This window comes from Citrobacter sp. TBCP-5362 (assembly GCF_005406305.1).
GTDB classification, from domain to species: Bacteria; Pseudomonadota; Gammaproteobacteria; order Enterobacterales; family Enterobacteriaceae; genus Citrobacter_B; species Citrobacter_B koseri.
In genome coordinates this window covers 4,265,427-4,323,097 of record NZ_CP040234.1, presented here as the reverse complement: position 1 = coordinate 4,323,097, position 57,671 = coordinate 4,265,427, and the positions used below count along the sequence as shown (strand labels likewise).

The 57,671-nt window shown below is 53.5% G+C and carries 47 protein-coding genes, 6 tRNA genes, 3 rRNA genes and 2 riboswitches (2 of these 58 cut by a window edge); of the genes, 37 read left to right on the top strand and 19 right to left on the bottom strand.

The genetic code is table 11. The features are described 5' to 3' along the window. The 3 genes in view from FD428_RS20530 to FD428_RS20520 are tightly spaced (at most 1 nt apart) and all read left to right on the top strand, a layout consistent with a single transcriptional unit that may run on beyond the window. On the top strand, nt 1–544 hold the 3' end of the coding sequence (locus FD428_RS20530; RefSeq protein WP_114848740.1) for a formate C-acetyltransferase. 1,754 nt of this gene lie to the left of the window's left edge; only the last 544 of its 2,298 coding nucleotides appear in the window; its start codon lies beyond the left edge, outside the window; the stop codon is at nt 542–544. Further along, complete coding sequence (locus FD428_RS20525; RefSeq protein WP_114848741.1) at nt 510–1,388, top strand: [formate-C-acetyltransferase]-activating enzyme; 879 nt, start codon at nt 510–512, stop codon at nt 1,386–1,388. Before FD428_RS20530 ends, FD428_RS20525 begins: the two co-directional genes overlap by 35 nt. Nucleotide 1,389: 1 nt before the next feature. Beyond that, nucleotides 1,390–1,746, top strand: a complete 357-nt coding sequence (locus tag FD428_RS20520) for a PTS fructose-like transporter subunit IIB (protein WP_112001499.1) — start codon at nt 1,390–1,392, stop codon at nt 1,744–1,746. Here FD428_RS20520 and FD428_RS20515 read toward each other — a convergent pair. From FD428_RS20515 to argE, 4 genes are all read right to left on the bottom strand, one after another. Continuing rightward, complete coding sequence (locus FD428_RS20515) at nt 1,733–2,593, bottom strand: AraC family transcriptional regulator (RefSeq protein ID WP_058668390.1); 861 nt, start codon at nt 2,591–2,593, stop codon at nt 1,733–1,735. The genes FD428_RS20520 and FD428_RS20515 overlap by 14 nt on opposite strands. Nucleotides 2,594–2,731: 138 nt before the next feature. After that, nucleotides 2,732–4,465: a phosphoethanolamine transferase CptA gene (locus tag FD428_RS20510; protein WP_114848742.1), complete on the bottom strand. Its 1,734-nt coding sequence runs from the start codon at nt 4,463–4,465 to the stop codon at nt 2,732–2,734. A gap of 218 nt (nt 4,466–4,683) precedes the next feature. Continuing rightward, nucleotides 4,684–7,335 (bottom strand): phosphoenolpyruvate carboxylase, encoded by a 2,652-nt coding sequence (ppc, locus tag FD428_RS20505; RefSeq protein WP_114848743.1) that lies wholly within the window; start codon nt 7,333–7,335, stop codon nt 4,684–4,686. A 287-nt stretch (nt 7,336–7,622) separates the two neighbouring features. Then, nucleotides 7,623–8,774 (bottom strand): acetylornithine deacetylase, encoded by a 1,152-nt coding sequence (argE, locus tag FD428_RS20500; RefSeq protein ID WP_024130656.1) that lies wholly within the window; start codon nt 8,772–8,774, stop codon nt 7,623–7,625. 154 nt (nt 8,775–8,928) lie between these two features. Between argE and argC the strand changes: the two genes are divergently transcribed. The 4 genes from argC (at nt 8,929) to oxyR (ending at nt 13,457) form a co-directional block, all read left to right on the top strand. Next, the gene (gene argC / locus FD428_RS20495; RefSeq protein ID WP_114848744.1) at nt 8,929–9,933 is read left to right on the top strand and encodes an N-acetyl-gamma-glutamyl-phosphate reductase; all 1,005 of its coding nucleotides are present in this window, start codon (nt 8,929–8,931) and stop codon (nt 9,931–9,933) included. Nucleotides 9,934–9,940: 7 nt separating this feature from the next. Next, nucleotides 9,941–10,717 carry an acetylglutamate kinase gene (gene argB, locus FD428_RS20490; protein WP_114848745.1) on the top strand — a complete coding sequence of 259 codons (777 nt, stop codon included), beginning with the start codon at nt 9,941–9,943 and terminating at the stop codon, nt 10,715–10,717. Nucleotides 10,718–10,833: 116 nt separating this feature from the next. Then, nucleotides 10,834–12,207 carry an argininosuccinate lyase gene (gene argH / locus FD428_RS20485; RefSeq protein ID WP_012133832.1) on the top strand — a complete coding sequence of 458 codons (1,374 nt, stop codon included), beginning with the start codon at nt 10,834–10,836 and terminating at the stop codon, nt 12,205–12,207. A 332-nt stretch (nt 12,208–12,539) separates the two neighbouring features. Next, nucleotides 12,540–13,457, top strand: coding sequence for a DNA-binding transcriptional regulator OxyR (gene oxyR, locus FD428_RS20480; RefSeq protein WP_012133831.1), 918 nt, complete (start codon nt 12,540–12,542; stop codon nt 13,455–13,457). Here oxyR and sthA read toward each other — a convergent pair. Next, nucleotides 13,440–14,840, bottom strand: coding sequence for a Si-specific NAD(P)(+) transhydrogenase (gene sthA / locus FD428_RS20475; protein WP_012133830.1), 1,401 nt, complete (start codon nt 14,838–14,840; stop codon nt 13,440–13,442). The two genes, oxyR and sthA, sit on opposite strands and share 18 nt — an antisense overlap. A gap of 198 nt (nt 14,841–15,038) precedes the next feature. Between sthA and fabR the strand changes: the two genes are divergently transcribed. Both fabR and FD428_RS20465 read left to right on the top strand, forming a co-directional pair. Next, on the top strand, nt 15,039–15,674 hold the full coding sequence (fabR, locus tag FD428_RS20470) for an HTH-type transcriptional repressor FabR (RefSeq protein WP_047459767.1): 636 nt from the start codon (nt 15,039–15,041) through the stop codon (nt 15,672–15,674). A 15-nt stretch (nt 15,675–15,689) separates the two neighbouring features. Continuing rightward, on the top strand, nt 15,690–16,049 hold the full coding sequence (locus FD428_RS20465; RefSeq protein WP_012133827.1) for a YijD family membrane protein: 360 nt from the start codon (nt 15,690–15,692) through the stop codon (nt 16,047–16,049). Nucleotides 16,050–16,166: 117 nt separating this feature from the next. On the opposite strand, the gene trmA is transcribed toward FD428_RS20465, so the two are convergent. Then, nucleotides 16,167–17,267, bottom strand: coding sequence for a tRNA (uridine(54)-C5)-methyltransferase TrmA (trmA, locus tag FD428_RS20460; RefSeq protein ID WP_114848747.1), 1,101 nt, complete (start codon nt 17,265–17,267; stop codon nt 16,167–16,169). 114 nt (nt 17,268–17,381) lie between these two features. Further along, nucleotides 17,382–17,572, top strand: a riboswitch (cobalamin riboswitch). Nucleotides 17,573–17,636: 64 nt separating this feature from the next. Here trmA and btuB point away from each other — a divergent pair. The 9 genes from btuB to birA all read left to right on the top strand — a co-directional run bounded on the left by btuB (nt 17,637) and on the right by birA (nt 27,998). Further along, nucleotides 17,637–19,505: a TonB-dependent vitamin B12 receptor BtuB gene (gene btuB, locus FD428_RS20455; protein WP_114848748.1), complete on the top strand. Its 1,869-nt coding sequence runs from the start codon at nt 17,637–17,639 to the stop codon at nt 19,503–19,505. Continuing rightward, nucleotides 19,450–20,301, top strand: a complete 852-nt coding sequence (murI, locus tag FD428_RS20450; protein WP_114848749.1) for a glutamate racemase — start codon at nt 19,450–19,452, stop codon at nt 20,299–20,301. Before btuB ends, murI begins: the two co-directional genes overlap by 56 nt. A 381-nt stretch (nt 20,302–20,682) precedes the next feature. Then, nucleotides 20,683–22,224: ribosomal RNA gene (locus FD428_RS20445) — 16S ribosomal RNA — on the top strand. A 70-nt stretch (nt 22,225–22,294) separates the two neighbouring features. Continuing rightward, nucleotides 22,295–22,371, top strand: a tRNA-Ile gene (locus FD428_RS20440). 113 nt (nt 22,372–22,484) lie between these two features. Continuing rightward, nucleotides 22,485–22,560: transfer RNA gene (locus FD428_RS20435), tRNA-Ala, on the top strand. A gap of 174 nt (nt 22,561–22,734) precedes the next feature. Further along, nucleotides 22,735–25,639: ribosomal RNA gene (locus tag FD428_RS20430) — 23S ribosomal RNA — on the top strand. A 95-nt stretch (nt 25,640–25,734) separates the two neighbouring features. Next, a 5S ribosomal RNA gene (gene rrf, locus FD428_RS20425) occupies nt 25,735–25,850 on the top strand. Together the 16S, 23S and 5S rRNA genes with 2 tRNA genes alongside form the textbook arrangement of a ribosomal RNA operon. A gap of 160 nt (nt 25,851–26,010) precedes the next feature. Next, the gene (gene murB / locus FD428_RS20420) at nt 26,011–27,039 is read left to right on the top strand and encodes a UDP-N-acetylmuramate dehydrogenase (protein ID WP_114848823.1); all 1,029 of its coding nucleotides are present in this window, start codon (nt 26,011–26,013) and stop codon (nt 27,037–27,039) included. Continuing rightward, a complete protein-coding gene (birA, locus tag FD428_RS20415; protein ID WP_012133821.1) occupies nt 27,036–27,998 on the top strand; it encodes a bifunctional biotin--[acetyl-CoA-carboxylase] ligase/biotin operon repressor BirA in 963 nt (320 codons plus the stop codon). Before murB ends, birA begins: the two co-directional genes overlap by 4 nt. A 30-nt stretch (nt 27,999–28,028) precedes the next feature. Here birA and coaA read toward each other — a convergent pair whose 3' ends face one another. After that, complete coding sequence (gene coaA / locus FD428_RS20410; RefSeq protein ID WP_024130653.1) at nt 28,029–28,982, bottom strand: type I pantothenate kinase; 954 nt, start codon at nt 28,980–28,982, stop codon at nt 28,029–28,031. Nucleotides 28,983–29,379: 397 nt separating this feature from the next. Between coaA and FD428_RS20400 the strand changes: the two genes are divergently transcribed. From FD428_RS20400 to rpoC, 13 genes are all read left to right on the top strand, one after another. Further along, nucleotides 29,380–29,455 (top strand) — tRNA-Thr (locus tag FD428_RS20400). Between the two features lie 8 nt (nt 29,456–29,463). Next, nucleotides 29,464–29,548: transfer RNA gene (locus FD428_RS20395), tRNA-Tyr, on the top strand. Nucleotides 29,549–29,665: 117 nt separating this feature from the next. Further along, nucleotides 29,666–29,740, top strand: a tRNA-Gly gene (locus FD428_RS20390). A 5-nt stretch (nt 29,741–29,745) separates the two neighbouring features. Further along, nucleotides 29,746–29,821, top strand: a tRNA-Thr gene (locus tag FD428_RS20385). A gap of 116 nt (nt 29,822–29,937) precedes the next feature. Next, complete coding sequence (gene tuf, locus FD428_RS20380) at nt 29,938–31,122, top strand: elongation factor Tu (protein WP_012133818.1); 1,185 nt, start codon at nt 29,938–29,940, stop codon at nt 31,120–31,122. A 231-nt stretch (nt 31,123–31,353) separates the two neighbouring features. Next, a complete protein-coding gene (secE, locus tag FD428_RS20375) occupies nt 31,354–31,737 on the top strand; it encodes a preprotein translocase subunit SecE (protein WP_012133816.1) in 384 nt (127 codons plus the stop codon). Nucleotide 31,738: 1 nt separating this feature from the next. Continuing rightward, complete coding sequence (gene nusG, locus FD428_RS20370; RefSeq protein WP_003862341.1) at nt 31,739–32,284, top strand: transcription termination/antitermination protein NusG; 546 nt, start codon at nt 31,739–31,741, stop codon at nt 32,282–32,284. Between the two features lie 156 nt (nt 32,285–32,440). Continuing rightward, nucleotides 32,441–32,869, top strand: coding sequence for a 50S ribosomal protein L11 (gene rplK, locus FD428_RS20365; RefSeq protein WP_012133815.1), 429 nt, complete (start codon nt 32,441–32,443; stop codon nt 32,867–32,869). A gap of 3 nt (nt 32,870–32,872) precedes the next feature. After that, nucleotides 32,873–33,580 carry a 50S ribosomal protein L1 gene (gene rplA / locus FD428_RS20360; RefSeq protein WP_012133813.1) on the top strand — a complete coding sequence of 236 codons (708 nt, stop codon included), beginning with the start codon at nt 32,873–32,875 and terminating at the stop codon, nt 33,578–33,580. A gap of 355 nt (nt 33,581–33,935) precedes the next feature. Then, the gene (gene rplJ, locus FD428_RS20355) at nt 33,936–34,433 is read left to right on the top strand and encodes a 50S ribosomal protein L10 (protein ID WP_004097644.1); all 498 of its coding nucleotides are present in this window, start codon (nt 33,936–33,938) and stop codon (nt 34,431–34,433) included. A gap of 66 nt (nt 34,434–34,499) precedes the next feature. Beyond that, entirely contained in the window at nt 34,500–34,865 is a 366-nt protein-coding gene (rplL, locus tag FD428_RS20350; protein WP_012133812.1) for a 50S ribosomal protein L7/L12, read from the top strand. Between the two features lie 319 nt (nt 34,866–35,184). After that, nucleotides 35,185–39,213, top strand: a complete 4,029-nt coding sequence (rpoB, locus tag FD428_RS20345) for a DNA-directed RNA polymerase subunit beta (RefSeq protein WP_024130652.1) — start codon at nt 35,185–35,187, stop codon at nt 39,211–39,213. A gap of 76 nt (nt 39,214–39,289) precedes the next feature. Continuing rightward, nucleotides 39,290–43,513: a DNA-directed RNA polymerase subunit beta' gene (rpoC, locus tag FD428_RS20340; protein ID WP_071258107.1), complete on the top strand. Its 4,224-nt coding sequence runs from the start codon at nt 39,290–39,292 to the stop codon at nt 43,511–43,513. A gap of 379 nt (nt 43,514–43,892) precedes the next feature. Here the strand turns inward: rpoC and FD428_RS21880 are convergent, their stop codons facing one another. From FD428_RS21880 to FD428_RS20280, 10 genes are all read right to left on the bottom strand, one after another. Then, on the bottom strand, nt 43,893–44,459 hold the full coding sequence (locus FD428_RS21880; RefSeq protein ID WP_223849115.1) for a hypothetical protein: 567 nt from the start codon (nt 44,457–44,459) through the stop codon (nt 43,893–43,895). Nucleotides 44,460–44,678: 219 nt separating this feature from the next. Further along, nucleotides 44,679–44,996 (bottom strand): PTS lactose/cellobiose transporter subunit IIA, encoded by a 318-nt coding sequence (locus FD428_RS20325; RefSeq protein WP_110494818.1) that lies wholly within the window; start codon nt 44,994–44,996, stop codon nt 44,679–44,681. 4 nt (nt 44,997–45,000) lie between these two features. Further along, a complete protein-coding gene (locus FD428_RS20320) occupies nt 45,001–45,306 on the bottom strand; it encodes a PTS sugar transporter subunit IIB (RefSeq protein ID WP_012133808.1) in 306 nt (101 codons plus the stop codon). A 308-nt stretch (nt 45,307–45,614) separates the two neighbouring features. Further along, nucleotides 45,615–46,745: a 2-iminoacetate synthase ThiH gene (thiH, locus tag FD428_RS20310; RefSeq protein ID WP_114848817.1), complete on the bottom strand. Its 1,131-nt coding sequence runs from the start codon at nt 46,743–46,745 to the stop codon at nt 45,615–45,617. Further along, complete coding sequence (thiG, locus tag FD428_RS20305; protein WP_012133805.1) at nt 46,742–47,512, bottom strand: thiazole synthase; 771 nt, start codon at nt 47,510–47,512, stop codon at nt 46,742–46,744. The genes thiH and thiG overlap by 4 nt, the downstream gene beginning before the upstream one ends. Nucleotide 47,513: 1 nt before the next feature. Then, nucleotides 47,514–47,714, bottom strand: a complete 201-nt coding sequence (gene thiS, locus FD428_RS20300) for a sulfur carrier protein ThiS (protein ID WP_012133804.1) — start codon at nt 47,712–47,714, stop codon at nt 47,514–47,516. Then, nucleotides 47,695–48,453, bottom strand: coding sequence for a HesA/MoeB/ThiF family protein (locus FD428_RS20295; protein WP_058668397.1), 759 nt, complete (start codon nt 48,451–48,453; stop codon nt 47,695–47,697). Before FD428_RS20295 ends, thiS begins: the two co-directional genes overlap by 20 nt. Next, nucleotides 48,446–49,081, bottom strand: coding sequence for a thiamine phosphate synthase (thiE, locus tag FD428_RS20290; protein WP_114848816.1), 636 nt, complete (start codon nt 49,079–49,081; stop codon nt 48,446–48,448). The genes FD428_RS20295 and thiE overlap by 8 nt, the downstream gene beginning before the upstream one ends. Beyond that, nucleotides 49,081–50,976 carry a phosphomethylpyrimidine synthase ThiC gene (gene thiC / locus FD428_RS20285; RefSeq protein WP_049008958.1) on the bottom strand — a complete coding sequence of 632 codons (1,896 nt, stop codon included), beginning with the start codon at nt 50,974–50,976 and terminating at the stop codon, nt 49,081–49,083. The genes thiE and thiC overlap by 1 nt, the downstream gene beginning before the upstream one ends. Nucleotides 50,977–51,061: 85 nt before the next feature. Beyond that, nucleotides 51,062–51,171: riboswitch (TPP riboswitch) on the bottom strand. Between the two features lie 50 nt (nt 51,172–51,221). After that, nucleotides 51,222–51,725, bottom strand: coding sequence for an Rsd/AlgQ family anti-sigma factor (locus FD428_RS20280; RefSeq protein ID WP_012133800.1), 504 nt, complete (start codon nt 51,723–51,725; stop codon nt 51,222–51,224). A 96-nt stretch (nt 51,726–51,821) separates the two neighbouring features. Here FD428_RS20280 and nudC point away from each other — a divergent pair, with 96 nt between their 5' ends. From nudC to FD428_RS20250, 6 genes are all read left to right on the top strand, one after another. Beyond that, on the top strand, nt 51,822–52,595 hold the full coding sequence (gene nudC, locus FD428_RS20275; protein ID WP_047459742.1) for an NAD(+) diphosphatase: 774 nt from the start codon (nt 51,822–51,824) through the stop codon (nt 52,593–52,595). A 39-nt stretch (nt 52,596–52,634) separates the two neighbouring features. Next, the gene (hemE, locus tag FD428_RS20270; RefSeq protein ID WP_114848815.1) at nt 52,635–53,699 is read left to right on the top strand and encodes a uroporphyrinogen decarboxylase; all 1,065 of its coding nucleotides are present in this window, start codon (nt 52,635–52,637) and stop codon (nt 53,697–53,699) included. Between the two features lie 9 nt (nt 53,700–53,708). Then, the gene (nfi, locus tag FD428_RS20265) at nt 53,709–54,380 is read left to right on the top strand and encodes a deoxyribonuclease V (protein WP_114848814.1); all 672 of its coding nucleotides are present in this window, start codon (nt 53,709–53,711) and stop codon (nt 54,378–54,380) included. 42 nt (nt 54,381–54,422) lie between these two features. Further along, a complete protein-coding gene (locus FD428_RS20260; protein ID WP_012133796.1) occupies nt 54,423–55,013 on the top strand; it encodes a YjaG family protein in 591 nt (196 codons plus the stop codon). Nucleotides 55,014–55,199: 186 nt separating this feature from the next. Further along, nucleotides 55,200–55,472, top strand: a complete 273-nt coding sequence (gene hupA / locus FD428_RS20255) for a nucleoid-associated protein HU-alpha (RefSeq protein WP_001044509.1) — start codon at nt 55,200–55,202, stop codon at nt 55,470–55,472. Nucleotides 55,473–55,483: 11 nt separating this feature from the next. Beyond that, a complete protein-coding gene (locus FD428_RS20250; protein ID WP_114848813.1) occupies nt 55,484–56,176 on the top strand; it encodes a DUF1481 domain-containing protein in 693 nt (230 codons plus the stop codon). A 74-nt stretch (nt 56,177–56,250) separates the two neighbouring features. On the opposite strand, the gene purD is transcribed toward FD428_RS20250, so the two are convergent. Beyond that, nucleotides 56,251–57,540, bottom strand: a complete 1,290-nt coding sequence (gene purD, locus FD428_RS20245; protein WP_114848812.1) for a phosphoribosylamine--glycine ligase — start codon at nt 57,538–57,540, stop codon at nt 56,251–56,253. 15 nt (nt 57,541–57,555) lie between these two features. Further along, nucleotides 57,556–57,671: the 3' end of a bifunctional phosphoribosylaminoimidazolecarboxamide formyltransferase/IMP cyclohydrolase gene (gene purH, locus FD428_RS20240; RefSeq protein WP_114848811.1), read on the bottom strand. It continues 1,474 nt past the right edge of the window; only the last 116 of its 1,590 coding nucleotides appear in the window; its start codon lies beyond the right edge, outside the window — the gene reads right to left on this strand; the stop codon is at nt 57,556–57,558.

The following is a 57,671-nucleotide window of genomic DNA, read 5'->3' as shown; positions in this document are numbered from 1 at the left end:
TGTGGATAACATCAGCGCTGAACTGCTGCGCCATTACTGTAAAGAGGTGGAGAAATACCAGAACCCGCGCGGTGGGCAATTTACACCGGGTTCATACACCGTCTCCGCGCATGTGCCGCTGGGTTCGGTGGTGGGGGCGACGCCGGATGGCCGTTTTGCCGGGGAACAGCTGGCAGACGGCGGGTTGTCGCCAATGCTCGGCCAGGATACGCAGGGGCCGACGGCGGTGCTGAAATCAGTAAGTAAACTGGATAACACGCTGCTTTCTAACGGTACGCTGCTCAACGTGAAGTTTACGCCCGCGACGCTGGAAGGTGAGGCCGGCTTGCGCAAACTGGCGGATTTTCTGCGCGCCTTTACCCAGCTTAAGCTACAGCATATTCAGTTTAACGTGTTGAATGCGGATACGTTGCGTGAAGCGCAATTGCGCCCGCAGGATTTCGCCGGGCTGGTGGTGCGCGTGGCGGGTTACAGTGCCTTCTTTGTCGAGCTGTCGAAGGAGATCCAGGATGACATCATTCGCCGCACCGCGCATCAGCTGTAAGAATCTGGAAACGAGCGCTGATGATGTTGCACGTATTTTCAACATTCAGCGTTATTCGTTGAATGACGGGCAGGGAATCCGTACGGTGGTCTTTTTTAAAGGCTGCCCGCATACCTGTCCGTGGTGCGCCAATCCAGAATCTATTTCGCCACGCATCGAAACGGTGCGGCGGGAGAGTAAATGTCTGCATTGCTCGCCCTGCTTGCGTGATGCGGATGAATGCCCTTCCGGGGCGTTTGAACGTATCGGGCGCGATATTACGCTGGATGAACTGGAACGCGAGGTGATGAAAGACGAACTCTTTTTTCGCACCTCCGGCGGTGGCGTCACGCTTTCTGGCGGTGAAGTATTAATGCAGGCGGCGTTTGCCACGCGGTTTCTGCAACGTCTGCGACGTTTCGGCATTTCCTGCGCGATTGAAACCGCAGGCGATGCGCCTGCCAGCCGGTTGCTACCGCTGGCTAAAGCGTGTGATGAAGTGCTGTTTGATTTAAAGATTATGGAGCCGCGCCAGGCGCATGAGGTGGTCAAAATGAATTTACCACGCGTGCTGGATAACCTGCGTTTACTGGTAAACGAGGGGATTACGGTCATCCCCCGTTTGCCGTTGATTCCGGGCTACACGCTCAACGTTGAGAATATGCAGCGAGCGTTAGCAGTGTTGCTATCGTCAGGGATTAATCAGGTGCACCTGCTACCGTTTCATCAGTATGGTGAAGCGAAATACCGTCTGCTTGGGCAGCCGTGGGCAATGAAAGATGTGCCTGTACCCTCGCCGCAAGATGTGGCGGAAATGCAGGCGTTGGCAGAGCGAGCCGGGTTTCTGGTTACTGTGGGAGGTTAATATGACAGTATCAACTGTACGTTATCTGGTTGCCGTTACCGCCTGCGTCAGCGGCGTGGCGCATACCTATATGGCCGCCGAACGCCTGGAGAAGCTCTGCCAGCAGGAAAAATGGAACATTAAAATTGAAACCCAGGGGGCGCTGGGCACGGAAAACCGCTTAACGGAGGAGGATATCAACCGGGCGGATGTTGTGTTGCTGATTACAGATATTGAACTGGCGGGCGCGGAGCGTTTTGTTCAGAGTCGGTATGTTCAGTCAGGAATTAACGCCTTTCTTCGCGAACCTCAGCGGGTGATGAGCGCCGTGCGTAAACTGCTCACCGCGCCGCAGCATACGCATCTTATTCTGGAGTAGCCTTCTTTTCCGTCAACTGGCTGTGGTACTGCCGACGATATTCTGACGGCGAACGCTCCGTATTTTTACGAAACAGGCGGCAGAAATAGTTGCTGTCGACAAATCCACAGGTGTGAGCCACTTCTTTGACTTTCAGATCGTAACCCTTCAGCAGCGTTTTCGCGTGTTCCAGCCGAGTGTGATTCAGATATTCGTTAAAGCCGATAGCGCCTGTTTTTTGAAACAGATGAGAAAGGTAGTTTGGCGAAATATAAAACGCCTGCGCCACCGATTCGCGGGTGAGCGGGGAAGCGTAACGCTCATCGATATAGCTGCGAATCGCTTCAAAAAGCGCCTGACTCCGTGACGCCGTCTGGATTTGGCTACCCAGCAGGTCGCGGCAGTGGCTCAACAGGCTGGCGACAATTAATCGGGCCGTCTGCTGTTCCTGCGGCTGCATCTGCATTTCATTGAGCGTTTGCAGCAGGAAGGAGCCAATACGTGGGCCTCGACGTGCGACATGCTGCTTCGCAAGATTCTGATATTGTTTGCCGTCCCAGTGAACAACGCTGAAACCTAATTGCTGCTTGCCAAACAGGATGCTGAGCGTGGTGACGGGCGTTTGCCACTGCGGGAAGTTCCAGCTGCCTGCCGGAACATACAGAACGTCGCCAGCGATGAGCGTCACGGGCGCGGCCGGGATGCCTGTATCGGTGAACTCCCCCTCCAGCACAATCTCCAGGCGTGGAAAATCAACCTGATACGCCAGTTCGGGCGCCGTACCGCTGGTATTGGCGAAAAAAACCTGCCGTAGCGCCATAGGGCCGTTAATCAGACGGGAGAGAAGGTGGCTGACGTCGTGATACATGTTGATACCTTGCAGAGCGCAGACAGAGGAAACAGTAACGTTGAACGTAAACCGCCTCAAGCGATAATTGCCGGATGGCGGTACGCGGGTTATGCATTTTGCAGGCCGGATAAGCGTCAGCGCCATCCGGCGATGCCGTTACTGATTCCCGACATGATCCCCGTAAGGCAGGGTATCGTAATCAATCAACGCGTTTTTCTTATACGGGTTGCCAATCCAGCGCGTGATCGCCTTGAACTGCGGGCTGGTGATGGAGCGCGTCGGGTCGAACCCGTCGTAGGTCAGCCCCGCTAAGTCGGACCAGGTATGGATAAGTTCAGAGCTGCTGTACTTGCGGTCAACATACGTAGAGAGATCGCGCGGGTGTGCGGCCTGCCACTTTTCTGACGTCCATAACAGGAACGGCACCGTATACATATGACGCGTAGGGTTGTCTTCGTTACGCCCCTGCGTTTTGTGCGGCGGCGTGTCATACACTTCTTCACCGTGATCGGAGAAGTAGAGCAGAAAACCGTTCGGGTCAGTCGCTTTATAGTCCTTAATCAGGCTGGCGACGACATGGTCGTTATACAGATTCGCGTTATCGTAATCGTTATAAATATCCTGTTCGTCTTCGCTCACGCCCGCAGGGATATGATCGGTTTGACCGTCAAATTTTCCCTGATTCTCCGGGTAGCGGAATTTGTATTTGATATGTGTTCCCAACAGGTGAACGATAATAAATTTCTTCGGCGCCGGGTCGGCCATTACGTCTTTAAAGGGCGCCAGAACGTTGGTGTCATATTCCCGCGCGCTTTGAGTACGCTGCTGATTCATATAAAACTGCTTGTCGGTCTGTTTCGAGAATACGGTCAGCATCGTATTACGCGCGGTCATCGTCTGCTGATTGGTGATCCAGAACGTCTTATAACCTGCCTGTTTCATCATGTTCATCAGCGACGGTTTCGTCAGATACAGATCCGGGTTCTTTTCATTGGCGAAGGTCAGCGCCTGTTGCAGAATTTCAATCGTGTATGGCCGGGAGGTGACGACGTTATTGAATACGGTCAGACCCGGATCGCTTTTATGCAACGCGTCCAGCTCTGGCGTGGTTTCACGCGGATAACCGTACAGACTCATGCGACCACGCTGGGTTGACTCGCCGATAACCAGCACTAACGTACGCGGCGCATCACCGGAGTTATCTTTAAAATTCGTTAACGGAGGCAGCGCGTTGTTCTCGTTAAGCAGGCTATTCAGCGACGTGAGTTGCTGATTATATTGATAATAGCCATTGATAAACTGCCACGGCGCAGCGGGTTCCATACGCGAGGCGAGGCCGCCTAATGTCTGCTCAAACGGCTTATGTTTGATAAACGTCCCGACGGCGATCGGATGCAGAATAAGGCCGTATAACAATGCAAAGGAGACTAACCAGCGCCACGGCGCGGGAATATATATGGGCTTTAAACGCGTCCACAGCAGGATTGCCACGGCGGTATAGGCCAGGGCGATAAGGATAATCTTCAGACTGAAATACTGGCTCAAGTACTCGCTGGCTTCGTTCGCGTTTGTTTCAAACATGACATACAGAACGCTTTGCGAGAATTCCTGCCCGTAAATGACATAATAACTGAGCGCCGCCAGCGAAGAGGCCCAGAGTACAACGCCAATAACGGCGGCAATCGCGCGGGTATGACGGGGAAATAAAAATACCGGGATCAGCCAGAGCGAACTGAAAAGCAGTGAATCACGCAGCCCGTTGGTGCCGCTATAGCCGCTGATGCAAATAACGGCCTGAAGTAATGTAGAGAAGAACCAAAAATAGAGTAGCGCCCAGCCAAGGGCTTTCCAGCTAAACGAAGGTTTAGCAGATGTGTGTGTGAAGAACATATATGAAGCCTGTTTTTATTCGAGTCGCCAACGTAGCGACAAATCATTAAGAGAACCTTAAGTATGGCGATGCCAGTGACCTATTCTTGTTGATGGCGTATTCAGCAGAGTGAACAAAACGCAGGCAGGAATATATTGAAAAACAGGCGATTATTACAGAAATATTTCAAAGCCCTCTCGCCCGGGCGGGCGAGAGGGGATATGACGATGCGTGTGGGTTAGCCGGTATTACGCATCCCCGCAGCCACGCCCGCAATCGTGACCATCAGCGCCTGTTCGACGCGCGGGTCTGGATCTTTACCTTGCTCTTCTGCAAGACGGGAACGGTGTAAAAGCTCCGCCTGCAATACGTTCAGCGGGTCGGTATACACATTCCTTAACTGGATAGACTCGGCAATCCACGGCAGGTCGGCCATCAGATGGGAATCGTTGGCAATCGCCAGCACCACTTTGATGTCCTCTGCCAGCAGGTTGCGTAACTCTTCACCCAGTGGCCACAGCGCTTTTTTGACCAGGCGTTGATCGTAGTATTCCGCCAGCCACAGGTCGGCTTTAGAGAACACCATCTCCAGCATGCCGAGGCGCGTGGAGAAGAACGGCCAGTCGCGGCACATGGCTTCCAGTTCGCTTTGCTTGCCATCTTCAACAACTTTTTGCAGCGCGGTGCCCGCACCCAGCCAGGCCGGGAGCATCAGGCGGTTTTGCGTCCAGGCGAAGATCCAGGGAATGGCGCGCAGGGATTCAACCCCGCCTGTCGGGCGACGTTTTGCCGGGCGCGAACCGAGCGGCAATTTGCCCAGTTCCTGTTCTGGCGTTGCGGAACGGAAGTACGGGACGAAGTCTTTATTCTCACGGACATAGCCGCGATACAGGTCGCAGGAGATCACGGACAGCTCGTCCATGATATGACGCCACGAATTTTTCGGCTCCGGCGGCGGCAGCAGGTTGGCTTCCAGAATCGCGCCGGTGTACAGAGACAGGCTGCTGATGGTGACTTCAGGCAGGCCGTACTTAAAGCGGATCATCTCACCCTGTTCGGTCACGCGCAGACCGCCTTTCAGGCTGCCCGGCGGTTGGGAAAGCAGCGCCGCATGAGCAGGCGCGCCGCCACGGCCAATGGAACCGCCGCGACCGTGGAACAGCGTCAGCTCAATTCCGGCTTTTTCACAGGTTTTGATCAGCGCGTCCTGAGCCTGATACTGCGCCCAGGAGGCGGCCATTACGCCTGCGTCTTTCGCTGAGTCAGAGTAGCCAATCATGACCATCTGTTTGCCCTGAATAAAGCCGCGATACCAGTCGATATTCAGCAACTGAGTCATTACCGCGTCGGCGTTGTTCAGGTCGTCCAGCGTTTCGAACAGCGGCGCAACAGGCATGGCAAAGCTAATTCCGGCTTCTTTCAACAACAGATGCACGGCCAGCACGTCGGACGGCGTTTTCGCCATAGAGATAACGTAAGCGGCGATGGAACCCAGCGGCGCTTCGGCAATCACTTTACAGGTCTCAAGCACTTCGCGGGTGTTGTCGCTCGGTTCCCACTGACGAGGCAGCAGCGGACGCTTGGAGTTGAGTTCGCGGATCAGGAAAGCCTGTTTATCGGCTTCGGACCAGCTTTCATAATCGCCGATGCCCAGATAACGCGTCAGCTCGCCCAGCGCTTCGGTATGGCGGGTGCTCTCCTGGCGAATATCAATGCGCACCAGCGGCACGCCAAAGCATTTCACCCGGCGCAGGGTATCAAGCAGTTCGCCATTGGCGATGATGCCCATGCCGCACGCTTGCAGAGACTGATAACAGGCGTACAGCGGCTCCCACAGCTGCTCGTTTTGCGTCAGCAGGCCAGCGGGTTTCGGCAGTTTCTCGCCTTTCAGACGCGCTTCCAGCCAGGCTTGCGTCGCCATCAGGCGGGAACGCAGGCTTTTCATCAGGTAGCGGTAAGGTTCTGATGCGCCTTCTTCGCCGACCAGCGCCAGTAGTTCCGGCGTGGCGTCGACCATCGACAGCTCAGAAATCAGAACCTGAATATCTTTCAGGAACAGATCGGTGGCTTTCCAGCGGCTCAACAGGAGAACGTGGCGGGTGACATCAGCCGTTACGTTCGGGTTGCCGTCACGGTCGCCGCCCATCCAGGAGGTGAAACGCACCGGAACAAAATCCACCGGCAGTTTGTAGCCCAGATGTTCTTCCAGTTGTTCGTTCAACTCACGTAGATAATTTGGCACCCCTTCCCACAGGCTGTTTTCAACCACCGCAAAGCCCCATTTGGCTTCATCAACCGGACTTGGGCGGTTTTTACGGATTTCATCCGTATGCCAGGACTGGGCGATCAGCTGGCGCAGACGGCGCATGAGCTGATTACGTTCGTAATCCGCGATCTCTTTGTTATCAAGCTGCTTCAGACAGGCGTTGACTTCGCCCATTTTGTGAATCAGCGTGCGGCGAGTGATCTCGGTAGGGTGTGCGGTCAGTACCAGTTCCAGAGATAACGACTCCACCGCGTTTTTGATGGTGGCTTCGTCGAGATTGGGTTGATCTTTCAGTTTACGCAGGGTGCGGGCAATCACTTCCGGGTTGCTGGCAGCTTCGCCCTGCGGCGAAATGCTGTGGTACTGCTCGGCGGTATTGGCCAGGTTCAGGAACTGACTAAACGCGCGGGCAACAGGCAGCAGCTCGTCGTTGGACAGATTCTGTAGCGTGGTGAGCAACTCCTGGCGATTCGCTTCATTGCCAGCGCGAGATGATTTAGACAGCTTACGGATTGTTTCTACGCGATCAAGAATGTTCTCTCCCAGCGCATCCTTGATGGTTTCTCCCAGCACTTTGCCGAGCATACTGACATTACTACGCAACGCGGAATATTGTTCGTTCATATGATCCCAGACACCCCATCTGTTTTGAATATGTCCTGTATCTTTCGCGTCACAGCGGCGTTGGCTGCAACGTGAAATCTTTCGGACTTTAATTTTTTACATCACTTCTTATCTTTATAAAGCCACGTAAAACACCTGACGTCAATTGCTGCGAAATCGGTTCAGCAAACGAATAAATGACGGGAATTTACGTAATTTAATTCACATCGAATCAAATAAGCGTTGCTTATGGAAATGTTAATAAATCACCTCGCTTACCACTAAAGGGTTAGCGAGGTGATAAGCAGTTAATGCCAGCAGAAATGATGGACAACCTGCGTAATCAGCTCGCGGGTTGGCTTGATAAAACGCGTTTCCAGATATTCATCCGGCTGGTGCGCCTGATTAATCGAACCCGGGCCAAGCACCAGCGTTGGGCACAAGGTCTGGATAAACGGCGCTTCGGTGCAGTAGTTCACCACTTCGGTTTGCGCGCCCAGCAGTTTCTCGACCACTTCCACCAGTTGATGGTCAGGCGGGCATTCGTAGCCGGGAATCGGCGGATGCAGTTCGGACACCGTCAGACGGCCCGGCCAGCGCTCGCTCACGGGCGCCAGCGCATCGTTGAGCAATCCGTTGAGATCGTTCAGCGTCATGCCCGGCAGCGGGCGAATATCCATATGCAACTCGCAACAGGCGCAGATACGGTTCGCGGCGTCGCCACCGTGAATGTGGCCCAGGTTTAATGTCGGATAAGGAACGGTAAACGCCGCGTAGTGATAACGTTCTTTCAGGTCATCGCGCAGCTGCATGATGCGGCCAATGGCGTCGTGCATCAGCTCAATGGCGTTAACCCCGCGCGCCGGATCGCTGGAGTGGCCCGATTGCCCCAGAATGCGGATGGCGTTTGAAATGTGGCCTTTGTGTGCGCGCACCGGTTGCAGGGACGTTGGTTCACCGATGATCGCGCAGTCCGGGCGCAGGGCGGTGGTTTCAGCAAAATAGCGCGCGCCCGCCATGCTGGTCTCTTCATCGGCGGTAGCCAGAATATACAGCGGTTTTTTCAGCGTCGTCACATCCACGTCACGCAGGGCATCGAGGATAAAAGCAAAGAAGCCTTTCATGTCCGCCGTACCCAGCCCGTAGAGCTTGTTATCGTGCTCGGTCAGCGTGAACGGATCGCGCGTCCAGCGTCCGTCGTCAAAGGGAACGGTATCGGTATGGCCCGCCAGCAACAAACCGCCAGCACCCTGTCCGGTGCTTGCCAGCATATTGAATTTATTGCGCGTACCGGGGACTGCCTGAACCTCAACCTTGAAGCCCAGATCTTTAAACCAGTCTGCCAGCAGAGTGATTAAAGACGCATTACTTTGATCGAGCGCTTCTTCGGTAGCGCTAATCGACGGTGTGGCAATCAGAGCGCGGTAAATCTCGATAAATGGCGGTAAAGTGTTTTTCATTGTTGACACACCTCGGGTCATGATAGTATCAATATTCATGCATTATTTGTGAATAAAAATACATTAACGTTGAGCGTAAGAAAACCCACCAACTGTAAGGTGAAGTTGTTACGGCTTAACCAGGCAACCAGACATAAGAAGGTGAACAGCCCCGATGTTGAATACGCTGATTGTGGGTGCCAGCGGTTACGCTGGCGCAGAGCTTGTGACCTATGTAAATCGTCATCCTGATATGACCATAACCGCTTTAACCGTCTCAGCGCAAAGCAATGATGCAGGAAAGCTAATCTCTGATTTACATCCGCAGTTAAAAGGCATTGTCGATCTGCCATTGCAGCCAATGTCTGATATTAGCGAGTTCAGCGGCGGGGTGGATGTGGTGTTTCTCGCCACCGCGCATGAAGTGAGCCACGACCTGGCCCCGCAGTTCCTGAATGCGGGCTGCGTTGTGTTTGATCTCTCCGGTGCGTTCCGGGTTAATGATAGCGCCTTCTACGAAAAATATTATGGCTTTACCCATCAGCACCCTGAGTTGCTGGAACAGGCGGTGTATGGCCTGGCGGAGTGGAGCGCGGACAAGCTAAAAGAAGCGAATCTGATTGCGGTGCCGGGATGCTATCCGACGGCGGCGCAATTGTCGTTAAAACCGCTGATTGACGCAGGCCTGCTGGATCTCAACCAGTGGCCGGTCATTAACGCAACCAGCGGCGTGAGCGGCGCCGGGCGTAAGGCGGCGCTTTCGAACAGTTTCTGTGAAGTCAGCCTGCAACCGTATGGCGTCTTTACCCATCGTCATCAGCCGGAAATCGCCACCCATCTGGGGGCAGAGGTTATTTTCACGCCGCATCTGGGGAACTTCCCGCGCGGGATTCTGGAAACGATCACCTGCCGCCTGAACGCTGGCGTTACCCATACTCAGGTGGCGCAAGCGTTGCAGCAGGCGTATGGCGACAAGCCGCTGGTGCGGCTATATGACAAGGGCGTTCCGGCGCTGAAGAATGTGGTCGGGCTGCCGTTCTGCGATATTGGCTTTGCCGTTCAGGGCGAGCACCTGATCGTGGTGGCGACCGAAGATAACCTGTTGAAAGGCGCAGCGGCGCAGGCTGTGCAGTGCGCAAATATCCGTTTCGGCTTTGCTGAAACGCAGTCTCTTATTTAAGGGTGCAATGATGAATCCATTAATTATCAAGCTGGGCGGCGTATTACTGGATAGCGAAGAGGCGCTGGAGCGTCTGTTTACCGCGCTGGTCAATTACCGCGAGTCGCATCAGCGTCCGCTGATTATCGTGCACGGCGGCGGCTGCGTTGTGGATGAGCTGATGAAACAGTTAAATTTGCCGGTGAAAAAGAAAAATGGCCTGCGCGTGACGCCCGCCGATCAGATTGACATCATCACCGGCGCGCTGGCGGGAACCGCCAATAAAACCTTGCTGGCGTGGGCGAAAAAACACCATATCGCGTCCGTTGGCCTGTATCTCGGCGACGGCGATAGCGTAAAAGTGACCCAACTCGATGAAGAGCTGGGCCACGTTGGACTGGCGCAGCCTGGTTCGCCTAAGCTGATTAACATGCTGCTGGAAGGCGGCTTCTTGCCGGTGGTCAGTTCCATTGGCGTGACCGAAGAAGGGCAACTGATGAACGTCAATGCCGATCAGGCGGCGACGGCGCTGGCGGCAACGCTGGGGGCGGATCTGATCCTGCTTTCTGATGTAAGCGGTATTCTGGATGGCAAAGGTCAGCGTATTGCCGAGATGACGGCGGCCAAAGCGGAACAGCTGATCGATCAGGGCATCATTACCGACGGCATGATTGTGAAGGTGAACGCGGCGCTGGACGCCGCCCGCACGCTGGGGCGCCCGGTGGATATCGCCTCCTGGCGTCATGCCGAGCAGCTTCCGGCGTTGTTTAACGGTACGCCGATCGGTACGCGTATTCTGGCTTAAACTATTTTGTGCCCGATGGCGGCCACGCCTTATCGGGTCTGGGTGAACCGAACCTGTAGGCCGGATAAGCTAAGCGCTATCCGGCGTTGAAATTCAAGATATTAAGGAAGCATGTTATGGCACTTTGGGGTGGGCGTTTTACACAGGCAGCGGATCAACGGTTCAAACAGTTTAATGACTCATTGCGCTTTGATTACCGCCTGGCCGAGCAGGATATCGTCGGCTCTGTGGCCTGGTCCAAAGCTCTGGTCACGGTTGGGGTGTTGACTGCGGATGAGCAACTGCAACTGGAAGAGGCGCTGAGCGCGCTGCTGGAAGAGGTTCGGGTGAATCCGCAGCAGATTCTGGAAAGCGACGCGGAAGATATTCACAGCTGGGTGGAAGGCAAACTGATCGATAAAGTCGGCCAGTTGGGTAAAAAGCTGCACACCGGGCGCAGTCGTAACGACCAGGTTGCGACCGACCTGAAGCTATGGTGCAAAGATACGGTCACCGAGTTGCTGTCTGCTAACCGTCAGTTACAAAGCGCGCTGGTAGAGACGGCGCAGAATAATCAGGATGCCGTCATGCCGGGGTACACCCATCTGCAACGCGCGCAGCCGGTGACGTTTGCCCACTGGTGCCTGGCGTATGTGGAAATGCTGGCGCGTGATGAGAGCCGCTTGCAGGATGCGCTCAAGCGTCTGGACGTCAGCCCGTTAGGCTGCGGCGCGCTGGCGGGCACGGCGTATGAAATCGACCGTGAACAGCTGGCCGGCTGGCTGGGCTTTGCCTCGGCGACGCGTAACAGTCTGGACAGCGTGTCCGATCGCGACCATGTGCTGGAACTGCTGTCCGACGCGTCTATCGGCATGGTTCACCTGTCGCGCTTTGCGGAAGACCTGATTTTCTTTAATACCGGTGAAGCGGGCTTTGTGGAACTCTCCGATCGCGTGACGTCGGGTTCATCGCTGATGCCGCAGAAGAAAAACCCGGATGCGCTGGAACTGATCCGTGGCAAGTGCGGCCGTGTGCAGGGGGCGTTAACGGCGATGATGATGACGCTGAAAGGCCTGCCGCTGGCGTACAACAAAGACATGCAGGAAGACAAAGAAGGGCTGTTTGATGCGCTCGATACCTGGCTGGACTGCCTGCACATGGCGGCGCTGGTGCTGGACGGCATTCAGGTAAAACGTCCGCGCTGCCAGGAAGCGGCGCAGCAGGGCTATGCGAATGCGACTGAGCTGGCGGATTATCTGGTTGCCAAAGGCGTGCCGTTCCGTGAAGCGCACCATATTGTGGGTGAAACGGTGGTGGAAGCGATTCGACAGGGAAAACCGCTGGAAGATCTGTCGCTGGCTGACCTGCAAAAATTTAGCGCTGTGATTGGCGATGATGTGTATCCGATTCTGTCGCTGCAATCATGCCTGGATAAACGTGCGGCGAAAGGCGGTGTTTCACCGCAGCAGGTTGCGCAGGCGATCGACTACGCGAAGGCGCGTCTGGCGTAACTGGCGTTGTGCCGGATGGCGGCTGATGCCTTATCCGGCCTACAAAAAATTGTGAACCGTCGCCATCCGGCAACAGTCATCAGAGCCTGGCATCACGTCGGGCTTATTTTATTTATGCAAAAAAAAAGCGGACCATAGGGTCCGCAAAAGTTCACGTTGGCTTTAGTTATTTCGAGTTGAGAAAAACTCTTTGAACGGGCGGTGACTTCAAGGGTTAAAGAGGTACCGCTCCGTTTCTGTGATGTATTATTAGACAGAAAGCTTGATAGGGATAATCGTTCGTTGCTATGCTACCTATCGCCATGAACTATCGTGGCGACGGAGGATGAATAATGAATATTCGTGATCTTGAATACCTGGTGGCATTAGCCGAACACCGCCATTTCCGGCGTGCGGCGGACTCCTGTCACGTCAGCCAGCCGACGCTCAGCGGGCAAATCCGTAAGCTGGAAGATGAACTGGGCGTAATGCTGCTGGAGCGTACGAGTCGTAAAGTTCTGTTCACCCAGGCGGGTTTACTGCTGGTGGATCAGGCGCGCACCGTGCTGCGTGAGGTCAAAGTGCTCAAGGAGATGGCAAGCCAGCAAGGTGAGACGATGTCTGGCCCATTGCATATCGGCCTGATCCCAACGGTTGGCCCTTACCTGCTGCCGCATATTATTCCGATGCTGCATCAGACCTTCCCGAAGCTGGAAATGTATCTGCATGAAGCGCAGACGCACCAGCTGCTGGCGCAACTGGACAGCGGCAAGCTTGACTGCGTGATCCTGGCGCTGGTGAAAGAGAGCGAGGCGTTTATCGAAGTGCCGCTGTTTGATGAACCCATGATGCTGGCGATCTATGAGGATCACCCGTGGGCGAATCGCGATCGTGTGCCGATGTCCGATCTGGCGGGTGAAAAACTGCTGATGCTGGAAGACGGGCACTGCCTGCGCGATCAGGCGATGGGCTTCTGCTTCGAGGCGGGCGCGGATGAAGACACCCATTTCCGGGCGACCAGTCTGGAAACGCTGCGCAACATGGTTGCGGCGGGGAGCGGTATTACCTTACTGCCTGCGCTGGCGGTTCCGCAGGAGCGTAAGCGTGATGGCGTAGTCTACCTGCCGTGCATTAAGCCGGAGCCTAAGCGTACGGTTGGGTTGGTTTATCGTCCGGGATCGCCGCTGCGCAGTCGCTATGAGCAACTGGCGGAGGCCATCCGTGCGGAGATGGATGGCCATTTCGACAAAGCGTTAAAACAGGCGGTTTAAGCCGTTTAGCGCCGCTACCCGATAGGCTTCCGCCATTGTCGGGTAGTTAAAGGTGGTGTTAACGAAGTACTCAATGGTGTTACCGCCGCCTTTCTGTTCCATAATCGCCTGGCCGATGTGAATAATTTCGGCCGCGCGTTCGCCAAAGCAGTGAATCCCCAGAATCTCTTTTGTTTCCCGATGGAACAGGATCTTCAGCGTTCCCACGTTCATCCCGACGATTTGCGCGCGCGCCAGGTGCTTAAACTGCGCACGTCCGACTTCGTAAGGCACTTTCATCGCCGTCAATTGCTGCTCGGTTTTGCCGACGGAGCTGATTTCCGGGATGGTGTAAATCCCGGTAGGGATATCTTCAATAAGATGGGCGGTCGCTTCGCCTTTCACCAGCGCCTGCGCGGCAATTCGACCCTGGTCGTAAGCGGCGGAAGCCAGACTCGGATAGCCAATCACATCGCCCACCGCGTAAATGTGCGGCAGTGCGGTCTGGTACATGCTGTTGACTTTGAGTTGCCCACGGCTGTCGGTTTCCAGACCGATATTTCCCAGCGCCAGTGAATCGGTGTTACCGGTGCGTCCGTTGGCGTACAGCAGACAGTCGGCCTTCAGCTTTTTACCGGATTTCAGGTGCATAATGACGCCGTCGTCGCAGCCTTCAATCTTCTCGTACTCTTCGTTATGACGAATAACCACGCCGCTGTTCCAGAAGTGGTAAGAGAGAGAGTCGGACATCTCCTGATCAAGAAACGCCAGCAGACGGTCGCGGGTGTTAATCAAATCAACTTTGACGTCCATTCCCCGGAAGATTGACGCATATTCGCAGCCGATCACCCCGGCGCCATAGATGATGACGTGACGAGGTTCGTGATGCAGGCTAAGGATTGAGTCGCTGTCGTAAATACGTGGATGCGCGAAATCAACGTCGGCCGGGTGATAAGGACGCGACCCGCAGGCAATCACGAATTTCTCCGCCGTCAGGGTTTCGACCGTGCCGTCGTGGCACTCCAGCGCGAGGGTGTTTTCGTCAACAAAATGCGCATTACCCTGCAATATTTCACAGTGGTTGCGCTCATAAAAGCCCTGCCGCATGCGCGTTTGTTGATTAATGACGTTATCGGCATGGTTGAGAATATCGGCAAAGGAAGAACGAAGTAGTCGGGAGTGGTCGCTGTAGAGGGGGTTCTGGTTGAATTCGATGATACGGCTGACGGCATGGCGGAGCGCTTTCGACGGGATGGTGCCCCAGTGGGTACAACCGCCGCCAACGTTGTGATAACGCTCAATAACGGCGACGCGCGCTCCTTGCTTAACCAGACCCATTGCAGCGCCTTCGCCGCCGGGGCCTGAACCTATGACGATTGCATCATAATCCCAGGAATGTGGCATGGTATTACTCACCTGTTTTTATACATAAAATAAACACGATGATAACATTCGCGCGCCTTTAACCCAATTATCGTTGTGCTTTTTTGTGGAGCTGGAGCACAAACAGCCTGTAAACAATCATTCACAAAGCTGAACAAACAGATTAAGTTTGTTCTCTGGTATAGTGCCAGATAAGGCATATGGAAGGATTCAGACATCGTGATGGGCGTTAGAGCGCAACAAAAAGAAAAAACCCGGCGTTCGCTGGTAGAAGCCGCATTCAGTCAACTGAGCGCCGAACGGAGTTTCGCCAGTCTCAGTTTACGCGAAGTAGCGCGTGAAGCGGGCATTGCGCCAACCTCATTTTATCGCCATTTCCGCGATGTGGATGAGCTTGGCCTGACGATGGTGGATGAGAGCGGTTTAATGCTGCGCCAGCTGATGCGCCAGGCGCGTCAGCGTATTGCCAAAGGCGGCAGTGTGATCCGTACCTCGGTCTCCACATTTATGGAGTTCATCGGCAACAATCCTAACGCCTTCCGTTTATTATTGCGTGAACGTTCCGGCACCTCGGCCGCGTTTCGCGCCGCAGTCGCGCGTGAGATTCAGCATTTCATCGCGGAACTTGCGGACTATCTGGAACTCGAAAACCATATGCCGCGCGCGTTCACTGAAGCGCAAGCCGAAGCGATGGTGACGATTGTGTTTAGTGCAGGTGCCGAGGCGCTGGATGTTGGTGCGGAACAACGCCGACAGCTGGAAGAGCGGCTGGTACTGCAACTGCGCATGATTGCGAAAGGGGCATATTACTGGTACCGCCGTGAACAAGAGAAGATGGCACATCACTCCGAGTAACGTGAAGGACGAGCAATGAAACAGTCAGGTCAAGATAAAGGTACGCTGTTGCTGGCGCTGGTCGCTGGCTTATCGATCAATGGCACATTCGCGGCGCTGTTTAGCTCCATCGTGCCGTTTTCTGTATTCCCGATTATCGCGCTGGTGCTGGCGGTTTATTGCCTGCATCAACGTTATCAAAACCGCACCATGCCTGTCGGCTTGCCGGGGCTGGCTGCCGCCTGTTTTATCCTCGGCGTGTTGTTGTACAGCACCGTGGTACGTGCGGAATACCCGGATATCGGTTCTAACTTCTTCCCGGCGGTGCTGTCGGTGATTCTGGTGTTCTGGATTGGCTTTAAGATGCGTAACCGCAAGCAGGAAGTCGCGGAATAATGCCGGATGGCGGCGTAAACGCCTTATCCGGCCTACGATGATTTGTAGGCCCGGCAAGCGCAGCGCCACCGGGCATATCGCCGGATGGCGGCGTAACCACTTTATCCGGCCTACGTTTTATCTGGCAGTGAGTAACACGCCGCATTCCATATGGTGCGTATACGGGAACTGATCGAACAGAGCCAGACGTGACACATTGTGCGTCTGGCTTAATGTTTCCAGGTTCTTACACAGCGTCTCCGGGTTGCAGGAAATGTACAAAATACGCGGATACGCCTGCACCATTTTCTCGGTTTCACTGTCCAGCCCGCTACGCGGCGGATCGACAAAAATCGTTTCACACTGATAGCTCTTCAGATCGATGCCCTGCAAACGGTTAAACTCACGTACTCCGTTCATCGCCTGCGTAAACTCTTCGGCTGCCATACGGATAATCTGCACGTTATCAATATGGTTAGCGGCAATGTTGTACTGCGCTGCGGCGACTGACGGTTTGGCGATTTCCGTTGCCAGCACCCGGTCGAAGTTACGCGCCAGAGCCAATGAGAAGTTGCCGTTGCCGCAGTACAGTTCAAGCAGGTCGCCTTTCGACGCTTTGGTTGCATCCAGCGCCCACTCCAGCATCTGAATATTCATTGCGGCATTAGGCTGTGTGAAGCTGTTCTCTACCTGACGGTAGACCATCTCTTTTCCCGCCACGGGCAGACGTTCGTCAATGTAATCCTGATCCAGCTCGATTTTGGTTTTGGTCGCCCGGCCAATCAGATGCACATTCAGGTTCTGCGCTCGCAGCGCATCCCGCAGCGTTTCCGCTTCCTGGCGCCACTCATCATCCAGCTTTTTATGGTACAGCAGCGAAACCACCGCCTGATTGCTCATCGTGGTGAGGTAATCAATCTGGAACAGCTTATGGCGCAGGACGCGATTATGGCGCACGCCTTCAATCATCGCCGTCATCAGCTGGTTAATCAGCTCGCTGGCCGCCGGGAAGCTGTCGACGCGGATACGGCTTTTCGTCTGCTGATCAAAAATGATGTGATACAGGTCGTCGCCGTCATGCCACAGGCGAAATTCGGCGCGCATCCGATAATGGCTGACTGGCGAGCGAAACACTTCCGGGACCAGGTCAGAAAACGGCGCCATCATACTCTGCAAGCGCACCACTTTTTCGGCTAGCTGCGCGTCATACTGTTCTGTCGGAAGGTGTTCGGGGGTCATGATGCATCCTGAAAAATAAAAGTACGCGGGGATTGTAGGGATTGCTCATCAGATGTCCAGTCATTGATGATTTCCGATATTGTGATATGCGGTCTGGACGTAGATTGTTACAGAATGTAGCATCCGTGAGCCGGTCCTGTGAGTTAATAGGGAATCCAGTGCGAATCTGGAGCTGACGCGCAGCGGTAAGGAAAGGTGAGATGAGAGCATAAGCAGACACTGCCACCCGGCGGGAAGTCATCATCTCTTGTATCCTGAGGATAACCTTCCAAGCCCGAAGACCTGCCGGCTAACGTCGCATCTGGTGTTCATCATCGCGTACTATCGATGAAGCCTGCGGCATCCTTCTTATATTGTGGATGCTTTACAATGATTAAAAAATCTTCGCTGCTGACGGCGCTCTCCGTCACGGCATTTTCTGGCTGGGCGCAGGATACTAACCCAGACACCCTGATCGTCACCGCAAATCGTTTTCAACAACCTGTTAATACCGTACTGGCGCCTGCTGATGTCGTGACGCGTGAGGATATCGACCGCTGGCAAGCGAAGAATTTGAATGATGTGATGCGCCGCCTGCCAGGCGTTGATATCAATCAAAACGGCGGCATGGGGCAGTCTTCTTCTTTATTTATTCGTGGTACGGAAGCCAAACAGGTATTGGTTCTGGTCGATGGTGTTCCCATGACCCGCCCCGGCATTACGAATAACCCCGATCTGAATCAGATTCCAATATCGCTGGTGCAACGCGTGGAATACATTCGTGGACCACGCTCGGCGATTTATGGTTCCGGCGCAATGGGTGGGGTCATTAACGTTATTACGCACTCCGATCAAGAACAGTCAAAAATTACCGCGGGTGTTGGTTCAAAAGGTTATCAGCAATATGACGGTACGTTGCGCCATCGCTTTGGCGACACTGTCGCCACGGTAGCGGGTTCTTATGAGGGCAATAAAGGCTTTAACGTACAGCCCGGCTCAACCTGGGATCACGATCGCGACCGCGATGGTTTTCGTAGCAAGGCATTCTGGGGCAGCCTCGAACATAAATTTAATGATAATTTCGATGGTTTTTTCCGTGGTCACAGTTATACCAACAACTCTGATTACGATCTGGGAAGCCCGCCGTCCATTCCGGCCTACAGTGCTGATGAATCGCAACTCTACAATCAGAGCTGGGACGCAGGTCTGAAATTCAACTCCGGGATTTACTCTTCACAACTTCTCGCCAGCTACCAGAAGGTGAAGGACTATAACTACAGCAGTATTTATGGTCGCTATCATGACGGTACGACGCTCGATCGCATGACTCAGCGTAACCTGCAATGGGGTAATAACCTTATCGTGGGGCACGGTTCCGTTAGCGCGGGCGTAGACTGGCAGCAGCAGCGTTTGACCTCATCCGATACCGCGCTTTCGGACACATATAAACGCGATAACACCGGTTTATACCTGACCGGTCAGCAACAATTCGGTGATGTAACGCTGGAGGCTTCAGGGCGTGAAGATCATGATGAACAGTTTGGCTGGCATGGCACCTGGCAGACGACGGCTGGATGGGAGTTTATCGACAACTATCGAGTAACTATCGGCTATGGTACCGGGTTCCTGTCTCCATCTCTGGGGCAGCAGTTTGGTTCTACCCGTTTTGGCATCAACGCGAATCCTAACCTGAAACCGGAAGAGTCTAAACAGTGGGAGGCCGGGCTGGAAGGGCTCACTGGTCCGCTGGACTGGCGCCTGTCTGCCTACCATTACAAGATTACTAACCTGATCACCTACTACTTTGATCCAAACACCTACCAGGGTGAGTATGACAATATTGATGCGGCAACCATTAAAGGCGTGGAATGGACGGGCAGCTTTGATACCGGCATCTTTAGCCATCGTGTTACGTTGCAATATGTCGATCCGCGTAATGACGACAACGGTGAAGTGTTAGCCCGACGCTCGAAGCGCCAGGCGAAGTATCAACTGGACTGGACGATGTTTAACGTCGATATGGATGTATCGTGGCAGTATTACGGCAAGCGCTACGATAACAACACCTCCCAGTACAATAACACCCAGCAAATCTTGCCGAGCTATAGCACTGTTGATGTTTCTGCATCGTATCCGATCACCGATCGCCTGACAGTTCGTGGTAAAATCGCCAACCTGTTCGATAAAGATTACGAGACAGCTTATGGCTACCAAACTGCAGGACGAGAGTACTACTTGTCTGGCAGCTACACCTTCTGAACCACGTCCCACCGTGCTGGTGTTTGATTCCGGCGTCGGTGGGTTGTCGGTCTACGATGAGATTCGGCATCTCCTGCCGAATCTCCACTATATATATGCTTTCGATAACGTCGCGTTTCCTTACGGGGAAAAGAGCGAAGCGTTTATTGTCGAGCGCGTCGTCGAGATCGTTACCGCAGTGCAGCAGCGTTATCCTCTCTCACTTGCGGTAATCGCCTGTAATACGGCCAGCACGGTTTCTCTTCCTGCATTGCGTGAAAAATTCGCGTTCCCGGTTGTGGGCGTCGTACCTGCGATTAAACCCGCAGCGAGGCTGACCGCCAACGGCATCGTCGGGTTGCTGGCAACGCGTGGCACGGTAAAACGCCCTTATACCCATGAGTTGATAGCGCGATTTGCGAATGAATGTCAGATAGCGATGTTGGGATCGGCAGAACTGGTGGAGCTGGCGGAAGCCAAACTGCACGGCGAACCCGTATCGCTGGAAGAACTACGCCGTATCCTGAGACCCTGGCTGCGGATGCCGGAACCGCCCGACACGGTTGTTCTGGGATGTACCCATTTCCCTCTATTACAGGAAGAACTGTTGCAGGTCCTTCCTGAAGGGACAAGGCTGGTGGATTCCGGGGCGGCGATTGCGCGTCGCACGGCCTGGTTGTTAGAGCATGAAGCGCCGGATGCCAAATCAGCGGAGGCTAATATTGCTTTCTGCATGGCAATGACGCCAGAGACCGAGCAATTAATACCCGTTTTACAGCGTTACGGTTTCGAAACGCTCGAAAAACTGGCGGTTTGAGGTGGTTTTGCTTAAAAAGAAAGCAGTCGGAAAATAATTTTAAATTACCCCTTGTCAGGCCGGAATAACTCCCTATAATGCGCCTCCACTGACACGGAACAACGGCACACAGGCCGCCGGGTCAGCGGGGTTCAGCGATGAACGCCGGCAGAGAAAAGTGAAAATAAGCACTTGACTCTGAATGAGGAAAACGTATTATACGTCACCTCGCAACGGTGAGCTGAAAGCCGCGTTGCAACTGCTCTTTAACAATTTATCAGACAATCTGTGTGGGCACTCAAAGTGACATGGATTCTTGACGTCGCAAGACGAAAAATGAATACCAAGTCTCTGAGTGAACACGTAATTCATTACGAAGTTTAATTCACGAGCATCAAACTTAAATTGAAGAGTTTGATCATGGCTCAGATTGAACGCTGGCGGCAGGCCTAACACATGCAAGTCGAACGGTAACAGGGAGCAGCTTGCTGCTTCGCTGACGAGTGGCGGACGGGTGAGTAATGTCTGGGAAACTGCCTGATGGAGGGGGATAACTACTGGAAACGGTAGCTAATACCGCATAACGTCGCAAGACCAAAGAGGGGGACCTTCGGGCCTCTTGCCATCAGATGTGCCCAGATGGGATTAGCTTGTTGGTGGGGTAACGGCTCACCAAGGCGACGATCCCTAGCTGGTCTGAGAGGATGACCAGCCACACTGGAACTGAGACACGGTCCAGACTCCTACGGGAGGCAGCAGTGGGGAATATTGCACAATGGGCGCAAGCCTGATGCAGCCATGCCGCGTGTATGAAGAAGGCCTTCGGGTTGTAAAGTACTTTCAGCGGGGAGGAAGGTGTTGTGGTTAATAACCGCAGCAATTGACGTTACCCGCAGAAGAAGCACCGGCTAACTCCGTGCCAGCAGCCGCGGTAATACGGAGGGTGCAAGCGTTAATCGGAATTACTGGGCGTAAAGCGCACGCAGGCGGTCTGTTAAGTCAGATGTGAAATCCCCGGGCTCAACCTGGGAACTGCATCTGATACTGGCAGGCTTGAGTCTCGTAGAGGGGGGTAGAATTCCAGGTGTAGCGGTGAAATGCGTAGAGATCTGGAGGAATACCGGTGGCGAAGGCGGCCCCCTGGACGAAGACTGACGCTCAGGTGCGAAAGCGTGGGGAGCAAACAGGATTAGATACCCTGGTAGTCCACGCCGTAAACGATGTCGACTTGGAGGTTGTGCCCTTGAGGCGTGGCTTCCGGAGCTAACGCGTTAAGTCGACCGCCTGGGGAGTACGGCCGCAAGGTTAAAACTCAAATGAATTGACGGGGGCCCGCACAAGCGGTGGAGCATGTGGTTTAATTCGATGCAACGCGAAGAACCTTACCTGGTCTTGACATCCACGGAAGTTTTCAGAGATGAGAATGTGCCTTCGGGAACCGTGAGACAGGTGCTGCATGGCTGTCGTCAGCTCGTGTTGTGAAATGTTGGGTTAAGTCCCGCAACGAGCGCAACCCTTATCCTTTGTTGCCAGCGGTCCGGCCGGGAACTCAAAGGAGACTGCCAGTGATAAACTGGAGGAAGGTGGGGATGACGTCAAGTCATCATGGCCCTTACGACCAGGGCTACACACGTGCTACAATGGCATATACAAAGAGAAGCGACCTCGCGAGAGCAAGCGGACCTCATAAAGTATGTCGTAGTCCGGATTGGAGTCTGCAACTCGACTCCATGAAGTCGGAATCGCTAGTAATCGTGGATCAGAATGCCACGGTGAATACGTTCCCGGGCCTTGTACACACCGCCCGTCACACCATGGGAGTGGGTTGCAAAAGAAGTAGGTAGCTTAACCTTCGGGAGGGCGCTTACCACTTTGTGATTCATGACTGGGGTGAAGTCGTAACAAGGTAACCGTAGGGGAACCTGCGGTTGGATCACCTCCTTACCTTAAAGAACCTGCCTTTGCAGTGCTCACACAGATTGTCTGATGAAAAACGAGCAGTAAAAACCTCTACAGGCTTGTAGCTCAGGTGGTTAGAGCGCACCCCTGATAAGGGTGAGGTCGGTGGTTCAAGTCCACTCAGGCCTACCAGATTTTCCCTGAATACTGCGTTGTGAAATGACTCACATACTTTAAGTATGCTTCGTCATTCCCCGCCTTGTCTCAGGAAAAATCATTGGTAAGAGGTTCTGACTGTACTGTATGGGGCTATAGCTCAGCTGGGAGAGCGCCTGCTTTGCACGCAGGAGGTCTGCGGTTCGATCCCGCATAGCTCCACCATATTTACTGCTCATATAAGAAAACTTCAGAGTGTACCTGAAAAGGTTCACTGCGAAGTTTTGCTCTTTAAAAATCTGGATCAAGCTGAAAATTGAAACGACACACGTAAAGTGTGTATGAGTCTCTCAAATTTTCGCAACACGAAATGTTTCACGAAACATCTTCGGGTTGTGAGGTTAAGCGACCAAGCGTACACGGTGGATGCCCTGGCAGTCAGAGGCGATGAAGGACGTGCTAATCTGCGAAAAGCGCCGGCGAGGTGATATGAACCCTTGACCCGGCGATGTCCGAATGGGGAAACCCAGTGTGACCTGTCACACTATCGTTAGCTGAATACATAGGCTAACGAGGCGAACCGGGGGAACTGAAACATCTAAGTACCCCGAGGAAAAGAAATCAACCGAGATTCCCCCAGTAGCGGCGAGCGAACGGGGAGGAGCCCAGAGCCTGAATCAGCTTGTGTGTTAGTGGAAGCGTCTGGAAAGTCGCACGGTACAGGGTGATAGTCCCGTACACGAAAACGCACAGGCTGTGAGCTCGATGAGTAGGGCGGGACACGTGGTATCCTGTCTGAATATGGGGGGACCATCCTCCAAGGCTAAATACTCCTGACTGACCGATAGTGAACCAGTACCGTGAGGGAAAGGCGAAAAGAACCCCGGCGAGGGGAGTGAAAAAGAACCTGAAACCGTGTACGTACAAGCAGTGGGAGCCTCTTTATGGGGTGACTGCGTACCTTTTGTATAATGGGTCAGCGACTTATATTCTGTAGCAAGGTTAACCGCATAGGGGAGCCGAAGGGAAACCGAGTCTTAACTGGGCGTTAAGTTGCAGGGTATAGACCCGAAACCCGGTGATCTAGCCATGGGCAGGTTGAAGGTTGGGTAACACTAACTGGAGGACCGAACCGACTAATGTTGAAAAATTAGCGGATGACCTGTGGCTGGGGGTGAAAGGCCAATCAAACCGGGAGATAGCTGGTTCTCCCCGAAAGCTATTTAGGTAGCGCCTCGTGAATTCATCTCCGGGGGTAGAGCACTGTTTCGGCTAGGGGGCCATCCCGGCTTACCAACCCGATGCAAACTGCGAATACCGGAGAATGTTATCACGGGAGACACACGGCGGGTGCTAACGTCCGTCGTGAAGAGGGAAACAACCCAGACCGCCAGCTAAGGTCCCAAAGTCATGGTTAAGTGGGAAACGATGTGGGAAGGCCCAGACAGCCAGGATGTTGGCTTAGAAGCAGCCATCATTTAAAGAAAGCGTAATAGCTCACTGGTCGAGTCGGCCTGCGCGGAAGATGTAACGGGGCTAAACCATGCACCGAAGCTGCGGCAGCGACACTATGTGTTGTTGGGTAGGGGAGCGTTCTGTAAGCCGTTGAAGGTGGCCTGTGAGGGTTGCTGGAGGTATCAGAAGTGCGAATGCTGACATAAGTAACGATAAAGCGGGTGAAAAGCCCGCTCGCCGGAAGACCAAGGGTTCCTGTCCAACGTTAATCGGGGCAGGGTGAGTCGACCCCTAAGGCGAGGCCGAAAGGCGTAGTCGATGGGAAACAGGTTAATATTCCTGTACTTGGTGTTACTGCGAAGGGGGGACGGAGAAGGCTATGTCGGCCGGGCGACGGTTGTCCCGGTTTAAGCGTGTAGGTGTGTGCTCCAGGCAAATCCGGTGCACTTTAACACTGAGGCGTGATGACGAGGCACTACGGTGCTGAAGTGACAAATGCCCTGCTTCCAGGAAAAGCCTCTAAGCATCAGGTAACACGAAATCGTACCCCAAACCGACACAGGTGGTCAGGTAGAGAATACCAAGGCGCTTGAGAGAACTCGGGTGAAGGAACTAGGCAAAATGGTGCCGTAACTTCGGGAGAAGGCACGCTGATATGTAGGTGAAGTGGTTTACCCATGGAGCTGAAATCAGTCGAAGATACCAGCTGGCTGCAACTGTTTATTAAAAACACAGCACTGTGCAAACACGAAAGTGGACGTATACGGTGTGACGCCTGCCCGGTGCCGGAAGGTTAATTGATGGGGTTATCCCTCGGGAGAAGCTCTTGATCGAAGCCCCGGTAAACGGCGGCCGTAACTATAACGGTCCTAAGGTAGCGAAATTCCTTGTCGGGTAAGTTCCGACCTGCACGAATGGCGTAATGATGGCCAGGCTGTCTCCACCCGAGACTCAGTGAAATTGAACTCGCTGTGAAGATGCAGTGTACCCGCGGCAAGACGGAAAGACCCCGTGAACCTTTACTATAGCTTGACACTGAACACTGGTCCTTGATGTGTAGGATAGGTGGGAGGCTTTGAAGTGCGGACGCCAGTCTGCATGGAGCCGCCCTTGAAATACCACCCTTTAATGGCTGGTGTTCTAACGTGGGCCCGTAATCCGGGTTGCGGACAGTGTCTGGTGGGTAGTTTGACTGGGGCGGTCTCCTCCTAAAGAGTAACGGAGGAGCACGAAGGTCAGCTAATCCTGGTCGGACATCAGGAGGTTAGTGCAATGGCATAAGCTGGCTTGACTGCGAGCGTGACGGCGCGAGCAGGTGCGAAAGCAGGTCATAGTGATCCGGTGGTTCTGAATGGAAGGGCCATCGCTCAACGGATAAAAGGTACTCCGGGGATAACAGGCTGATACCGCCCAAGAGTTCATATCGACGGCGGTGTTTGGCACCTCGATGTCGGCTCATCACATCCTGGGGCTGAAGTAGGTCCCAAGGGTATGGCTGTTCGCCATTTAAAGTGGTACGCGAGCTGGGTTTAGAACGTCGTGAGACAGTTCGGTCCCTATCTGCCGTGGGCGCTGGAGAACTGAGGGGGGCTGCTCCTAGTACGAGAGGACCGGAGTGGACGCATCACTGGTGTTCGGGTTGTCATGCCAATGGCACTGCCCGGTAGCTAAATGCGGAAGAGATAAGTGCTGAAAGCATCTAAGCACGAAACTTGCCCCGAGATGAGTTCTCCCTGACTCCTTGAGAGTCCTGAAGGAACGTTGAAGACGACGACGTTGATAGGCCGGGTGTGTAAGCGCAGCGATGCGTTGAGCTAACCGGTACTAATGAACCGTGAGGCTTAACCTTACAACGCCGAAGATGTTTTGGCGATTTGAGAGACGATTTTCAGCCTGATTACAGATTAGTGTTTAATGCCGGAGGCATTAGACGAACAGAATTTGCCTGGCGGCCGTAGCGCGGTGGTCCCACCTGACCCCATGCCGAACTCAGAAGTGAAACGCCGTAGCGCCGATGGTAGTGTGGGGTCTCCCCATGCGAGAGTAGGGAACTGCCAGGCATTAATTAAGTGAAGAGGCCATCCTGAGGGATGGCCTTTTTGCGTTCATGCGCCCGGGTGCAGCCGGATGGCGGCTGCGCCTTATCCCACCTACATAACCACAAGCCATACTGTTACATATGCGGTAAACTAGACGCGATTTTGCATCAGGAAAGCGTCTATGAATCACTCCCTCAAACCCTGGAATACCTTCGGTATCGATCAACGCGCTAACGAGATTGTCTGTGCCGAAAATGAACAACAACTATTGGATGCCTGGCAATCGGCTAAAGCATCAAATCATCCGGTACTGATACTGGGCGAAGGGAGTAACGTTCTGTTTCTTGATACCTTTCATGGAACGGTGATTATCAACCGTATCAAAGGTATTGAGGTGACAGAGCAACCCGAAGCATGGCACTTGCACGTAGGGGCGGGGGAAAACTGGCATAACCTGGTACGATACACTCTCCAGCAAGGTATGCCGGGGCTGGAAAATCTGGCGCTTATTCCGGGGTGCGTCGGTTCTTCTCCTATCCAGAACATTGGCGCCTATGGTGTAGAACTACAGCGGGTCTGTGACTATGTGGATTGTGTCGAGCTGGCAACCGGAAAGCCTCTACGGGTGAGTGCCACAGAGTGCCGCTTTGGTTATCGTGATAGTATCTTCAAGCATGAATATCAGGATCGTTACGCCATTGTGGCTGTCGGCCTGCGTTTACCAAAACAGTGGCAGCCCGTACTGACTTATGGCGACCTGGTTCGCCTTGAACCTGAAACGGTCACGCCGCAGCAGGTGTTTGATGCCGTATGCCATATGCGCACCACGAAACTGCCCGATCCAAAAGTAAATGGTAATGCAGGTAGCTTCTTTAAAAATCCTGTTGTTGCAGCAGAGATTGCGCACACATTACTGGCGCAATTTCCCGGTGCGCCACATTACCCGCAGGCCGATGGTTCAGTGAAGCTGGCTGCCGGTTGGTTGATCGATCAGTGCCAGCTAAAAGGCGTCAGTATTGGGGGCGCTGCGGTACATCGTCAGCAGGCCCTGGTGCTGATTAACGCACATAATGCGACAAGCGAGGATGTGGTGAAACTCGCGCATCATGTGCGTCAGAACGTGGGTGAGAAATTTAATGTCTGGCTGGAACCGGAAGTTCGGTTTATCGGGCAGACCGGTGAAGTGAATGCTGTGGAGATCATTGCATGAAGGATAATACCGTTCCCCTGACGCTGATCTCTTTGCTGGCCGATGGTGAGTTTCATTCGGGTGAACAGCTGGGTGAAACGCTGGGAATGAGCCGCGCAGCCATCAACAAGCATGTCCAGACGCTGCGTGACTGGGGAGTTGATGTGTTTACCGTACCTGGCAAAGGATATAGCCTGCCAGAACCTATCCAATTATTAGATGCTTCTGTCATCCATGCACAACTGGACAGCGGGAATGTCACGGTACTTCCGGTTATCGATTCGACGAACCAGTATCTGCTGGACCGTATTGGCCAGTTGACGTCGGGTGATGCCTGTGTAGCGGAATACCAGCAGGCTGGGCGTGGTCGTCGTGGGCGGAAATGGTTCTCTCCATTTGGTGCGAACCTGTATCTTTCTATGTACTGGCGTCTGGAGCAGGGGCCGGCAGCCGCGATCGGGCTGAGTCTGGTGATCGGCATTGTGATGGCTGAGGTTCTGCGCGATCTGGGGGCAGAGAAGGTTCGGGTTAAGTGGCCTAATGACCTCTATTTACTCGATCGCAAGCTGGCAGGCATTCTGGTTGAGCTTACGGGTAAAACGGGCGACGCTGCACAAATCGTTATCGGCGCAGGTATCAATATGGCCATGCGCCGTGTGGAAGAAGGCGTCGTGAATCAGGGATGGATCAATCTCCAGGAAGCGGGCATTACGCTTGATCGCAACATGCTGGCGGCGACGTTAATCAAAGAGTTGCGTGCGGCGCTGGAACTCTTTGAGCAGGAAGGTCTGGCACCTTACCTGTCTCGCTGGGAAAAACTGGATAATTTTATTAACCGACCGGTTAAACTGATTATTGGTGATAAAGAAATATTTGGTATTTCCCGTGGGATAGATGCGCAAGGCGCGTTGTTGCTTGAACAGGATGGCGTAATTAAGCCGTGGATGGGCGGAGAAATATCTTTACGCAGCGCAGAATAATGAAAAGGGAGCTAACGCTCCCTTTTTACATTATTTTCTCAACCTGACTTGTTCGACCGCATGATTGGCGCTTTTGGTCATAATCAGACTGGCCCGTTCACGAGTGGGTAAAATATTTTGCTTTAAGTTCAACCAGTTGATTTCTTTCCATAACGATGCGGCGGTATTGATCGCTTCATCTTTCGATAATTTTGCGTAATTATGGAAATAAGAATCTGGGTCGGTGAACGCCCCTTCACGGAATTTCAGGAAGCGGTTGATGTACCACGTCTGGAGTAAATCTTCAGGCGCATCAACATAAATAGAAAAATCAACGAAGTCAGAAACAAATACATGATGTGGATCGTGAGGATAATCCATTCCACTCTGTAGTACATTTAAGCCTTCAAGAATTAATATATCGGGCTGCGCGACGGTTTTATCTCCGTCTGGAATCACATCATAAATCAGGTGTGAATAGACTGGCGCGGTAACATTTGGCACCCCTGATTTGAGATCGGAAACGAACTTCACCAGACGGTGCATATCGTAAGACTCAGGAAAGCCTTTCTTCTTCATCAGCCCGCGATCTTTCAGCACCTGGTTAGGGTGCAGAAAACCGTCAGTGGTGATCAATTCGACACGACGATGTTCCGGCCAGCGGCTCAGCAGCGCTTGCAGTACGCGCGCGGTGGTGCTTTTGCCCACGGCAACGCTACCGGCGATGCTGATGATATAAGGAATACGCTGGCCGTTAGTGCCTAAAAATTGCTCCAGAACAGCCTGACGACGCAGGTTTGAACTGATATAGAAATTTAGCAAACGCGACAGGGGCAAATAAATCTCGGCAACTTCTTCCAGTGATAAATCTTCATTAATGCCTTTGAGTCGTGCGATTTCGCCCTCGGTCAGGGTCATCGGCACGGAATCACGAAGCGCAGCCCACTGGTTGCGATCAAATTGTAGGTAAGGCGTCATTAACGTTTGCTCTTTACTCATAAGCATGTTTCTGGCTGTCATTGCTACATCAGGTCAGCGATAAAAAAACGAATCATCCCCGGCATGCAATGGCACGACACATTTCAGTTAATTTGGACAATGGGCAGGAGGGTAACACCAGATGGGAGGGAATAATAAGAAAAAATCTCTCCTGATAAGTTATCCCTGAAACGCAATGTGACGGATATACCATATGTAAAAGAAGAATTTTTCTCTTTCAAACGCAGATATGATGATGCTCTCCGTTAAGCCGTTAGCATCCTGGTGTCGAAAAATCGCACTGACCTGACTAAAAATAGGCCATTTAGCAGTCTTGTCGTGCAAAATGTGAGCGATAGAACATTTTATGCAATTTTTTAGTTGCATGAGGTCGCAGGTCTCCATAGAATGCGCGCTACTTGATGCCGACTTAGCTCAGTAGGTAGAGCAACTGACTTGTAATCAGTAGGTCACCAGTTCGATTCCGGTAGTCGGCACCATCAAGTCCGGTGGGGTTCCCGAGCGGCCAAAGGGAGCAGACTGTAAATCTGCCGTCACAGACTTCGAAGGTTCGAATCCTTCCCCCACCACCACTTTCTGGCAGCGCATTTGCTGTCTGAACTGGTTGAAAAAATTAACCGGTTCGAATAAGAAAAGAGACATGTCTCTTTTTTTGTTACAGAAAGAACTGGGTAGCCGAGTTCCAGGATGCGGGCATCGTATAATGGCTATTACCTCAGCCTTCCAAGCTGATGATGCGGGTTCGATTCCCGCTGCCCGCTCCAGACGTGCTGATATGGCTCAGTTGGTAGAGCGCACCCTTGGTAAGGGTGAGGTCCCCAGTTCGACTCTGGGTATCAGCACCACTTCACTTCTCCTTCCCGTTTCTCTCTGTATAAACTTAAATATTCAACAATTCAGGCATATCGCCTGGTTGATGTGGTGATATCACCGATTTATCCGTGTCTTAGAGGGACAATCGATGTCTAAAGAAAAGTTTGAACGTACAAAACCGCACGTCAACGTCGGTACTATCGGCCACGTTGACCATGGTAAAACAACGCTGACCGCTGCAATCACTACCGTACTGGCTAAAACCTACGGCGGTGCTGCTCGCGCATTCGACCAGATCGATAACGCGCCGGAAGAGAAAGCTCGTGGTATCACCATCAACACTTCTCACGTTGAATACGACACCCCGACTCGCCACTACGCGCACGTAGACTGCCCGGGCCACGCCGACTATGTTAAAAACATGATCACCGGTGCTGCACAGATGGACGGCGCGATCCTGGTTGTTGCTGCGACTGACGGCCCGATGCCGCAGACCCGTGAGCACATCCTGCTGGGTCGTCAGGTAGGTGTTCCGTACATCATCGTGTTCCTGAACAAATGCGACATGGTTGATGACGAAGAGCTGCTGGAACTGGTTGAGATGGAAGTGCGTGAACTGCTGTCTCAGTACGATTTCCCGGGCGACGACACGCCGATCGTTCGTGGTTCTGCTCTGAAGGCGCTGGAAGGCGACGCAGAGTGGGAAGCGAAAATCATCGAACTGGCTGGCTACCTGGATTCTTACATCCCGGAACCAGAGCGTGCGATTGACAAGCCGTTCCTGCTGCCGATCGAAGACGTATTCTCCATCTCCGGTCGTGGTACCGTTGTTACCGGTCGTGTAGAGCGCGGTATCATCAAAGTGGGCGAAGAAGTTGAAATCGTTGGTATCAAAGAGACTGCGAAGTCTACCTGTACTGGCGTTGAAATGTTCCGCAAACTGCTGGACGAAGGCCGTGCTGGTGAGAACGTAGGTGTTCTGCTGCGTGGTATCAAACGTGAAGAAATCGAACGTGGTCAGGTACTGGCTAAGCCGGGCACCATCAAGCCGCACACCAAGTTCGAATCTGAAGTGTACATTCTGTCCAAAGATGAAGGCGGCCGTCATACTCCGTTCTTCAAAGGCTACCGTCCGCAGTTCTACTTCCGTACAACTGACGTGACTGGCACCATCGAACTGCCGGAAGGCGTAGAGATGGTAATGCCGGGCGACAACATCAAAATGGTTGTTACCCTGATCCACCCGATCGCGATGGACGACGGTCTGCGTTTCGCAATCCGTGAAGGCGGCCGTACTGTTGGCGCAGGCGTGGTTGCTAAAGTTCTCGGCTAATCGCTGATAACATTTGACGCAATGCGCAATAAAAGGGCATCATTTGATGCCCTTTTTGTACGCTTTCACATCAGAACCTGGCTCATCAGTGATTTTTTTTGTCATAATCATTGCTGAGACAGGCTCTGCTGAGGGCGTTTAGTCCGAAACGCAACACAGAGCATTTCGGTTTGGATTGCCTCGCATACGCGGGGTGAAAATGTTTGTAGAATACTTCTGACAGGTTGGTTTATGAGTGCGAATACCGAAGCTCAAGGAAGCGGGCGCGGCCTGGAAGCGATGAAGTGGGTCGTTGTTGTCGCATTGCTGCTTGTGGCTATTGTGGGCAACTACCTCTATCGCGACATGATGCTGCCGCTGCGTGCGCTGGCCGTAGTAATTCTGATTGCTGCAGCGGGTGGTGTCGCGCTGTTGACGACAAAAGGTAAAGCAACCGTTGCTTTTGCCCGTGAAGCGCGTACCGAAGTCCGTAAGGTCATTTGGCCGACTCGCCAGGAAACATTGCACACCACGCTGATTGTGGCTGCGGTTACCGCAGTAATGTCACTGATCCTGTGGGGACTGGATGGTATTCTGGTTCGCCTGGTATCCTTTATCACTGGCCTGAGGTTCTGAGATGTCTGAAGCTCCTAAAAAGCGCTGGTACGTCGTTCAGGCGTTTTCCGGTTTTGAAGGCCGCGTAGCAACATCGCTGCGTGAGCATATCAAATTACACAATATGGAAGAGTTGTTTGGTGAAGTCATGGTGCCGACCGAAGAAGTGGTCGAAATCCGTGGTGGCCAGCGTCGCAAAAGCGAGCGCAAATTCTTCCCGGGCTACGTCCTGGTTCAGATGGTGATGAACGACGCAAGCTGGCACCTGGTGCGCAGTGTTCCGCGTGTGATGGGCTTCATCGGCGGTACATCTGACCGTCCGGCGCCAATCAGCGACAAAGAAGTTGATGCGATCATGAACCGCCTGCAACAGGTCGGTGATAAACCGCGTCCGAAAACGCTGTTTGAACCGGGTGAAATGGTTCGTGTTAACGACGGTCCGTTTGCTGACTTTAACGGCGTTGTTGAAGAAGTGGACTACGAGAAGTCCCGCCTGAAGGTGTCTGTTTCTATCTTTGGTCGTGCGACCCCGGTAGAACTGGACTTTGCCCAGGTTGAGAAAGCCTAAGTAGCGATCAAAAAAGCGGCGATTTAATCGTTGCACAAGGCGCGAGATTGGAATACAATTTCGCGCCTTTTGTTTTTATGGGCCTGGCCCGTAAAACGATTTTTTATATCACGGGGAGCCTGTTTTCAGGCGTTATACCCAAACGAGGAAATTGCAATGGCTAAGAAAGTACAAGCCTACGTCAAGCTGCAAGTTGCAGCTGGTATGGCTAACCCGAGTCCGCCAGTAGGTCCGGCTCTGGGTCAGCAGGGCGTAAACATCATGGAATTCTGCAAAGCGTTCAACGCAAAAACTGATTCCATCGAAAAAGGTCTGCCGATTCCGGTTGTTATCACCGTTTACGCTGACCGTTCTTTCACCTTCATTACCAAAACGCCTCCGGCAGCAGTTCTGCTGAAGAAAGCGGCTGGTATTAAGTCTGGTTCCGGCAAGCCGAACAAAGACAAAGTAGGTAAAATTTCCCGCGCTCAGCTGCAGGAAATCGCGCAGACCAAAGCTGCCGACATGACTGGTGCCGACATTGAAGCGATGACTCGCTCCATCGAAGGTACTGCACGTTCCATGGGCCTGGTAGTGGAGGACTAAGAAATGGCTAAACTGACCAAGCGCATGCGTGTGATCCGTGAGAAAGTTGATGCGACCAAACAGTACGACATCAACGAAGCTATCTCTCTGCTGAAAGAACTGGCCACTGCTAAGTTCGTAGAAAGCGTAGACGTTGCCGTTAACCTCGGCATCGACGCGCGTAAATCTGACCAGAACGTACGTGGCGCAACTGTACTGCCGCACGGTACTGGCCGTTCCGTTCGCGTAGCCGTATTTACCCAAGGTGCAAACGCTGAAGCTGCTAAAGCTGCTGGCGCTGAACTGGTAGGTATGGAAGATCTGGCTGAACAGATCAAGAAAGGCGAAATGAACTTTGACGTTGTTATTGCTTCCCCGGATGCAATGCGCGTTGTTGGCCAGCTGGGCCAGGTTCTGGGTCCGCGTGGCCTGATGCCGAACCCGAAAGTGGGTACTGTAACGCCTAACGTTGCTGAAGCGGTTAAGAACGCTAAAGCTGGTCAGGTTCGTTACCGTAACGACAAAAACGGCATCATCCACACCACCATCGGTAAAGTGGATTTTGACGCTGACAAACTGAAAGAAAACCTGGAAGCTCTGCTGGTTGCGCTGAAAAAAGCAAAACCGACTCAGGCGAAAGGCGTGTACATCAAGAAAGTTAGCATCTCCACCACCATGGGTGCTGGCGTTGCCGTTGATCAGTCCGGTCTGACTGCGACTGTGGCGAACTAATATTCGCCTTTACGTGGGCGGTGATTTTGTCTACAATCTTACCCCCACGTTTCTGTTGAAATAAACAGAACTCTATGTGAGTCATTTGAATTGTAGCAGCTAACGCGGCTACGGTTCAAAGGGCGAAGTCATAGACAAGATTTGTTCGTTGGAGCCTGGCCTATCCAGGCCTCCGTCGAAGACCGCAGGTGTTTCGTAAGAAACTTAATGCCCTGCGTAGACGGTGACAGAACGCTAAGATTATTTTTTATACTCTGGCTTGTTTCTGCTCACCGTATTAAGACGCTCTTCTCGTTGAGGAGAGTGAAGTGAGTTCCAGAGCATGAGCTCTGGCAAACATCCAGGAGCAAAGCTAATGGCTTTAAATCTTCAAGACAAACAAGCGATTGTTGCTGAAGTCAGCGAAGTAGCCAAAGGCGCGCTGTCTGCAGTAGTTGCGGATTCCCGTGGCGTAACTGTAGATAAAATGACTGAACTGCGTAAAGCAGGTCGTGAAGCTGGCGTTTACATGCGTGTTGTTCGTAACACCCTGCTGCGCCGCGTCGTTGAAGGTACTCCGTTCGAGTGCCTGAAAGACACGTTTGTTGGTCCGACCCTGATTGCATACTCTATGGAACACCCGGGCGCTGCTGCTCGTCTGTTCAAAGAGTTCGCGAAAGCGAATGCAAAATTTGAGGTCAAAGCCGCTGCCTTTGAAGGTGAGCTGATCCCGGCGTCTCAGATCGACCGCCTGGCAACTCTGCCGACCTACGAAGAAGCAATTGCACGCCTGATGGCAACCATGAAAGAAGCTTCGGCTGGCAAACTGGTTCGTACTCTGGCTGCTGTACGCGATGCGAAAGAAGCTGCTTAATCGCAGTTATCTTTGTAACGCATCCGCTTACGTATAAACTTATTCTGATATTCAGGAACAATTTAAATGTCTATCACTAAAGATCAAATCATTGAAGCAGTATCCGCTATGTCCGTAATGGACGTTGTAGAACTGATCTCTGCAATGGAAGAAAAATTCGGTGTTTCCGCTGCTGCTGCTGTAGCTGTAGCTGCTGGCCCGGTTGAAGCTGCTGAAGAAAAAACTGAATTCGACGTAATTCTGAAAGCTGCTGGCGCTAACAAAGTTGCTGTTATCAAAGCAGTACGTGGCGCGACTGGCCTGGGTCTGAAAGAAGCTAAAGACCTGGTAGAATCTGCTCCGGCCGCTCTGAAAGAAGGCGTGAGCAAAGATGACGCTGAAGCTCTGAAAAAATCTCTGGAAGAAGCTGGCGCTGAAGTTGAAGTTAAATAAGCCAACCCTTCCGGTTGCAGCCTAAGAAATTAGGCTGATGGCTGGTGACTTTTTAGTCACCAGCCTTTTTGCGCTGTAAGGCGCCAGTAGCGTTTCACACTGTTTGACTACTGGTTGTCCTGACAATGCTTGTTTCTATCGACGACTTAATATACTGCGACAGAACGCCCGTTCTGTGTAAATCGCAATGAAATGGTTTAAGCGTGATAGCAACAGGCATTGCGGAAAGTATTCCATTTTCCGGTCAACAAAATAGTGTTGCACAAACTGTCCCTCCGCAGGACAGATGGGTCGACTTGTCAGCGAGCTGAGGAACCCTATGGTTTACTCCTATACCGAGAAAAAACGTATTCGTAAGGATTTTGGTAAACGTCCACAAGTTCTGGATGTACCTTATCTCCTTTCTATCCAGCTTGACTCGTTTCAGAAGTTTATCGAGCAAGATCCTGAAGGGCAGTACGGTCTGGAAGCTGCATTCCGTTCCGTGTTCCCGATTCAGAGCTACAGCGGTAATTCCGAGCTGCAATACGTCAGCTACCGCCTTGGCGAACCGGTGTTTGACGTTCAGGAATGTCAGATCCGTGGCGTGACCTATTCCGCACCGCTGCGCGTAAAACTGCGTCTGGTGATCTACGAGCGCGAAGCGCCGGAAGGCACCGTAAAAGACATTAAAGAACAAGAAGTCTACATGGGCGAAATTCCGCTCATGACCGACAACGGTACTTTCGTTATCAACGGTACTGAGCGTGTTATCGTTTCCCAGCTGCATCGTAGCCCGGGTGTCTTCTTCGACAGCGATAAAGGTAAAACTCACTCTTCCGGTAAAGTACTGTATAACGCGCGTATCATTCCTTACCGTGGTTCATGGCTGGACTTCGAGTTCGATCCGAAAGACAACCTGTTTGTCCGTATCGACCGTCGTCGTAAACTGCCTGCGACCATCATTCTGCGTGCACTGCAATACACCACTGAACAGATCCTGGACCTGTTCTTTGAGAAAGTGATCTTCGAGATCCGCGACAACAAGTTGCAGATGGAACTGGTGCCGGAACGCCTGCGTGGTGAAACCGCCTCCTTTGACATCGAAGCCAACGGCAAAGTGTACGTCGAAAAAGGTCGTCGCATTACTGCGCGCCACATTCGCCAGCTGGAAAAAGACGATATCAAACATATCGAAGTTCCGGTTGAGTACATCGCGGGTAAAGTGGCGTCTAAAGACTACGTTGACGAATCAACTGGCGAGCTGATCTGCGCAGCGAACATGGAGCTGAGCCTGGATCTGCTGGCGAAGCTGAGCCAGTCTGGCCACAAGCGTATCGAAACGCTGTTCACCAACGATCTGGATCACGGCCCGTACATTTCTGAAACGGTACGCATCGACCCGACCAACGATCGTCTGAGCGCGCTGGTAGAAATCTACCGCATGATGCGCCCGGGTGAGCCGCCGACTCGTGAAGCGGCTGAAAGCCTGTTTGAGAACCTGTTCTTCTCCGAAGACCGCTATGACCTGTCTGCGGTTGGTCGTATGAAGTTCAACCGTTCTCTGCTGCGCGACGAAATTGAAGGTTCCGGTATCCTGAGCAAAGACGACATCATTGACGTGATGAAGAAGCTCATTGATATCCGTAACGGTAAAGGCGAAGTCGATGATATCGACCACCTCGGCAACCGTCGTATCCGTTCCGTAGGCGAAATGGCGGAAAACCAATTCCGCGTTGGCCTGGTGCGTGTTGAGCGTGCGGTGAAAGAGCGTCTGTCTCTGGGCGATCTGGATACCCTGATGCCTCAGGACATGATCAACGCCAAACCGATTTCTGCGGCAGTGAAAGAGTTCTTCGGTTCCAGCCAGCTGTCTCAGTTTATGGACCAGAACAACCCGCTGTCTGAGATTACGCACAAACGTCGTATCTCCGCACTCGGCCCAGGCGGTCTGACCCGTGAACGCGCAGGCTTCGAAGTTCGAGACGTACACCCGACCCACTACGGTCGCGTATGTCCTATCGAAACGCCTGAAGGTCCGAACATCGGTCTGATCAACTCCCTGTCCGTGTACGCACAGACTAACGAATACGGTTTCCTCGAGACTCCGTATCGTAAAGTCACCGACGGCGTTGTGACTGACGAAATTCATTACCTGTCTGCTATCGAAGAAGGTAACTACGTTATCGCTCAGGCGAACTCCAACCTGGATGACGAAGGCCACTTTGTAGAAGATCTGGTTACTTGCCGTAGCAAAGGCGAATCCAGCTTGTTCAGCCGCGACCAGGTTGACTACATGGACGTTTCCACCCAGCAGGTGGTTTCCGTCGGTGCGTCCCTGATCCCGTTCCTGGAACACGATGACGCCAACCGTGCATTGATGGGTGCGAACATGCAACGTCAGGCGGTTCCGACTCTGCGCGCTGATAAGCCGCTGGTTGGTACCGGTATGGAACGTGCTGTTGCCGTTGACTCCGGTGTAACTGCGGTTGCTAAACGTGGCGGTACTGTTCAGTACGTGGATGCGTCCCGTATCGTTATCAAAGTTAACGAAGACGAGATGTACCCGGGCGAAGCAGGCATCGACATCTACAACCTGACCAAATACACCCGCTCTAACCAGAACACCTGTATCAACCAGATGCCGTGTGTTTCTCTGGGTGAGCCGGTTGAGCGCGGCGACGTGCTGGCTGACGGTCCGTCCACCGACCTCGGTGAACTGGCGCTGGGTCAGAACATGCGCGTAGCGTTCATGCCGTGGAACGGCTACAACTTCGAAGACTCCATCCTCGTTTCCGAGCGTGTTGTCCAGGAAGACCGTTTCACCACCATCCACATTCAGGAACTGGCCTGTGTGTCTCGTGACACCAAGCTGGGGCCGGAAGAGATCACCGCTGATATCCCGAACGTGGGTGAAGCTGCACTCTCTAAACTGGATGAATCCGGTATCGTTTACATCGGTGCGGAAGTGACCGGCGGCGACATTCTGGTTGGTAAGGTAACGCCGAAAGGTGAAACCCAGCTGACGCCAGAAGAGAAACTGCTGCGTGCGATCTTCGGTGAGAAAGCGTCTGACGTTAAAGACTCTTCTCTGCGCGTACCAAACGGTGTTTCCGGTACGGTTATCGACGTTCAGGTCTTTACTCGCGATGGCGTAGAAAAAGACAAACGTGCGCTGGAAATCGAAGAGATGCAGCTGAAGCAGGCGAAGAAAGACCTGTCTGAAGAATTGCAGATCCTCGAAGCTGGCCTGTTTAGCCGTATCCACGCTGTGCTGGTTTCCGGTGGCGTTGAAGCTGAGAAGCTCGACAAACTGCCGCGCGATCGCTGGCTGGAACTGGGCCTGACCGACGAAGAGAAACAAAATCAGCTGGAGCAACTGGCTGAGCAGTACGACGAACTGAAACACGAGTTCGAGAAAAAACTCGAAGCGAAACGCCGCAAAATCACTCAGGGCGACGATCTGGCACCGGGCGTGCTGAAGATTGTTAAGGTATATCTGGCGGTTAAACGCCGTATCCAGCCTGGTGACAAGATGGCAGGTCGTCACGGTAACAAGGGTGTAATTTCTAAGATCAACCCGATCGAAGATATGCCTTACGATGAAAACGGCACGCCGGTAGACATCGTACTGAACCCGCTGGGCGTACCGTCTCGTATGAACATCGGTCAGATTCTGGAAACCCACTTGGGTATGGCTGCGAAAGGTATCGGCGATAAGATCAACGCCATGCTGAAACAGCAGCAGGAAGTCGCGAAACTGCGCGAATTCATCCAGCGTGCGTACGATCTGGGCGCTGACGTTCGTCAGAAAGTTGACCTGAATACCTTCAGCGATGAAGAAGTTCTGCGTCTGGCTGAAAACCTGCGCAAAGGTATGCCGATCGCAACGCCGGTGTTCGACGGTGCGAAAGAAGCGGAAATTAAAGAGCTGCTGAAACTGGGTGACCTGCCGACTTCCGGCCAGATCACGCTGTTTGACGGCCGTACCGGTGAACAGTTCGAGCGTTCGGTAACCGTAGGTTACATGTACATGCTGAAACTGAACCACCTGGTCGACGACAAAATGCACGCTCGTTCCACCGGTTCCTACAGCCTGGTTACTCAGCAGCCGCTGGGTGGTAAGGCGCAGTTCGGTGGTCAGCGCTTCGGGGAGATGGAAGTGTGGGCGCTGGAAGCATACGGCGCAGCATACACCTTGCAGGAAATGCTCACCGTTAAGTCTGATGACGTGAACGGCCGTACTAAGATGTATAAGAACATCGTGGACGGCAACCATCAGATGGAACCGGGCATGCCGGAATCCTTCAACGTATTGTTGAAAGAGATTCGTTCGCTGGGTATCAACATCGAACTGGAAGACGAGTAATTCTCGCTCAAACAGGTCACTGCTGCCGGGGTAATACCCGGCAGCGGAATGTGCTAACTCCGACGGGAGCAAATCCGTGAAAGACTTATTAAAGTTTCTGAAAGCGCAAACTAAAACCGAAGAGTTTGATGCGATCAAAATTGCTCTGGCTTCGCCAGACATGATCCGTTCATGGTCTTTCGGTGAAGTTAAAAAGCCGGAAACCATCAACTACCGTACGTTCAAGCCTGAGCGTGACGGCCTTTTCTGCGCCCGTATCTTCGGGCCGGTAAAAGATTACGAGTGCCTGTGCGGTAAGTACAAGCGCCTGAAACACCGTGGTGTGATCTGTGAGAAGTGCGGCGTTGAAGTGACCCAGACTAAAGTACGCCGTGAGCGTATGGGCCACATCGAGCTGGCGTCCCCAACTGCTCACATCTGGTTCCTGAAATCTCTGCCGTCTCGTATCGGCCTGCTGCTCGATATGCCGCTGCGCGATATCGAACGCGTGCTGTACTTCGAATCCTATGTGGTTATCGAAGGCGGTATGACTAACCTGGAACGCCAGCAGATCCTGACTGAAGAACAGTATCTGGACGCGCTGGAAGAGTTCGGTGACGAATTCGACGCGAAGATGGGTGCGGAAGCTATTCAGGCCCTGCTGAAGAGCATGGATCTGGAGCAAGAGTGTGAAACTCTGCGCGAAGAGCTGAACGAAACCAACTCCGAAACCAAGCGTAAAAAGCTGACCAAGCGTATCAAACTGCTGGAAGCGTTCGTTCAGTCTGGTAACAAACCAGAGTGGATGATCCTGACCGTTCTGCCGGTTCTGCCGCCAGATCTGCGTCCGCTGGTTCCGCTGGATGGTGGTCGTTTCGCAACGTCGGATCTGAACGATCTGTATCGTCGCGTGATCAACCGTAACAACCGTCTGAAACGTCTGCTGGATCTGGCTGCGCCGGACATCATCGTACGTAACGAAAAACGTATGTTGCAGGAAGCGGTTGACGCCCTGCTGGATAACGGTCGTCGCGGTCGTGCGATCACCGGTTCTAACAAACGTCCTCTGAAATCTTTGGCCGACATGATCAAAGGTAAACAGGGTCGTTTCCGTCAGAACCTGCTCGGTAAGCGTGTTGACTACTCCGGTCGTTCTGTCATTACCGTAGGTCCGTACCTGCGTCTGCATCAGTGCGGTCTGCCGAAGAAAATGGCGCTGGAGCTGTTCAAACCGTTCATCTACGGCAAGCTGGAACTGCGTGGCCTCGCCACCACCATCAAAGCCGCGAAGAAAATGGTTGAGCGTGAAGAAGCTGTCGTGTGGGATATCCTGGACGAAGTTATCCGCGAACACCCGGTACTGCTGAACCGTGCGCCAACACTGCACCGTTTGGGTATCCAGGCATTTGAACCGGTACTGATCGAAGGTAAAGCTATCCAGCTGCACCCGCTGGTTTGTGCGGCATATAACGCCGACTTCGATGGTGACCAGATGGCTGTTCACGTACCGCTGACGCTGGAAGCCCAGCTGGAAGCGCGTGCGCTGATGATGTCTACCAACAACATCCTGTCTCCGGCGAACGGCGAACCTATCATCGTTCCGTCTCAGGACGTTGTATTGGGTCTGTACTACATGACCCGTGACTGTGTTAACGCCAAAGGCGAAGGCATGGTGCTGACTGGCCCGAAAGAAGCTGAGCGTATTTATCGCGCTGGCCTGGCCTCTCTGCATGCGCGCGTTAAAGTGCGTATCACCGAATACGAAAAAGATGCTAACGGCGAATTCGTGGCGAAAACCAGCCTGAAAGACACGACCATCGGCCGTGCCATTCTGTGGATGATCGTACCGAAAGGTCTGCCTTTCTCCATCGTCAACCAGGCGCTGGGTAAGAAAGCCATCTCTAAAATGCTGAACACCTGCTACCGTATTCTGGGCCTGAAACCGACCGTTATTTTTGCGGACCAGACGATGTACACCGGCTTTGCTTATGCAGCGCGTTCAGGTGCATCCGTTGGTATCGACGATATGGTTATCCCGGAGAAGAAACACGAGATCATCTCCGAAGCGGAAGCCGAAGTTGCTGAGATCCAGGAACAGTTCCAGTCTGGTCTGGTAACAGCGGGCGAACGCTATAACAAAGTTATCGATATCTGGGCTGCGGCGAACGATCGTGTATCCAAGGCGATGATGGACAACCTACAGACCGAAACCGTGATTAACCGTGACGGTCAGGAAGAGCAGCAGGTTTCCTTCAACAGCATCTACATGATGGCCGACTCCGGTGCGCGTGGTTCTGCGGCACAGATTCGTCAGCTTGCTGGTATGCGTGGTCTGATGGCGAAGCCAGATGGCTCCATCATCGAAACGCCAATCACCGCGAACTTCCGTGAAGGTCTGAACGTACTCCAGTACTTCATCTCCACTCACGGTGCGCGTAAAGGTCTGGCGGATACCGCACTGAAAACAGCGAACTCCGGTTACCTGACTCGTCGTCTGGTTGACGTTGCGCAGGATCTGGTGGTGACTGAAGACGACTGCGGCACTCACGAAGGTATCCTGATGACTCCGGTTATCGAGGGTGGCGACGTTAAAGAGCCGCTGCGCGATCGCGTACTGGGTCGTGTGACTGCTGAAGACGTACTGAAGCCGGGCACCGCAGATATTCTGGTTCCGCGCAACACGCTGCTGCACGAACAGTGGTGTGACCTGCTGGAAGAGAACTCTGTTGACGCCGTTAAAGTGCGTTCCGTTGTATCCTGTGACACCGACTTTGGTGTATGTGCGCACTGCTACGGTCGTGACCTGGCGCGTGGCCACATCATCAACAAAGGTGAAGCTATCGGCGTTATCGCGGCACAGTCCATCGGTGAGCCGGGTACACAGCTGACGATGCGTACGTTCCACATCGGTGGTGCGGCATCTCGTGCGGCTGCTGAATCCAGCATCCAGGTGAAAAACAAAGGTAGCATCCGTCTGAGCAATGCGAAGTCGGTTGTGAACTCCAGCGGTAAACTGGTTATCACCTCCCGTAACACCGAGCTGAAACTGATCGACGAATTCGGTCGTACCAAAGAGAGCTATAAAGTGCCTTACGGCTCTGTTATGGCGAAAGGTGATGGTGAGCAGGTTGCCGGCGGCGAAACCGTTGCAAACTGGGACCCGCACACCATGCCGGTTATCACCGAAGTAAGTGGTTTCGTCCGCTTCACTGACATGATCGACGGCCAGACCATTACTCGTCAGACTGACGAGCTGACCGGTCTGTCTTCTCTGGTGGTTCTGGATTCCGCAGAGCGTACTACGGGTGGTAAAGACCTGCGTCCGGCGCTGAAAATCGTTGATGCTCAGGGTAACGACGTTCTGATTCCTGGCACCGATATGCCTGCGCAGTACTTCCTGCCGGGTAAAGCGATTGTTCAGCTGGAAGATGGCGTACAGATCAGTTCTGGTGACACCCTGGCGCGTGTTCCGCAGGAATCCGGCGGTACCAAGGATATTACCGGTGGTCTGCCGCGCGTTGCTGACCTGTTCGAAGCGCGTCGTCCGAAAGAGCCGGCAATCCTGGCTGAAATCAGCGGCATCATTTCCTTCGGTAAAGAAACCAAAGGTAAACGTCGTCTGGTTATCACCCCGGTAGACGGTAGCGAGCCGTACGAAGAGATGATTCCGAAATGGCGTCAGCTCAACGTGTTCGAAGGTGAACGTGTAGAACGTGGTGACGTGGTTTCCGATGGCCCGGAAGCGCCGCACGACATTCTGCGTCTGCGTGGTGTTCATGCTGTTACTCGTTACATCGTTAACGAAGTACAGGACGTATACCGTCTGCAGGGCGTTAAGATTAACGATAAACACATCGAAGTTATCGTTCGTCAGATGCTGCGTAAAGCCACCATCGAAAACGCAGGTAGCTCCGACTTCCTGGAAGGCGAGCAGGTTGAATACTCCCGCGTCAAGATCGCTAACCGCGACCTGGAAGCGAACGGCAAAGTGGGTGCAACGTTCTCCCGCGATCTGCTGGGTATCACCAAAGCGTCTCTGGCAACCGAGTCCTTCATCTCTGCGGCATCGTTCCAGGAGACCACGCGTGTCCTGACCGAAGCAGCCGTTGCGGGTAAACGCGACGAACTGCGTGGCCTGAAAGAGAACGTTATCGTGGGTCGTCTGATCCCGGCAGGTACCGGTTATGCGTACCACCAGGATCGTATGCGCCGCCGTGCTGCGGGTGAACTCCCGGCTGCACCGCAGGTGACTGCTGAAGATGCGTCTGCCAGCCTGGCAGAACTGCTGAACGCAGGCCTGGGCGGTTCCGACAACGAGTAATCGTTAAACTGGTGGGGAGGTGTGTTTAAAAACACTTCTCCACCAGCATTGTGCCGGAGTCCGCACATCAGGTTGTTTGTCTACAGGGAAAGAGAAATGCCTGCGATTATTTCATTACTCTATTTAGTGTTTGGGTTTTTCGTATTTACCAGAAAAGTTAGAATTTCAACACTTCTCTCTGGTTTTTTATTGTTTTTGTCATTGAGTATATTTGAACATAAGCCATTGTTGATATTTATCTATTCTTTTCTTATTATCATTGTTACTATCGTTATTTACAGAGTAAAAGTCAGTATAGATAAAAAAGAAGTATTTTATTTTTCAATACCATGTTGGCTTTTAATCATATCTGTAATTATAAATCTGATAAATAACTGAGTTATTTTTTCATGTCTCTTGTTTCTCGCATCATATATAAAAATTCATTTTCATTGGCGATATAAACTAATTGTCCTGATTTTGCGTTATATTTTTCCATTGCACAAGGAACACTATCACCACCGTTAGCCATAAAGAATTTTGCTTTTGTATTACGATAAAGATTTATACTAGGAATAGGATCCCGGCCGAATGTATAGGGGGTTGGGACGCTTGTATTATGTTTTTTCGAGAACCACTTTGGCAACATCCTGCCAAAACCATCAACCGGAGTGATAAAAGTAGTAAATCCACAATATTCGAAGTTAAAAGTTGTTTTGCCATTAGCTTCAGTTTTTTCTGTAATATTAAGTCCAAGTGTGATTCTAAATTTATCCCATAAATTTAACTGATTATAATCCAATGGTTTTCCATTATAAAAAGCCTGCTGTTCACACATTAAATGATAAACCTGTTTTAATACCTGTATTCCTGTAGGGCCAATAGTATTTGCAATGGTGGGTAAGCCGCCTTTGCTATAGATCAGCTCTTTTATAAAATATATATCTGTACCTTTGAAATGACTCATGTTCTGTCCTTGCAGTCAAGCGTTTATTTATCTACGCTATGATAAAGGACGTCAGTTAATTATTACAGTTCTCTTTCGGATATTTTTTATCAGGAAAAATATCATATTTATAATATGAATGTTCTGGATGGTTACTGATAAAAGAATAATATGATTATTCTTTCGTGCTGAGCTAATACCAGGCCCGGTAGCCTGCGCTACCGGGCAATAAATATTAGTTTATTTTACCAGCGACAATCGTCTGTACAACTCAATCATATCCCCGGCCAGATCCTGAATAACCATCGCGTTCATCAGATGATCCTGGGAATGAACGGTGATCAGATTAACAGGCAGTTTTCCGGTTCCTTCATCAATCCCAATCAGCTTTGTCTGGATGCCGTGTGCCAGTTTGACAAACTCGTGCGACTCTTCCATCGCTTTCTCGGCGCCAGCAAAATCGCCTTTTCGCGCCAGTTGCAGTGCGGTCAGTGCCGAACTACGGGCTGCGCCTGCGTTGACCAGCAGCTCCATGATGATCGTCTCTAACTCTTCCATGCTATTACTCCATGAGCTTGAGGGCTTTTTCCAGCACGGCATCGCCTTTCATCATGCCGTAATCCATCATGTCGATAACCGCGACCTTTTTACCTAAGGGGTCGGCAAGCGCCTGCAATTTCGCCTGTTCATACTTGACCTGAGGGCCAAGCAAAACAATATCCGCAGTGGCGATGTTTTCTTTAAATTCAGCCACCGGAACAGCTTTGATACTGACTTCAACCCCTTTCTTCTGCGCGGCGTCTTTCATCCGTTGCACCAGCATGCTGGTGGACATCCCGGCGGCACAGCATAAAACGATATTCTTCATAATCGGCTCTCACGGTTCCCTTGGTTCTTCATCTTTAGCCTGTGGCCGGGGGGAGAACAACCGTCTTAAAGTGAATGTGTGTAAAGCATCACACAAAAACTGAAACCGGTTGCAGTAATCCGATGGGGTCTGCAAAGACCGTCTGACCAGATGTGAAGGCAGGGCGAAATGAGGAAGGAATTTTTCGCCCTGGTCAGCGTCCGCTGCCGACCACGACAACATAAAAAAACGGGAGCCTGACGACAATCTCCCGTTTTTTGTATTACGCACCGGCGCGCAAAAAAATTACGCCGTGTCACATTCGTGCATTATGTTTGCGAAGCACGCCCCAGATAACTATCCCAGTCTTTCCAGACGGGCTGTAACCCCTGTGCGGTCAGTGCATTAGCAATGGCTTCTGGTCGGCGATCGTCATGAGGAGAAAATTGCTCCAGCTCGGGATGATTATCGGCATAGCCGCCTGGCTGCGTTTTTGAAAATGCGCTGACGTTATTAATCGCCAAAGGAATAACGTGATCGCGAAACCACGGCGATTCGCGCGTTGAGAGCGACAGCTCAATCTCCGGCGCCAGCAGACGAAATGCGCAAATGGTTTGCACCAACTGGCGCTCATCCATGATGGAGGCGGGTTCGACGCCGCCAGTACACGGGCGCAGACGCGGGAAGGAGATAGAGTAGCGGCTCTGCCAGTAATGCTTCTGCATCCAGAGCAGATGCTCGGCTACCATGTAGCAGTCCACACGCCAGCTATCAGACAGCCCAATCAACGCGCCGAGACCAATTTTGTCGATACCTGCCCGACCCAGCCTGTCCGGGGTTTCCAGCCGCCAGAAGAAATCCTGCTTTTTCCCTTTCAGATGGTGTTGTGCGTAAATCGCCTCATGGTAGGTCTCCTGGTAGACCATCACGCCGTCAAGCCCCAGCGTTTTTAACTCGCTATACTCTTCTTCCGCCAGCGGTTGCACTTCCATCTGGAGTGAAGAAAACTGGCGACGGATAGTGGGCAAATGACGACGAAAATAGTCCATGCCGACTTTGGCCTGGTGCTCGCCAGTGACAAGCAGGAGATGCTCAAAACCCAGCTCGCGAATCGCCTCGCATTCACGGCCTATTTCTGTTTCATCCAGCGTCTTGCGCTTAATGCGGTTACTCATGGAAAAGCCGCAGTAAGTGCAGTCGTTGGCGCACAGATTGGAGAGATACAGCGGCACATAAAAGCTGACGGTATTGCCAAAGCGCTGACGGGTAAGGCGCTGCGCACGTTGGGCCAACGGCTCCAGATAGTCGCTGGCGGCGGGTGAAAGCAGCGCCATCATGTCGTCGCGGCTAAGTTGCGTGGCGTTAAGCGCCCGTTCCACATCGGCGGCGGTTTTGCTGTTGATGCGCAGGCGAATATCGTCCCAGTCCAGCTGTTGCCAGCGGTCGGTGAACGTTTTCATGCCGAAGCCTCCAGAAATCCGGTGAGCGGGCTGGTGGCCTGAGCGTAACTGCTGCGCGTTCCGGGTACGGCCCGACGCGCCATAACTCCGGCTTCAACCGCCAGGCGAAAAGCCTGCGCCATCATCACCGGATCATCCGCTACCGCAATCGCCGTATTCACCAGTACCGCGTCGGCGCCCATTTCCAGCGCCTGTGTGGCGTGGCTGGGAACGCCGATCCCGGCATCGACCACCACCGGAACGGTGGCCTGTTGGATGATGATCTCCAGCATCGCGCGCGTCTCCAGCCCCTGATTGGAACCAATGGGCGCACCGAGCGGCATGACGGCGGCGCAGCCAACCTCCTCAAGACGTTTGCACAACACCGGGTCGGCGCCGCAGTAGGGCAGCACGACGAACCCCTGTTTTACCAGCGCTTCTGCGGCTTTCAGCGTTTCGACAGGGTCCGGTAGCAGCCAGCGCGCGTCGGGGTGAATCTCCAGTTTCAGCCAGTGTGTGCCCAGGGCCTCCCGCGCCAGTTGCGCGGCGAAGATGGCTTCTTCCGCTGTTTTCGCACCGGAGGTATTGGGAAGCAGCGTTACCCCGGCATCAATAAGCGGCGCCAGAATCGCGTCATTGTGCTGGCGTAAATCCACGCGTTTCATCGCCAGCGTGACCAACTGGCTGCCGGAAGCGCGAATCGCCTCGACCATCAGCTGTGAAGAGGCAAATTTCCCCGTGCCGGTGAACAGATGTGAATCAAACGTTTTATCTGCAATACGTAACATATCAACCCCCTGCAATAACCTGAAAAAGCAGGATCTGGTCGCCTTCCTGCACGATTTGCTGTTCCCACTGTTCACGCGGCAGGATCTGTTGATTCAGCGCCAGCGCCGCCCCTGGTTTCAGTTGGTTAAGCTGAGTGAGCAGATCGATAACGGACAGGCCGTCAGCGCATTGCATAGGTTCATCATTGAACTGAATCTGCATGACGTCCTCCGCATACCGGACAACCGCTGGCGCGATGCAATGCCAGACTGCGCCACTGGCTGGTTTTAGCATCGAATAACCGCAACTCGCCGCCGGGGATGTCCATCCCGCTCAGTAACTTGATGGCTTCCAGCGCCTGCAATGTTCCCATCACGCCGACAACGGGGCCGACGATCCCTGCCGTGCGGCAGTTGCGTTCCGGTTCTTCATCATCCGGCCACAGGCAGCGGTAGCAGCCCTGTTCCCAGGGCGGCGTCAGCACCATCAACTGGCCGCCAAAGCCGACGGCGCTGGCGGTAATGAGTGGAGTATCCAGCGCGACGCAGGCGGCGTTGATCTCCTGACGGGTCGCCATGTTGTCGGTACAGTCGAGCACCACATCGGCGCGCTCAACCGCATGGCGGAGTGCATCGCCAGTGAGGCGCTGCTGTAACGCCAGCAGTTCAATATCCGGGTTCAGCCGCGCCAGCCGCTGCTTTGTCACCAGGGATTTAGGGCGGGCAATATCATCTGTGGTGAACAGGATTTGCCGTTGCAGATTGCTCAGATGCACTTCGTCATCGTCGGCTAAAACCAGCGTACCGATGCCAGCGCCCGCCAGATAGAGCGCCGCAGGGGAACCCAAACCGCCCAGCCCGACAATCAGAACCCGGCTGGCAAGCAATTTTTGCTGTCCTTCAATGGCGATATCGCCGAGCAAAATTTGTCGGCTGTAGCGCATAAAGTCGCGATCATTCATCGCCAGCCCCCGCGATTGCCAGTAACTGCGCCGTTGCTTCGCGCCAGTCTTCCGCCCGGGTAATGGCGCTGACGACGGCAATACTGCCCACGCCGGTTTTCAGCACCGGCGAGGCGCGTTCGAGGCTGATCCCGCCGATGGCAACGGTGGGGTAATCGCCAAGACGTTCAATATGGCGCGCCAGCTGCTCCAGTCCTTGCGGCGCGGACGGCATCTGTTTGGTTTGCGTCGGGAATACGTGGCCGAGTGCGATATAAGACGGTCTGGCCGCCAGCGCTATGTCGATTTCCATGTCATCGTGGGTGGAAACGCCTAAGCGCAGCCCGGCAGCCTGAATCGCCTTCAGGTCGGTGGTTTCCAGATCTTCCTGACCGAGATGCACCCCGTAAGCGTTGTGTTTGATCGCCAGTCGCCAGTAGTCATTGATGAACAGGCGGGCATTGTAGCGGCGACCCAGCGTGATAGCGGCTGATACATCGTCCTCCACCTCTTCGTCGCGCTTGTCTTTGATACGTAGCTGGAGGGTGCGGACACCCGCTTCCAGCAAGCGTTCGATCCATTGCACGCTATCAACGACCGGATAAAGCCCCAGGCGGAAAGGCACCGCCGGGAAATCGGGCTGATACATTATGCCTCCTCCTTCCTGAGATAGATTTCACCGCCTTTGGCGCGGAAGTTTTCTGACATATCCGCCATTCCTACCTCGATGGTCTGCGCCGCCGCGTAGTCGCGGACTTCCTGGCTGATCTTCATTGAGCAGAATTTGGGGCCGCACATGGAACAGAAGTGCGCCACTTTACCGGACTCCTGCGGCAGGGTTTCGTCGTGGTAGGCGCGGGCGGTGAACGGGTCAAGCGCCAGGTTAAACTGGTCTTCCCAGCGGAACTCAAAGCGGGCTTTCGACATGGCGTTATCGCGGATTTGCGCGCCAGGATGGCCTTTTGCTAGGTCGGCGGCATGCGCCGCGATTTTGTAGGTGATCAGCCCCTGTTTCACATCCTCTTTGTTCGGCAGGCCGAGGTGCTCTTTTGGCGTTACGTAGCAGAGCATGGCGCAGCCAAACCAGCCAATCATTGCCGCGCCAATGCCGGAGGTGAAGTGGTCGTAGCCCGGCGCAATATCGGTGGTCAGTGGCCCTAAGGTGTAGAACGGCGCTTCGTGGCAGTGTTCCAGCTCTTCGGTCATGTTACGGCGGATCATCTGCATCGGTACGTGGCCAGGGCCTTCAATCATCACCTGCACGTCGTACTCCCAGGCAATTTTGGTCAGCTCGCCCAGCGTGTGCAGCTCGGCAAACTGCGCTTCGTCGTTCGCATCCTGAATCGATCCCGGACGCAGGCCGTCGCCCAGCGACAGCGAGACATCGTAAGCGGCGCAGATTTCGCAGATTTCGCGGAAGTGCTCGTAGAGGAAGTTTTCTTGATGGTGAGAGAGGCACCATTTCGCCATGATCGAACCGCCGCGCGAGACGATACCGGTCAGACGTTTTGCGGTCATTGGCACATAGCGCAGTAGCACGCCCGCGTGGATGGTGAAGTAGTCTACCCCTTGCTCGGCCTGCTCCAGCAGCGTGTCGCGGAAGGCTTCCCAGGTGAGATCTTCGGCGATCCCGTTCACTTTCTCCAGCGCCTGATAGATCGGCACGGTGCCGATCGGTACCGGGCTGTTACGCAGGATCCACTCGCGAGTTTCGTGAATATAGCGACCGGTTGAGAGATCCATCACCGTATCTGCGCCCCAGCGCGTTGACCACACCAGTTTTTCCACCTCTTCTTCAATGGAGGAAGTGACCGCTGAGTTGCCGATATTGGCGTTGACCTTCACCAGGAAGTTGCGTCCGATGATCATCGGTTCGGATTCCGGGTGGTTGATGTTGGCCGGGATAATCGCGCGACCGGCGGCCACTTCGTCACGAACAAATTCCGGCGTGATGTTTTCCGGCAGGCGCGCGCCAAACCCAACGCCCGGATGCTGCTGGCGTAACACATCGCCGCGAATGCGCTCACGACCCATGTTTTCACGAATAGCGATGAACTCCATTTCCGGGGTTACAATCCCCTGACGCGCATAATGCAGTTGCGTTACGCACTTGCCCGCTTTGGCGCGCTTCGGCGTGAGCAGCCCCGTAAAACGCAGCTCGTCCAGTCCATCATCGGCCAGACGTTCTTTGGTGTACGCCGAGCTACGGTCGGTCAATTCTTCGCTGTCTGCACGAGCCTCAATCCAGGGCTGACGCAGTTTTGCCAGCCCCTGCTGAACGTTAATGGCGACATCAGGATCGCCATAGGGGCCAGAGGTGTCATAGACCGGGATGGCTTCGTTCTCTTCGTATTGCGGATTATCTTTGCTGCCGCCGATGAGCGTGGGGCTTAGCTGGATTTCACGCATCGGAATGCGGATGTCCGGTTGTGAGCCGGTAATATAAATACGTTTTGAGTTCGGAAAGGCGGTGCCTTCCAGGGTGTCGATAAAGTGTTGGGCCTGGGCGCGTTGTTCGCGGCGAGTCAATTTTGTTGCAGACATAGCTCATTCCAAAAAGTGAAGGACGTGGCTTGTCAGACGACGGATGGAGTAATGGATGCGCGTTGCCCGTACAGGCTGACGCATAAAGCAGTTTACTCTTGTTCCCTTCGCAGGTATTAGCCTGATCAGGTTCCGCGGATCCCGAATTAACGGTCTCAGCCTGTGTTTTCACACACGGCACTCCGACAAGATGTAACCCCGGCGACGGGGCAATGGATGTAAATTACTCGTTACTGATTCATAACTCAAGCAGGCCGTGCAATTCCGCTTTCATCCTGGGCATTAAGCGTTAGATTATTGTCGAAGGCCAGCAGGATGAGTTTATCTTCCAGCGTAAACCGCGCTTCCAGCGCTTCGCCGATGTCGGAGAGCACTTGCTGAAATTCCGCATAATTATCGTGATCGATCGCGTTCTCCAGGCTGGAGTCGTAATATTCCATGATCTGTTGAGTATTGGCTTCCAGCAATGAATGGAGGCGCGTTGCGGTCGAACGCGGGTTTCCCTCTTCCATTTCTCGGATAATGTGTTCATAAATACTGAAGTGTCCGGCGGAAAGGTAGTCGACCAGGCCCTGACAAAAATCATCCAGCGCTTTTTCATTCAGCCGCATGTACGATTCTTTGCCAGGCTTAATGCCAACCAGATTGTAGTAAGCCACGAGCAGGTGCTTACGTACATGTAGCCAGCGATCAACCAGTTTATTACTTCCTTCGACGTGTTCCGTCAGGCTTTCCAGCTGGTTTAGCATGATTGACTCCGCAAGTTTAGATTTAAAACTGCTCACCTGAAAAATGTAAATATAATGTTAACAACATGCCAGTGAAGCAAAGGTAGTGCAAGAGCTATGGATCGTATTATTGAAAAATTAGATCACGGTTGGTGGATCGTCAGTCACGAGCAAAAATTATGGTTGCCTCGTGGAGAATTGCCATATGGCGAAGCGACAAATTTCGATCTTGTGGGGCAGCGCGCACTCCTGATTGGCGAGTGGGAAGGGGAGCCTGTCTGGCTGGTGTTACAGCATCGTCGGCATGATATGGGGTCGGTACGGCAGGTCATCGATCGGGACGTTGGCCTGTTTCAACTGGCGGGGCGGGGCGTGCAGCTGGCGGAATTTTACCGTTCGCACAAATTCTGCGGTTACTGCGGCCACCCCATGTACCCAAGCAAGACCGAATGGGCGATGCTGTGCAGCCACTGCCGCGAGCGTTACTATCCGCAGATTGCTCCCTGCATTATTGTCGCCATCCGGCGCGCCGATTCCATTTTACTGGCCCAGCATACGCGCCATCGCAACGGTGTTCATACGGTGCTGGCCGGGTTTGTGGAAGTGGGGGAGACCTTAGAGCAGGCGGTCGCGCGCGAAGTGATGGAAGAGAGCGGCATCAAAGTGAAAAATCTGCGTTACGTGACCTCACAGCCCTGGCCGTTCCCGCAATCGCTGATGACGGCGTTTATGGCGGAGTATGACAGCGGCGAGATTGTCATCGACCCGAAAGAGTTGCTGGAGGCGGGCTGGTATCGCTATGACGATCTTCCGTTATTGCCGCCGCCGGGCACGGTGGCGCGTCGTTTGATCGAAGATACTGTGGCAATGTGTCGGGCTGAGTATGAGTGATGGTACACTGGCACCCTGACGCAATGAAGGAACTGCAAAATGACCGAACTGAAGAACGATCGTTATCTGCGTGCGCTGCTGCGCCAGCCCGTTGATGTTACCCCGGTATGGATGATGCGCCAGGCAGGCCGCTATCTGCCGGAGTACAAAGCCACCCGCGCACAAGCAGGCGATTTTATGTCGCTGTGCAAAAATGCTGAGCTGGCGTGCGAAGTCACGCTACAACCGCTGCGGCGCTACCCGCTTGATGCGGCGATCCTCTTCTCGGACATTCTGACCATCCCGGATGCGATGGGGCTGGGACTCTATTTTGAGGCAGGGGAAGGCCCGCGCTTTACTTCGCCAGTCGCCTGTAAAGCGGATGTCGATAAGCTACCGATTCCTGACCCGGAAGACGAACTGGGCTACGTGATGAACGCGGTGCGTACGATTTGCCGCGAGTTGAAAGGTGACGTTCCGCTGATCGGTTTTTCCGGCAGCCCGTGGACGCTGGCGACTTACATGGTGGAAGGCGGCAGCAGCAAAGCCTTTACCGTCATCAAAAAAATGATGTATGCCGATCCGCAGGCGCTGCATGCGCTGCTCGATAAGCTGGCGAAAAGCGTCACTCTGTATCTCAACGCGCAGATTAAAGCGGGCGCGCAGTCGGTCATGATTTTCGACACCTGGGGCGGCGTGCTGACGGGGCGCGATTACCAGCAGTTCTCGCTGTATTACATGCATAAAATCGTTGATGGTCTGCTGCGGGAAAACGACGGTCGCCGTGTACCGGTCACGTTATTCACCAAAGGTGGCGGCCAGTGGCTGGAGGCGATGGCGGAAACCGGGTGTGATGCGTTAGGTCTCGACTGGACAACCGATATTGCCGACGCGCGCCGTCGCGTGGGCCATAAAGTGGCGCTACAGGGCAATATGGACCCGTCCATGCTCTATGCGCCACCGGCGCGCATTGAAGAGGAAGTGGCGACGATTCTCGCCGGATTCGGCCAGGGTGAAGGCCACGTCTTTAATCTTGGACACGGCATCCACCAGGATGTGCCGCCGGAGCACGCGGGCGCATTTGTTGATGCGGTACACCGCTTGTCTGAACAGTACCACCGCTAAGGAGTCATTATGGATCTCGCGTCGCTACGCGCTCAACAAATCGAACTCGCCTCGTCGGTGATCCGCGAGGATCGCCTTGATAACGATCCGCCGGATCTGATCGCCGGGGCGGATGTTGGGTTCGAGCAGGGCGGGGAAGTGACGCGAGCGGCGATGGTGCTGTTGACGTATCCAGCGCTTGAGCTGGTGGAATACAAAGTGGCGCGTATCGCCACTACCATGCCGTATATTCCCGGCTTCCTCTCCTTTCGCGAGTATCCTGCGCTGTTGGCGGTGTGGGAACAGCTGTCGCAAAAACCGGATTTAGTCTTTGTCGATGGACACGGTATCTCCCACCCGCGTCGTCTGGGGGTGGCAAGCCACTTTGGATTGATGATGGATGTACCCACCATCGGCGTAGCGAAAAAACGGCTGTGCGGCAAGTTTGAGCCGCTTTCCGCCGAACCTGGCGCGCTGGCCCCGCTGATGGACAAAGGCGAGCAGTTAGCCTGGGTCTGGCGCAGTAAAGCGCGCTGTAACCCGCTGTTTATCGCGACCGGACATCGCGTGAGTACCGACAGCGCGTTGGCGTGGGTGCAGCGCTGTATGCAAGGCTACCGTCTGCCGGAACCGACGCGCTGGGCGGATGCGGTGGCATCAGAGCGTCCGGCGTTTATGCGCTGGCAAGCAAATCACCGCTGATTCAGGTACACTGCGGCTCATTTCTGATTTCGAGAATTCAACATGTTACAAAACCCGATTCATCTGCGTCTGGAACGCCTGGAAAGCTGGCAGCACGTCACCTTTATGGCTTGTTTGTGCGAGCGTATGTATCCGAACTATGCCATGTTCTGTCAGCAGACGGGTTTTGGCGATGGGCAGGTGTACCGCCGAATCCTGGATCTCATCTGGGAAACGCTGACGGTGAAAGATGCGAAGGTCAATTTTGACAGCCAGCTGGAAAAGTTTGAGGAAGCGATTCCGGCTGCTGACGATTTTGATCTGTACGGCGTTTACCCGGCGATTGATGCCTGCGTTGCATTAAGCGAGTTAATGCATTCTCGTCTCAGTGGCGAAACGCTGGAACATGCCATTGAGGTCAGTAAGACATCCATTACCACGGTTGCGATGCTGGAAATGACTCAGGCTGGTCGAGAAATGACCGATGAAGAGCTCAAAGAAAACCCGGCTGTTGAACAGGAATGGGACATTCAGTGGGAAATATTCCGACTTTTGGCCGACTGCGAAGAACGCGATATTGAGCTGATAAAAGGGCTTCGGGCAGACCTGCGCGAGGCCGGTGAGAGCAATATCGGTATAAATTTTGAGCAATGACACCAGAAAACGTGATTTAACGCCTGATTTGTCGTGCCTGGAGGCTTCCCTTCCGCCCCCCGTCTGGTCTACATTTGGGGGGCGAAAAAAAGTGGCTATCGGTGCGTGTATGCAGGAGAGTGCTTTTCTGGCATTTCCGTCGCACTCGATGCTTAGCAAGCGATAAACACATTGTAAGGATAACTTATGAACAAGACTCAACTGATTGATGTAATTGCAGACAAAGCAGAACTGTCCAAAACCCAGGCTAAAGCTGCTCTGGAATCCACTCTGGCTGCTATTACTGAGTCTCTGAAAGAAGGCGATGCTGTACAACTGGTTGGTTTCGGTACCTTCAAAGTGAACCACCGCGCTGAGCGTACTGGCCGCAACCCGCAGACCGGTAAAGAAATCAAAATCGCTGCAGCGAATGTACCGGCGTTTGTTTCTGGTAAAGCACTGAAAGACGCAGTTAAGTAATTCGCGTGGCAGTGAACAGTTTTAATGAAGGGGCGCTCTCGCCCCTTTTGTCTGTCTGGCGTCGTATGCTGACGTTGGCAGGCGCGCTGTTGCTGTCTGCTTGTAGCCATAACACAACGCTTCCACCGTTTACGGCCAGCGGTTATGTTGACGACCAGGGTGCGGTACGCATCTGGCGTAAAGATTCCAGCGATGGCGTCCATCTGCTCTCGGTCTTTAGCCCGTGGCGTAACGGCAGCACCACAACCAGCGAATACCGCTGGCAGGGCGACATGCTCTCCCTGATTGAACTCAATATTTACAGCAAACCTTCTGAACATATTCGCGCACGCTTCGACGATCATGGCGAGCTCAGTTTTATGCAGCATGAAGTCGACGGGCAGAAGCAGCAGCTTTCCAGCGACCAGATCGCCTTATACCGCTATCGCGCCAATCAGATCCGCCAGACCAGTGACGCATTGCGTCAGGGGCGCGTCGTGCTGCGTCAGGGACGCTGGCATGCAGACCGTACGGTAACTACCTGCGAAGGCGAAACGTTGAAACCAGACCTGGATGTGTGGGCTATCAGCCACATAGAGCGACGTCAGCAGCGTTCATCGATAGAGGTGAGTGTGGCATGGCTGGAGGCGCCTGATGGCTCTCAGCTGCTGCTGGTGGCCAATGAAGACTTCTGCCACTGGCAACCTATAGAGAAGACGTTCTGATGATTGCCGGATGGCGGCTTGCGTCTTATCCGGCCTACAGTTGCTCTCCATAGGCCGGATAAGAGGTGTCAGCGTTAGTTTTGCTCGCGTTCGATCGCGCGCCAGCCGATATCTTTGCGGCTAAAGCAGTTATCCCAGTGGATATCTGCCATCAGCGCGTAGGCACGCTGCTGTGCTTCGGCAACGGTATGGCCTAGCGCAGTGGCGCACAGTACGCGACCGCCGCTTGTTACGACCCGGTCATCTTCCGCCAGTTTGGTTCCGGCATGGAATACCTTACCGTCCGCCACCTCTTCCAGCGGCAGACCGTGGATCACATCGCCTGTGCGGTAGTCGCCCGGATAACCGCCAGCCGCCATCACCACGCCGAGCGATGCGCGCTCATCCCACTCAGACGTTTTCACGTCCAGCTTACCGTCGCAGGCAGCCAGACAAAGTTCAACCAGATCGGATTTCATACGCAGCATGATTGGCTGGGTTTCCGGGTCGCCAAAGCGGCAGTTGAATTCGATAACTTTCGGGTTGCCCTGTTTATCGATCATCAGCCCGGCGTACAGGAAGCCGGTATAAGTATTGCCTTCCGCCGCCATGCCTTTTACGGTTGGCCAAATGATGCGCTCCATCGTGCGCTGATGAACCTCGTCGGTCACCACCGGCGCCGGGGAGTAAGCGCCCATACCGCCGGTATTCAGCCCGGTATCGCCATCGCCGACGCGTTTGTGATCCTGGCTGGTGGCCATTGGCAACACATGTTCGCCATCGACCATCACGATGAAGCTCGCTTCTTCACCGTCGAGGAACTCTTCGATCACGATACGGTGTCCCGCGTCGCCAAACGCGTTACCCGCCAGCATGTCATGAACGGCGGCTTCGGCCTCGCTCAGCGTCATCGCCACAATCACGCCTTTCCCGGCAGCCAGTCCGTCGGCTTTAATGACGATCGGCGCGCCTTTCTCACGCAGGTAAGCCAGCGCGGGTTCGATCTCCGTGAAGTTCTGGTACTCCGCCGTCGGAATCTGGTGACGGGCGAGGAAATCCTTGGTGAAGGCTTTGGAGCCTTCCAGCTGTGCGGCGCCTTCGGTTGGGCCAAAGATTTTCAGGCCAGCGGCGCGGAAAGTATCCACCACGCCTTTCACCAGCGGCGCTTCCGGGCCGACGATGGTCAGATCGATCTTCTCGTTCTGGGCAAAGCTCAGCAGTGCCGGAATATCCGTGACGCCAATAGCGACGTTTTGCAGCGCCGGTTCCAGCGCTGTTCCGGCGTTACCTGGCGCGACATACACGGTTTCAACCTGCGGTGATTGCGCCGCTTTCCACGCCAGGGCGTGTTCGCGCCCGCCGTTGCCGATTACTAATACTTTCATTGTCTGCTCCGTGAATTAATGGCGGAAGTGACGCATGTCGGTGAAGATCATCGCGATGCCGTGTTCGTCAGCGGCGGCAATGACTTCATCATCACGGATGGAGCCACCGGGCTGGATCACGCAGCTCACGC

Excerpts from the sequence above, each read along its gene's own strand:
- FD428_RS20525 (WP_114848741.1), top strand. The coding sequence starts at position 510 with ATGACATCATTCGCCGCACCGCGCATCAGCTGTAAGAATCTGGAAACG.
- FD428_RS20520 (WP_112001499.1), top strand. The coding sequence starts at position 1,390 with ATGACAGTATCAACTGTACGTTATCTGGTTGCCGTTACCGCCTGCGTC.
- FD428_RS20515 (WP_058668390.1), bottom strand. The coding sequence starts at position 2,593 with ATGTATCACGACGTCAGCCACCTTCTCTCCCGTCTGATTAACGGCCCT.
- FD428_RS20510 (WP_114848742.1), bottom strand. The coding sequence starts at position 4,465 with ATGTTCTTCACACACACATCTGCTAAACCTTCGTTTAGCTGGAAAGCC.
- ppc (WP_114848743.1), bottom strand. The coding sequence starts at position 7,335 with ATGAACGAACAATATTCCGCGTTGCGTAGTAATGTCAGTATGCTCGGC.
- argE (WP_024130656.1), bottom strand. The coding sequence starts at position 8,774 with ATGAAAAACACTTTACCGCCATTTATCGAGATTTACCGCGCTCTGATT.
- argC (WP_114848744.1), top strand. The coding sequence starts at position 8,929 with ATGTTGAATACGCTGATTGTGGGTGCCAGCGGTTACGCTGGCGCAGAG.
- argB (WP_114848745.1), top strand. The coding sequence starts at position 9,941 with ATGATGAATCCATTAATTATCAAGCTGGGCGGCGTATTACTGGATAGC.
- argH (WP_012133832.1), top strand. The coding sequence starts at position 10,834 with ATGGCACTTTGGGGTGGGCGTTTTACACAGGCAGCGGATCAACGGTTC.
- oxyR (WP_012133831.1), top strand. The coding sequence starts at position 12,540 with ATGAATATTCGTGATCTTGAATACCTGGTGGCATTAGCCGAACACCGC.
- sthA (WP_012133830.1), bottom strand. The coding sequence starts at position 14,840 with ATGCCACATTCCTGGGATTATGATGCAATCGTCATAGGTTCAGGCCCC.
- FD428_RS20465 (WP_012133827.1), top strand. The coding sequence starts at position 15,690 with ATGAAACAGTCAGGTCAAGATAAAGGTACGCTGTTGCTGGCGCTGGTC.
- trmA (WP_114848747.1), bottom strand. The coding sequence starts at position 17,267 with ATGACCCCCGAACACCTTCCGACAGAACAGTATGACGCGCAGCTAGCC.
- btuB (WP_114848748.1), top strand. The coding sequence starts at position 17,637 with ATGATTAAAAAATCTTCGCTGCTGACGGCGCTCTCCGTCACGGCATTT.
- murI (WP_114848749.1), top strand. The coding sequence starts at position 19,450 with ATGGCTACCAAACTGCAGGACGAGAGTACTACTTGTCTGGCAGCTACA.
- murB (WP_114848823.1), top strand. The coding sequence starts at position 26,011 with ATGAATCACTCCCTCAAACCCTGGAATACCTTCGGTATCGATCAACGC.
- birA (WP_012133821.1), top strand. The coding sequence starts at position 27,036 with ATGAAGGATAATACCGTTCCCCTGACGCTGATCTCTTTGCTGGCCGAT.
- coaA (WP_024130653.1), bottom strand. The coding sequence starts at position 28,982 with ATGCTTATGAGTAAAGAGCAAACGTTAATGACGCCTTACCTACAATTT.
- tuf (WP_012133818.1), top strand. The coding sequence starts at position 29,938 with ATGTCTAAAGAAAAGTTTGAACGTACAAAACCGCACGTCAACGTCGGT.
- secE (WP_012133816.1), top strand. The coding sequence starts at position 31,354 with ATGAGTGCGAATACCGAAGCTCAAGGAAGCGGGCGCGGCCTGGAAGCG.
- nusG (WP_003862341.1), top strand. The coding sequence starts at position 31,739 with ATGTCTGAAGCTCCTAAAAAGCGCTGGTACGTCGTTCAGGCGTTTTCC.
- rplK (WP_012133815.1), top strand. The coding sequence starts at position 32,441 with ATGGCTAAGAAAGTACAAGCCTACGTCAAGCTGCAAGTTGCAGCTGGT.
- rplA (WP_012133813.1), top strand. The coding sequence starts at position 32,873 with ATGGCTAAACTGACCAAGCGCATGCGTGTGATCCGTGAGAAAGTTGAT.
- rplJ (WP_004097644.1), top strand. The coding sequence starts at position 33,936 with ATGGCTTTAAATCTTCAAGACAAACAAGCGATTGTTGCTGAAGTCAGC.
- rplL (WP_012133812.1), top strand. The coding sequence starts at position 34,500 with ATGTCTATCACTAAAGATCAAATCATTGAAGCAGTATCCGCTATGTCC.
- rpoB (WP_024130652.1), top strand. The coding sequence starts at position 35,185 with ATGGTTTACTCCTATACCGAGAAAAAACGTATTCGTAAGGATTTTGGT.
- FD428_RS21880 (WP_223849115.1), bottom strand. The coding sequence starts at position 44,459 with ATGAGTCATTTCAAAGGTACAGATATATATTTTATAAAAGAGCTGATC.
- FD428_RS20325 (WP_110494818.1), bottom strand. The coding sequence starts at position 44,996 with ATGGAAGAGTTAGAGACGATCATCATGGAGCTGCTGGTCAACGCAGGC.
- FD428_RS20320 (WP_012133808.1), bottom strand. The coding sequence starts at position 45,306 with ATGAAGAATATCGTTTTATGCTGTGCCGCCGGGATGTCCACCAGCATG.
- thiH (WP_114848817.1), bottom strand. The coding sequence starts at position 46,745 with ATGAAAACGTTCACCGACCGCTGGCAACAGCTGGACTGGGACGATATT.
- thiG (WP_012133805.1), bottom strand. The coding sequence starts at position 47,512 with ATGTTACGTATTGCAGATAAAACGTTTGATTCACATCTGTTCACCGGC.
- thiS (WP_012133804.1), bottom strand. The coding sequence starts at position 47,714 with ATGCAGATTCAGTTCAATGATGAACCTATGCAATGCGCTGACGGCCTG.
- FD428_RS20295 (WP_058668397.1), bottom strand. The coding sequence starts at position 48,453 with ATGAATGATCGCGACTTTATGCGCTACAGCCGACAAATTTTGCTCGGC.
- thiE (WP_114848816.1), bottom strand. The coding sequence starts at position 49,081 with ATGTATCAGCCCGATTTCCCGGCGGTGCCTTTCCGCCTGGGGCTTTAT.
- thiC (WP_049008958.1), bottom strand. The coding sequence starts at position 50,976 with ATGTCTGCAACAAAATTGACTCGCCGCGAACAACGCGCCCAGGCCCAA.
- FD428_RS20280 (WP_012133800.1), bottom strand. The coding sequence starts at position 51,725 with ATGCTAAACCAGCTGGAAAGCCTGACGGAACACGTCGAAGGAAGTAAT.
- nudC (WP_047459742.1), top strand. The coding sequence starts at position 51,822 with ATGGATCGTATTATTGAAAAATTAGATCACGGTTGGTGGATCGTCAGT.
- hemE (WP_114848815.1), top strand. The coding sequence starts at position 52,635 with ATGACCGAACTGAAGAACGATCGTTATCTGCGTGCGCTGCTGCGCCAG.
- nfi (WP_114848814.1), top strand. The coding sequence starts at position 53,709 with ATGGATCTCGCGTCGCTACGCGCTCAACAAATCGAACTCGCCTCGTCG.
- FD428_RS20260 (WP_012133796.1), top strand. The coding sequence starts at position 54,423 with ATGTTACAAAACCCGATTCATCTGCGTCTGGAACGCCTGGAAAGCTGG.
- hupA (WP_001044509.1), top strand. The coding sequence starts at position 55,200 with ATGAACAAGACTCAACTGATTGATGTAATTGCAGACAAAGCAGAACTG.
- purD (WP_114848812.1), bottom strand. The coding sequence starts at position 57,540 with ATGAAAGTATTAGTAATCGGCAACGGCGGGCGCGAACACGCCCTGGCG.